At 66.7% G+C, this 55,478-nt stretch carries 54 protein-coding genes, 1 tRNA gene and 1 pseudogene (1 of these 56 running past the window's edge); 30 read left to right on the top strand and 26 right to left on the bottom strand.

Annotated elements, in window-relative coordinates; all coding sequences use genetic code 11:
- Positions 1-295: the 3' end of a helix-turn-helix transcriptional regulator gene (locus tag E4J89_RS12405; protein WP_136786464.1), read on the top strand. 680 nt of this gene lie to the left of the window's left edge; 295 of the gene's 975 nt are visible here — the last part of the coding sequence; its start codon lies beyond the left edge, outside the window; it ends in the stop codon at positions 293-295.
- A gap of 62 nt (positions 296-357) precedes the next feature.
- Positions 358-1,647, top strand: a complete 1,290-nt coding sequence (locus E4J89_RS12400; RefSeq protein WP_136786463.1) for a PLP-dependent aminotransferase family protein — start codon at positions 358-360, stop codon at positions 1,645-1,647.
- Here the strand turns inward: E4J89_RS12400 and E4J89_RS12395 are convergent.
- The 7 genes from E4J89_RS12395 to E4J89_RS12365 all read right to left on the bottom strand — a co-directional run bounded on the left by E4J89_RS12395 (position 1,625) and on the right by E4J89_RS12365 (position 8,591).
- Complete coding sequence (locus E4J89_RS12395) at positions 1,625-1,852, bottom strand: hypothetical protein (RefSeq protein WP_136786462.1); 228 nt, start codon at positions 1,850-1,852, stop codon at positions 1,625-1,627. The genes E4J89_RS12400 and E4J89_RS12395 overlap by 23 nt on opposite strands.
- Positions 1,853-1,896: 44 nt before the next feature.
- A complete protein-coding gene (locus E4J89_RS12390; RefSeq protein WP_205754492.1) occupies positions 1,897-2,931 on the bottom strand; it encodes a serine hydrolase domain-containing protein in 1,035 nt (344 codons plus the stop codon).
- Positions 2,932-2,951: 20 nt separating this feature from the next.
- A complete protein-coding gene (gene rraA, locus E4J89_RS12385; protein ID WP_240691870.1) occupies positions 2,952-3,467 on the bottom strand; it encodes a ribonuclease E activity regulator RraA in 516 nt (171 codons plus the stop codon).
- Between the two features lie 146 nt (positions 3,468-3,613).
- Entirely contained in the window at positions 3,614-5,122 is a 1,509-nt protein-coding gene (locus tag E4J89_RS12380) for a dihydrolipoamide acetyltransferase family protein (protein ID WP_136786461.1), read from the bottom strand.
- 13 nt (positions 5,123-5,135) lie between these two features.
- The gene (locus E4J89_RS12375; protein ID WP_136786460.1) at positions 5,136-6,110 is read right to left on the bottom strand and encodes an alpha-ketoacid dehydrogenase subunit beta; all 975 of its coding nucleotides are present in this window, start codon (positions 6,108-6,110) and stop codon (positions 5,136-5,138) included.
- The gene (gene pdhA / locus E4J89_RS12370) at positions 6,110-7,291 is read right to left on the bottom strand and encodes a pyruvate dehydrogenase (acetyl-transferring) E1 component subunit alpha (protein ID WP_136786459.1); all 1,182 of its coding nucleotides are present in this window, start codon (positions 7,289-7,291) and stop codon (positions 6,110-6,112) included. Before pdhA ends, E4J89_RS12375 begins: the two co-directional genes overlap by 1 nt.
- A 148-nt stretch (positions 7,292-7,439) precedes the next feature.
- The gene (locus E4J89_RS12365) at positions 7,440-8,591 is read right to left on the bottom strand and encodes a histidinol-phosphate transaminase (protein WP_136786458.1); all 1,152 of its coding nucleotides are present in this window, start codon (positions 8,589-8,591) and stop codon (positions 7,440-7,442) included.
- A gap of 73 nt (positions 8,592-8,664) precedes the next feature.
- Between E4J89_RS12365 and E4J89_RS12360 the strand changes: the two genes are divergently transcribed.
- Complete coding sequence (locus E4J89_RS12360; protein WP_136786457.1) at positions 8,665-9,066, top strand: phage holin family protein; 402 nt, start codon at positions 8,665-8,667, stop codon at positions 9,064-9,066.
- A 1-nt stretch (position 9,067) separates the two neighbouring features.
- Here E4J89_RS12360 and E4J89_RS12355 read toward each other — a convergent pair whose 3' ends face one another.
- Together E4J89_RS12355 and E4J89_RS12350 are read right to left on the bottom strand one after the other, a co-directional pair.
- A complete protein-coding gene (locus tag E4J89_RS12355) occupies positions 9,068-10,657 on the bottom strand; it encodes a hypothetical protein (RefSeq protein WP_136786456.1) in 1,590 nt (529 codons plus the stop codon).
- A 36-nt stretch (positions 10,658-10,693) separates the two neighbouring features.
- Positions 10,694-11,029: a hypothetical protein gene (locus E4J89_RS12350; protein ID WP_136786455.1), complete on the bottom strand. Its 336-nt coding sequence runs from the start codon at positions 11,027-11,029 to the stop codon at positions 10,694-10,696.
- 155 nt (positions 11,030-11,184) lie between these two features.
- Between E4J89_RS12350 and purB the strand changes: the two genes are divergently transcribed.
- Together purB and E4J89_RS12340 are read left to right on the top strand one after the other, a co-directional pair.
- Positions 11,185-12,597, top strand: a complete 1,413-nt coding sequence (gene purB, locus E4J89_RS12345) for an adenylosuccinate lyase (protein ID WP_136786454.1) — start codon at positions 11,185-11,187, stop codon at positions 12,595-12,597.
- Between the two features lie 160 nt (positions 12,598-12,757).
- Positions 12,758-12,831 (top strand) — tRNA-Met (locus E4J89_RS12340).
- A gap of 190 nt (positions 12,832-13,021) precedes the next feature.
- Here the strand turns inward: E4J89_RS12340 and E4J89_RS19895 are convergent.
- Both E4J89_RS19895 and E4J89_RS12335 read right to left on the bottom strand, forming a co-directional pair.
- Positions 13,022-13,144 carry a hypothetical protein gene (locus tag E4J89_RS19895; protein ID WP_276606344.1) on the bottom strand — a complete coding sequence of 41 codons (123 nt, stop codon included), beginning with the start codon at positions 13,142-13,144 and terminating at the stop codon, positions 13,022-13,024.
- 292 nt (positions 13,145-13,436) lie between these two features.
- On the bottom strand, positions 13,437-13,904 hold the full coding sequence (locus tag E4J89_RS12335) for a hypothetical protein (RefSeq protein ID WP_136786453.1): 468 nt from the start codon (positions 13,902-13,904) through the stop codon (positions 13,437-13,439).
- Positions 13,905-14,631: 727 nt separating this feature from the next.
- Here E4J89_RS12335 and betT point away from each other — a divergent pair.
- Positions 14,632-16,893 carry a choline BCCT transporter BetT gene (gene betT, locus E4J89_RS12330; protein ID WP_136786452.1) on the top strand — a complete coding sequence of 754 codons (2,262 nt, stop codon included), beginning with the start codon at positions 14,632-14,634 and terminating at the stop codon, positions 16,891-16,893.
- Between the two features lie 83 nt (positions 16,894-16,976).
- Positions 16,977-17,414, top strand: a complete 438-nt coding sequence (locus tag E4J89_RS12325) for a hotdog domain-containing protein (RefSeq protein ID WP_136786451.1) — start codon at positions 16,977-16,979, stop codon at positions 17,412-17,414.
- Positions 17,415-17,425: 11 nt separating this feature from the next.
- On the opposite strand, the gene E4J89_RS12320 is transcribed toward E4J89_RS12325, so the two are convergent.
- A complete protein-coding gene (locus E4J89_RS12320) occupies positions 17,426-17,806 on the bottom strand; it encodes a DUF2695 domain-containing protein (RefSeq protein ID WP_136786450.1) in 381 nt (126 codons plus the stop codon).
- A gap of 264 nt (positions 17,807-18,070) precedes the next feature.
- Positions 18,071-19,300 carry a 23S rRNA (adenine(2503)-C(2))-methyltransferase RlmN gene (rlmN, locus tag E4J89_RS12315; protein WP_136786449.1) on the bottom strand — a complete coding sequence of 410 codons (1,230 nt, stop codon included), beginning with the start codon at positions 19,298-19,300 and terminating at the stop codon, positions 18,071-18,073.
- Positions 19,301-19,436: 136 nt separating this feature from the next.
- On the opposite strand from rlmN, the gene E4J89_RS12310 reads away from it, so the two are divergent.
- A complete protein-coding gene (locus E4J89_RS12310) occupies positions 19,437-19,928 on the top strand; it encodes a pyrimidine dimer DNA glycosylase/endonuclease V (RefSeq protein WP_136786448.1) in 492 nt (163 codons plus the stop codon).
- A 106-nt stretch (positions 19,929-20,034) separates the two neighbouring features.
- Here E4J89_RS12310 and E4J89_RS12305 read toward each other — a convergent pair whose 3' ends face one another.
- From E4J89_RS12305 to E4J89_RS12295, 3 genes are all read right to left on the bottom strand, one after another.
- Positions 20,035-21,201: an aminotransferase class I/II-fold pyridoxal phosphate-dependent enzyme gene (locus E4J89_RS12305; RefSeq protein WP_136786572.1), complete on the bottom strand. Its 1,167-nt coding sequence runs from the start codon at positions 21,199-21,201 to the stop codon at positions 20,035-20,037.
- 64 nt (positions 21,202-21,265) lie between these two features.
- Complete coding sequence (locus E4J89_RS12300) at positions 21,266-21,688, bottom strand: universal stress protein (RefSeq protein ID WP_136786447.1); 423 nt, start codon at positions 21,686-21,688, stop codon at positions 21,266-21,268.
- Positions 21,689-21,796: 108 nt separating this feature from the next.
- Positions 21,797-22,000: a hypothetical protein gene (locus E4J89_RS12295; RefSeq protein WP_136786446.1), complete on the bottom strand. Its 204-nt coding sequence runs from the start codon at positions 21,998-22,000 to the stop codon at positions 21,797-21,799.
- A gap of 228 nt (positions 22,001-22,228) precedes the next feature.
- On the opposite strand from E4J89_RS12295, the gene E4J89_RS12290 reads away from it, so the two are divergent.
- Positions 22,229-22,684 carry a VOC family protein gene (locus E4J89_RS12290; protein ID WP_136786445.1) on the top strand — a complete coding sequence of 152 codons (456 nt, stop codon included), beginning with the start codon at positions 22,229-22,231 and terminating at the stop codon, positions 22,682-22,684.
- 138 nt (positions 22,685-22,822) lie between these two features.
- On the opposite strand, the gene E4J89_RS12285 is transcribed toward E4J89_RS12290, so the two are convergent.
- Entirely contained in the window at positions 22,823-23,245 is a 423-nt protein-coding gene (locus E4J89_RS12285; RefSeq protein WP_136786444.1) for a low molecular weight phosphatase family protein, read from the bottom strand.
- A gap of 113 nt (positions 23,246-23,358) precedes the next feature.
- Here E4J89_RS12285 and E4J89_RS12280 point away from each other — a divergent pair, with 113 nt between their 5' ends.
- Together E4J89_RS12280 and trxB are read left to right on the top strand one after the other, a co-directional pair.
- Complete coding sequence (locus E4J89_RS12280; RefSeq protein ID WP_136786443.1) at positions 23,359-23,799, top strand: heat-shock protein HtpX; 441 nt, start codon at positions 23,359-23,361, stop codon at positions 23,797-23,799.
- Positions 23,800-23,829: 30 nt separating this feature from the next.
- Entirely contained in the window at positions 23,830-24,807 is a 978-nt protein-coding gene (gene trxB / locus E4J89_RS12275; protein ID WP_136786442.1) for a thioredoxin-disulfide reductase, read from the top strand.
- Between the two features lie 10 nt (positions 24,808-24,817).
- Here the strand turns inward: trxB and E4J89_RS12270 are convergent, their stop codons facing one another.
- Positions 24,818-26,119: an MFS transporter gene (locus E4J89_RS12270; protein ID WP_240691878.1), complete on the bottom strand. Its 1,302-nt coding sequence runs from the start codon at positions 26,117-26,119 to the stop codon at positions 24,818-24,820.
- A gap of 384 nt (positions 26,120-26,503) precedes the next feature.
- Here E4J89_RS12270 and E4J89_RS12265 point away from each other — a divergent pair, with 384 nt between their 5' ends.
- The 4 genes from E4J89_RS12265 (at position 26,504) to E4J89_RS12250 (ending at position 29,465) form a co-directional block, all read left to right on the top strand.
- The gene (locus E4J89_RS12265; protein ID WP_136786440.1) at positions 26,504-27,037 is read left to right on the top strand and encodes a flavin reductase family protein; all 534 of its coding nucleotides are present in this window, start codon (positions 26,504-26,506) and stop codon (positions 27,035-27,037) included.
- A 124-nt stretch (positions 27,038-27,161) separates the two neighbouring features.
- Positions 27,162-28,031: a sugar nucleotide-binding protein gene (locus E4J89_RS12260; RefSeq protein ID WP_205754491.1), complete on the top strand. Its 870-nt coding sequence runs from the start codon at positions 27,162-27,164 to the stop codon at positions 28,029-28,031.
- 128 nt (positions 28,032-28,159) lie between these two features.
- Positions 28,160-28,810: a DUF1345 domain-containing protein gene (locus E4J89_RS12255; RefSeq protein WP_136786438.1), complete on the top strand. Its 651-nt coding sequence runs from the start codon at positions 28,160-28,162 to the stop codon at positions 28,808-28,810.
- Positions 28,811-28,991: 181 nt separating this feature from the next.
- Positions 28,992-29,465: a hypothetical protein gene (locus tag E4J89_RS12250; protein ID WP_136786437.1), complete on the top strand. Its 474-nt coding sequence runs from the start codon at positions 28,992-28,994 to the stop codon at positions 29,463-29,465.
- A 130-nt stretch (positions 29,466-29,595) separates the two neighbouring features.
- Here E4J89_RS12250 and E4J89_RS12245 read toward each other — a convergent pair whose 3' ends face one another.
- The gene (locus E4J89_RS12245) at positions 29,596-30,072 is read right to left on the bottom strand and encodes a DUF4190 domain-containing protein (RefSeq protein WP_136786436.1); all 477 of its coding nucleotides are present in this window, start codon (positions 30,070-30,072) and stop codon (positions 29,596-29,598) included.
- Between the two features lie 86 nt (positions 30,073-30,158).
- Positions 30,159-30,698 (bottom strand): TetR/AcrR family transcriptional regulator, encoded by a 540-nt coding sequence (locus E4J89_RS12240; RefSeq protein ID WP_136786435.1) that lies wholly within the window; start codon positions 30,696-30,698, stop codon positions 30,159-30,161.
- Positions 30,699-30,818: 120 nt separating this feature from the next.
- Here E4J89_RS12240 and E4J89_RS12235 point away from each other — a divergent pair, with 120 nt between their 5' ends.
- The 4 genes from E4J89_RS12235 to E4J89_RS12220 all read left to right on the top strand — a co-directional run bounded on the left by E4J89_RS12235 (position 30,819) and on the right by E4J89_RS12220 (position 35,819).
- Positions 30,819-32,324, top strand: a complete 1,506-nt coding sequence (locus E4J89_RS12235; RefSeq protein ID WP_136786434.1) for an MFS transporter — start codon at positions 30,819-30,821, stop codon at positions 32,322-32,324.
- 333 nt (positions 32,325-32,657) lie between these two features.
- On the top strand, positions 32,658-33,008 hold the full coding sequence (locus E4J89_RS12230) for a metal-sensitive transcriptional regulator (protein WP_136786433.1): 351 nt from the start codon (positions 32,658-32,660) through the stop codon (positions 33,006-33,008).
- 34 nt (positions 33,009-33,042) lie between these two features.
- Positions 33,043-33,267: a heavy-metal-associated domain-containing protein gene (locus E4J89_RS12225; RefSeq protein WP_136786432.1), complete on the top strand. Its 225-nt coding sequence runs from the start codon at positions 33,043-33,045 to the stop codon at positions 33,265-33,267.
- 104 nt (positions 33,268-33,371) lie between these two features.
- On the top strand, positions 33,372-35,819 hold the full coding sequence (locus tag E4J89_RS12220) for a heavy metal translocating P-type ATPase (protein WP_136786431.1): 2,448 nt from the start codon (positions 33,372-33,374) through the stop codon (positions 35,817-35,819).
- Between the two features lie 18 nt (positions 35,820-35,837).
- On the opposite strand, the gene E4J89_RS12215 is transcribed toward E4J89_RS12220, so the two are convergent.
- The 3 genes from E4J89_RS12215 to E4J89_RS12205 form a co-directional block, all read right to left on the bottom strand.
- Complete coding sequence (locus tag E4J89_RS12215; RefSeq protein ID WP_136786430.1) at positions 35,838-36,113, bottom strand: DUF2277 domain-containing protein; 276 nt, start codon at positions 36,111-36,113, stop codon at positions 35,838-35,840.
- Between the two features lie 84 nt (positions 36,114-36,197).
- Positions 36,198-36,914, bottom strand: coding sequence for a hypothetical protein (locus tag E4J89_RS12210; RefSeq protein WP_136786429.1), 717 nt, complete (start codon positions 36,912-36,914; stop codon positions 36,198-36,200).
- 290 nt (positions 36,915-37,204) lie between these two features.
- Positions 37,205-38,560: an MFS transporter gene (locus tag E4J89_RS12205; protein WP_136786428.1), complete on the bottom strand. Its 1,356-nt coding sequence runs from the start codon at positions 38,558-38,560 to the stop codon at positions 37,205-37,207.
- Positions 38,561-38,833: 273 nt separating this feature from the next.
- Between E4J89_RS12205 and E4J89_RS12200 the strand changes: the two genes are divergently transcribed.
- Positions 38,834-39,511: an NAD(P)-binding domain-containing protein gene (locus E4J89_RS12200; protein WP_136786427.1), complete on the top strand. Its 678-nt coding sequence runs from the start codon at positions 38,834-38,836 to the stop codon at positions 39,509-39,511.
- 104 nt (positions 39,512-39,615) lie between these two features.
- On the opposite strand, the gene E4J89_RS12195 is transcribed toward E4J89_RS12200, so the two are convergent.
- Positions 39,616-40,593 (bottom strand): ABC transporter substrate-binding protein, encoded by a 978-nt coding sequence (locus E4J89_RS12195; RefSeq protein ID WP_136786426.1) that lies wholly within the window; start codon positions 40,591-40,593, stop codon positions 39,616-39,618.
- Between the two features lie 280 nt (positions 40,594-40,873).
- Between E4J89_RS12195 and E4J89_RS12190 the strand changes: the two genes are divergently transcribed.
- The 7 genes from E4J89_RS12190 (at position 40,874) to E4J89_RS12160 (ending at position 50,309) form a co-directional block, all read left to right on the top strand.
- Positions 40,874-42,862, top strand: coding sequence for an acetoacetate--CoA ligase (locus tag E4J89_RS12190; RefSeq protein WP_136786425.1), 1,989 nt, complete (start codon positions 40,874-40,876; stop codon positions 42,860-42,862).
- A 177-nt stretch (positions 42,863-43,039) separates the two neighbouring features.
- Positions 43,040-43,621, top strand: a complete 582-nt coding sequence (locus tag E4J89_RS12185; protein ID WP_136786424.1) for a biotin/lipoyl-containing protein — start codon at positions 43,040-43,042, stop codon at positions 43,619-43,621.
- Positions 43,618-44,979 carry a biotin carboxylase N-terminal domain-containing protein gene (locus tag E4J89_RS12180; RefSeq protein ID WP_136786423.1) on the top strand — a complete coding sequence of 454 codons (1,362 nt, stop codon included), beginning with the start codon at positions 43,618-43,620 and terminating at the stop codon, positions 44,977-44,979. Before E4J89_RS12185 ends, E4J89_RS12180 begins: the two co-directional genes overlap by 4 nt.
- Positions 44,979-46,451 carry a pyruvate/oxaloacetate carboxyltransferase gene (locus E4J89_RS12175; RefSeq protein WP_136786422.1) on the top strand — a complete coding sequence of 491 codons (1,473 nt, stop codon included), beginning with the start codon at positions 44,979-44,981 and terminating at the stop codon, positions 46,449-46,451. Before E4J89_RS12180 ends, E4J89_RS12175 begins: the two co-directional genes overlap by 1 nt.
- Entirely contained in the window at positions 46,448-47,323 is an 876-nt protein-coding gene (locus E4J89_RS12170) for an HAD hydrolase-like protein (RefSeq protein WP_205754490.1), read from the top strand. Before E4J89_RS12175 ends, E4J89_RS12170 begins: the two co-directional genes overlap by 4 nt.
- Positions 47,320-49,203 (top strand): PEP-utilizing enzyme, encoded by a 1,884-nt coding sequence (locus E4J89_RS12165; RefSeq protein ID WP_136786421.1) that lies wholly within the window; start codon positions 47,320-47,322, stop codon positions 49,201-49,203. The genes E4J89_RS12170 and E4J89_RS12165 overlap by 4 nt, the downstream gene beginning before the upstream one ends.
- Before the next feature lie 26 nt (positions 49,204-49,229).
- Positions 49,230-50,309, top strand: coding sequence for a PEP/pyruvate-binding domain-containing protein (locus E4J89_RS12160; RefSeq protein WP_136786420.1), 1,080 nt, complete (start codon positions 49,230-49,232; stop codon positions 50,307-50,309).
- A 104-nt stretch (positions 50,310-50,413) separates the two neighbouring features.
- Here E4J89_RS12160 and E4J89_RS12155 read toward each other — a convergent pair whose 3' ends face one another.
- Positions 50,414-51,181 (bottom strand): IclR family transcriptional regulator, encoded by a 768-nt coding sequence (locus tag E4J89_RS12155; RefSeq protein WP_136786419.1) that lies wholly within the window; start codon positions 51,179-51,181, stop codon positions 50,414-50,416.
- 103 nt (positions 51,182-51,284) lie between these two features.
- Positions 51,285-52,310: a DMT family transporter gene (locus tag E4J89_RS12150; RefSeq protein ID WP_136786418.1), complete on the bottom strand. Its 1,026-nt coding sequence runs from the start codon at positions 52,308-52,310 to the stop codon at positions 51,285-51,287.
- Positions 52,311-52,417: 107 nt separating this feature from the next.
- Between E4J89_RS12150 and E4J89_RS12145 the strand changes: the two genes are divergently transcribed.
- The 3 genes and pseudogenes from E4J89_RS12145 to E4J89_RS12135 all read left to right on the top strand — a co-directional run bounded on the left by E4J89_RS12145 (position 52,418) and on the right by E4J89_RS12135 (position 55,396).
- Entirely contained in the window at positions 52,418-52,966 is a 549-nt protein-coding gene (locus E4J89_RS12145; RefSeq protein ID WP_136786417.1) for a CGNR zinc finger domain-containing protein, read from the top strand.
- Between the two features lie 79 nt (positions 52,967-53,045).
- A pseudogene (locus E4J89_RS12140) lies at positions 53,046-53,903 on the top strand (transposase); the annotation flags it as partial.
- Positions 53,904-54,166: 263 nt separating this feature from the next.
- Complete coding sequence (locus tag E4J89_RS12135) at positions 54,167-55,396, top strand: IS110 family transposase (protein ID WP_136786415.1); 1,230 nt, start codon at positions 54,167-54,169, stop codon at positions 55,394-55,396.
- Positions 55,397-55,478: the final 82 nt, after the last annotated feature.

The raw sequence follows: 55,478 nt of genomic DNA, 5'->3' as shown, positions 1-55,478 counted from the left end.
GGTGGTCCGCGACTTCAACCTCATCCAGGTCTTCATCAATCTGTTCCATGTGGCGTGGGAGCTGGCGGACCCCTATGTGCTCGACGGGCAAGACAGCGAAACCTCGGTCCTCAACGGCATCCAGCATGCCATCCTCAACGCCATGGCAGCCGGGTACTCCGATGAAGTGATAGCCCGCAGACTGGACATCAGTGTCCGCACCTGCCGGCGGCACATTGCCTGGATGCTGGAACAGCTCGGCGCGGACAGCCGCTTCCAAGCCGCACTGAAGGCGCGGGACGCCGGCTGGCTCTGAGTCAAAGCACCAATAGAAAACTTCTGTTTCCTGTTTGTAACACATCGCGTTATCCTGTGTGAGTGACTTCACAGGATGCTGACCTCGCCGCCCTGCCAGCCGAAACGGAAGTGGCACTGGAACGTGCGACGGCGGCGCACCGGCACCAACACCTGTTCTCGCAGCGGGCCGCAAACATCAAGCAATCGGCCGTCCGCGACGTTTTCGACATTTCGATGCGTCCCGGCCTGGTCTCGCTGGCCGGCGGCAACCCCTACCTGCAGTCCCTGCCGTTGGACAAGATCGCCGGCATGGCGCAGCGCCTGATCGCCGAGCACGGCATGGCCGCCCTCCAGTACGGCGGCGGACAGGGCACCGAAGAGCTGCGGCGCGCGATCTGCAGCGTGATGGAACACGAAGGCATCACCGGCGCCGACCCGGCGAATGTGGTGATCACGGCCGGATCCCAGTCCGCCCAAGACGTGGCGGCCAAAGTCTTCTGCAATCCGGGGGACGTGGTGCTCTGCGAGGATCCGACCTACGTGGGCGCGCTCAATACTTTCGAGGCCTACGAGGTCCAGGTGGAACCGGTTCCCATGGACGAGCACGGCCTCATCCCGTCCGAACTCCAGCGCCGCATCGAGGAGCTGCAGGGCGAGGGCCGCAGCATCAAGTTCCTGTACACGATTCCCAGTTTCAACAATCCCTCCGGCATCACGCTGGCCGCGGAGCGCCGGCAGCACGTGGTGGACATCTGCCGGGAAGCAGGCATCCTGGTGCTCGAGGACAATCCCTACGGGCTGCTCCGCTTCGACGGCCAGCCGCTGCAGCCGCTGCGTGCGGGCAACCCCGATGACGTGATTTATCTGGGTTCGTTCTCCAAGATCCTGGCGCCGGGCTTGCGGATCGGCTGGGCGCTGCTGCCCGACCACCTGCAGCGGAGTTTCTACCTGGCCAACGAAGCGGTCACCCTCTGCCCGCCCACGCTGAACCAGATGCTGATCACCACCTACCTTGCGGAGCATGACTGGCTGGGGCAAATCGGTACCTACCGGCAGCTGTATGCCGAGCGGTGCGCCGCCATGCTGTCCGCCCTGAAGGAGTTCATGCCGGAAGGGGCAAGCTGGACCGAACCCGAGGGCGGCTTCTTTGTCTGGGTGACGCTGCCGGAGGGCGTGGACACCTATCCGCTGCTCTACGACGCGATCGATGCCGGAGTGGTCTTCATTCCCGGGGCTGCGTTCAGCCCCTCGGATGAGCCATCAAACCGGCTGCGGCTGGCCTTCAGCGCCGTGCCCGAGGAGGCCATCCGCGAGGGCGTGCGCAGGCTTGCCCCGGTGCTCGAGAAAGCTATGGCCGGAGCCGGTTCTTGACGTAGCGGTAGTACACGTAGCGGCCCGCGAAATACAGCCCGATCACGATGATGATGCGCAGGATCGGATGCAGACCCGGAATCAGCCAGATCATCACGTAGCTGAGCAGGAAGACGGCAGCCATGGCCCACAGCGTGCCCTTCCAGTCGATCCTGGGCACCCCTGAGTCGTTGCGGCGCTGACCCGAGGGCCTGTTGTTACTCATGCGCCCAGTCTTTCACAGCGTGCGCAGCGTCGGGGCCGGCCGGCTCACTCGATCAGCGCGTTGATCTTGCGCAGCGGACCCCAGACGCCGTCCTCCGCGTTGGAGACCATCGCCAAGGTCAGGTCGTGGTCCGGAAAATACTCGACGATGGCGCTGGCACCGGTATTGATGCCGTCCTTGGACAGGGACCGCAGGCGTCCGGAAACGGAGCGGAATTCCAGCCCGAACCCGTACTCCAGGAGCTGGTCGCCGGTCTCGTGGTGTTTGACTTGGGGCGTGAGAAAGGCCTCCGTGGTTTCGGGCGACAGCAGCCGTCCGGTCCTGACCGCGTCCAGGAAGACCACCAGATCCCGCGCGGTGGCGTAAGCACCGCCGTCGGGGGATCCGATGGGCGGATAACTGTAGATATTCGACCGCCAGCCGGTTCCGTCAGCGGCGGGTTCCCAGCCCTCAGCCACATCCGGGACCGCCTCGCGCATGTCGAAGAACCCTGCCGTCATCCCGGCGGTGGCAAAGATCTGCTCGACGACGTAGTCCCGGTAACTGCCTCCGGTCGCCTTTTCCAGGGCCAAGCCGGTCAGGATATAGCCCACATTGCAGTAGCGGCAGCCCTGGCCCGGAGGGAAGTTCGGCGCCTTGTGGACAAACTGCGGCAGGAACTCCGCGGTCTGCGTCACCGAGTAATTGGGCCGCTCGAGCCAGAGCGCCTCGTAGGATTCCCCGGCTTCCTCGTCCGCGTCGTCGGCAATGCCCGAAGTGTGATTCAGCAGCTGCTTCAGCGTGACGTCGGCCGGAATCTGCGTGCCGGCCAAGTCCACGTGGTCGTGGATCAGTCCGTCCAGGCTCAGCGTCCCCGCGTCGACCTGCTGCAGCACGGCCACGGCAGTGAACAGCTTGGTCACCGACGCGACGTCGAACCGGGTCTTCGTGCTGACCGGCACGTTCCAGCGCCGGGTGGCCACACCGTACGCCTCATCCAGCAGGACCTTCCCGTGCTGGCGGACATGGATGGCGCCGGAGAAGTCTGCCGTGCTCTGCATGATCCCGGCGGCGACCTCGGCGTCGAAAGAAGCGGTCATGGGGCGACTGTACCGTGCGCTCAGCCGTCGACGAGGATTCCGTCCAGATCGGCGTGGACCGTGGCGCCGGGACGGAAGACCACTCCCCCGATCGCGACCGGGACGTCCGTTTCGCCGCGGCTCTGTTTGGCGCTTTTGCGCGGGTTGCTGCCGAGTGCCTTAACCCCGAGCGGTAGCTGTGCCAGGGCTGAGCGGTCCCGAACCGCTCCGTTGATGATGACGCCGGACCAGCCGTTGGCCACCGCAGCGGAAGCGATCATGTCCCCCATCAGCGCCGTCTCCAGGGATCCTCCGCCGTCGACCACCAGCACCGCGCCGTCCCCCGGCGAGTTGAGCACGGACTTCACCAGCCCGTTGTCTTGGAAACAGCTGATGGTCCGGACCGGTCCGCTGAAGGCGGCTCTGCCGCCGAAGTTGCCGAACTGGAGCGACACCGAGGCCAGCTCGTCGCCACGTTCGTCGTACAGGTCCGCCGTGGGCGTCACTGCGGGTTCGACGACGGTGCTCGCCTGGGCCTTGCCTGCTGGATTGGTCACGTGATGGTGCTCCTCCTCGCCACACGGTGATCCTAGCAACCGAGGCGCCGGCGGGCACCGGCCAGCCGCGGCGAAGACGTCTCCGCCGCGCGCCGGGGCCGGTCGACGGCGCCGGGCCGGTCAGGGCGTGGGAGCCAGCCCTGGTGTCAGTCGAGCAGCAGCGCCGGTTCTTCCATGATGGCGGCGACGTCCGCCATGAAGCGGGCAGAGAGGTCGCCGTCCACCACGCGGTGATCGAACGAGCCGCCCAGCGTGGTGATCCAGCGCGGGATGACTTCGCCGGACACCACCCACGGCTTCTGCCGGATGGTGCCGAAGGCGACGATTGCGACTTCGCCCGGGTTGATGATCGGCGTACCGATATCGATGCCGAGGGCGCCGATGTTGGTGATGGACAGGGTGCCGTGCTGCATGTCCGCCGGCTTGGTCTTGCCGGCACGGGCAGTGGTGGCCAGTTCGTTGAGCGCGACCGCGAGTTCCTTGAGCGAGAGGTCCTGCGCGTCCTTGATGTTCGGGACCAGCAGGCCGCGCGGCGTGGCGGCCGCGATGCCCAGGTTCATGAAGTGCTTGACATGGATCTCGTCGCCGGACTCCGCCTCCACCCAGCTGGCGTTGACGCTGGGGTTGCGCGCGGCTGCCCAGATGACCGCCTTGGCCAGGATGAGCAGCGGGGACACCTTGATCCCTTCGAAGTCGCGGGACTTCTTCAGCCGCTGCACAAACTCCATGGTCCGCGAGGCGTCCACGTCCACGAAGATGCTCACGTGCGGGGCGCTGAAGGCGGACTCGACCATCGCCTTGGCGGTGGCCTTGCGCACGCCCTTGACCGGAATGCGTTCGATCCGGTTGTCCAGGAGGCCCTTCCGCGGCGCCCAGAACGTGGGGGCGGCCGCTTGTTCCGCCTCGCGCTGGGCCTGGTAGCTGAGCAGGTCCTGCTTGGTCACCTCGCCGCCCTTGCCGGTGGGGGTGATGTCGGCCAGGTTGATGCCCAGATCCTTGGCGGCCTTGCGGACCGGGGGCTTGGCCAGCACCCGCGTCAGCAGCCGGGAGACCGCCGCCTGGACCGCTTCGCCCCGGTGTCCGCTGGAGACCGAACCGGGAACGGCAGCGTCGTCGTCGGTCGGAACCGGCGGCACGTGCTGTGCTTGGCCGTGCGGTTCGGGCAGATGCATGGCGGCAGGCGCGGTCGCCTTGCCGGACGGGCGCGCGAAGCCGCGCCCCGCCGTCGTTGTTCCGGCAGTTGAAGCGGCGCTGCCGCGCCGCAGCCGGCGCCTGACCGGATCGGCCTTGGGGCCGGAACCGACCAGCGGGCCGGCCTCGGGGGCGGCATTCGGTACCGGCTGCTCCGGCGCCGATGTGTCGGCGGTCGTTCCGGCGGCGGGCTGCGGTGTGGCGGGCGCGGGCTGGGATCCTTCGGGGGCGACGGCGATGATCGGCGTGCCGACCTCTACCGTCTGGCCCTCCGGCACCAGCAGGTCCGAAACCACGCCGGCGTACGGGCTGGGCAGCTCGACCAGCGACTTGGCGGTTTCGATCTCGACGATCACGTCGTTGACCGCCACCGTGTCGCCGGGCTTGACCTTCCAGGACACGATCTCGGCTTCGACCAGTCCCTCGCCGACATCGGGGAGGTTGAAAATCTGCGTGTTCGACATGGAATCTCCGATATCAGTAGGCGAGCGAACGGTCGAGGGCCTCAAGCAGGCGGTCGATGTCCGGCAGGTACTGTTCCTCCACCTTCGCCAACGGGTAGGGCATGTGGAAACCGCCGACGCGCAGCACCGGGGCTTCCATGCTCAGGAAGGCGCGTTCGGCCACCCGGGCAGCGATTTCGCCGCCGATGCCGCCGAAGGTCGGCGCCTCGTGCGTGACGATCAGCCGGCCAGTCTTCTCGACCGAGGCCGTGACGGTGTCGAAGTCGATCGGCGAGATGGAGCGCAGGTCGATCACCTCCACACTGTTGCCGTCCTCTTGCGCCGCTTCCGCCGCGGCCAGCGCGACCGGGACCAGCGGGCCGTAGGCCACGATGGTGACGTCGGTGCCCTCGCGGACCACCTGTGCGCTGAAGGCGTCACGCCCGGCCGACTCTGTGTCCACCTCGCCCTTGAGCCAGTAGCGGCGCTTGGGCTCAAAGATGATCACCGGGTCCTGGCAAGCCACGGCCTGCTGGGTCATCCAGTAGGCGTCGTGCGGGTTGGACGGGGTGATGATGCGCAGCCCTGCGGTGTGCGCGAAGAGCGCTTCCGGGGATTCCGAATGGTGCTCGATGGATCCGATTCCGCCGCCGTAGGGAATACGGATGACCACGGGCGCGGAGAGCATGCCGGAACTGCGGCTGCGGATCTTGGCCAGCTGGGTGGTGATCTGGTTGAACGCCGGGAAGACGAACCCGTCGAACTGGATCTCGCAAATGGGCCGGTAGCCGCGGAAGCTCAATCCGATCGCGGTGCCCAGGATGCCCGATTCGGCCAGCGGGGTGTCAACCACCCGGTCAGCACCGAATTCGGCCTGCAGCCCTTCGGTGACGCGGTAGACACCCCCGAGCTTGCCGATGTCCTCGCCCATGATCAGCGTCTTCGGGTCGTCGGCCAGGACGGCGCGGAGACCGCTGGTGATCGCCTTGGCTATGGTCATGGTGGCCATCAGCGTGCCTCCCCTTCAGCCTGTCCGGCGGTTTCCTCGGCAAAGCCGGCCTGGTACTGCCGGTGCCATTCCAGCTCCTCGCGGATCAGCGGGTGCGGCTCTGCGTACACATTGGCGAAGTGGTCCTCAAAGTCCGGGGCCTCCATCGCCAGCACGTCGGCGCGCGTACTCGCCGCGAGCTTGTCCGCCTCTGCGGCGATTTGGTCGAAGAAGTCCTGCCCGGCGGTGTTGGTGCTGCGCAGGTATCGTTCCAACCGCAGCAGCGGATCGCGCTCGCGCCACTTCTCTTCCTCCGCAAGCTCGCGGTATTTGGTGGGATCGTCCGCGGTGGTGTGGGCGCTCATCCGGTACGTGAACGCCTCGATCAGCACCGGCCCCTTGCCCGAACGCGCACGCTCCAGCGCCCAGCGGGTGACCGCGTGGACTGCCACCACATCATTGCCGTCCACCCGGACGCCCGGGAAACCGTAGCCGCTGGCCCGGTTGGACAGCGGTATCCGGGACTGGACTTCGGTGGGGACGGAGATGGCCCAGTGGTTGTTCTGGCAGAAGAACACCACCGGGGACTGGTTGGAGGCGGCAAACACCATCGACTCGTGGACATCGCCTTCGGAGCTGGCGCCGTCGCCGAAGTAGGCGACCGTCACGGCGTCGTCGCCGTCGCGCTGGACACCCATGGCATAGCCGACCGCGTGCAGTGATTGGGCGGCGAGCACCAGCGTGTAGAGGTGGAAGTTGCTTTCCCGCGGGTCCCAGCCGCCGTTGCTGACGCCGCGGAACAACCGCAGCACCTTGGACAGCTCCAGCCCGCGAGTGAGCGCTACGCCGTGTTCCCGGTAGGTCGGGAACACGTAGTCCTGGGCCTGTAGTGCGGTGCCCGAACCGATCTGAGCCGCTTCCTGGCCGAGCAGGGGCGGCCACAGGAGCAGCTGGCCCTGCCGCTGCAGCGCGGTCGCCTCCTGGTCGAAGCGGCGGACCAGAGCCATGTCCCGGTACATGGCACGCAGCGCCTCGCCGTCAAGGTGCGCTGCGTAGTGGCCGTACTTGGTGTCCTCGCGGAGGCTGCCGTCGGGCGCCATCAACTGGACCAGCGGCGGCGCGTCAGCGGGGTCGCTGGTCACCAAGGACTGCTCGAGTTCTTCGATATCGAATTCCGAGGCGGGCAAGTGCTCAGCGCCCATGTGAACTCCTCGCCGATCCGCCGGCTGCCGGCAGATCTTCGCTGTTCATATATGCCGGGCCGGGAATGCATTCCTGACCCGGCATATATCGGTCGTTTGTCTCGTCCTAGCCTAACGGCAGCCGCGGCGGGGACCCGTGTTATTACCGTCAGGAAACGCCGGGACCGTTTGTATAGTTCTCACAGAGCGCCAGGAAACGGCTGTTGGCCTCGACTTCGCCAATACTGACCCGGACCCCGTCGCCGGCGAACGCCCTGACGGACAGCGCCTGCCGCCCGGCGAGTTCGGCAAACTCCTGTGCCCGGTCGCCCAGCGGCAGCCAGACGAAGTTGCCCTGGGTCTGCGGAATCTTCCACCCCAGCATGGCGAGTCCGGCGACCACACGGTCACGTTCGTCGACCAGGCTTTGTACCCTTTCTACAACTTCGTCGTAGTGTTGCAGCGACGTAATGGCCGCATGCTCGGCCAGGCTGGAGACCGCAAACGGCGTTGCCGCTACGCGCAGGTGCTGAGTGATCTGCGGCTGCGAGATGGAATAGCCCACCCGCAGGCCGGCCAGGCCGTGCGCCTTGGAGAAGGTGCGGAGCACCACCACATTCGGGTACTTCCGGTACATCGTGACGCCGTCGACCACCTCCGGGTCCCGGACGAACTCGGTGTAGGCCTCGTCGATGACCACGATGATGTCGTCCCGCACGGCGCGGACGAAGTTCTCCACGTCGGTTGCCTTCAGGGCCGGGCCCGTCGGGTTGTTCGGGGTGCAGAGCAAGATGACCTTGGTCCGCTCGGTCACGGCGTCCAGCATTGCTTCGAGGTCGTGGGTCCCGTCGGACCGGTTGGGGATCTGGACGCTGCGGGCGCCGGAGAGCCCCACCATGATCGGGTAGGCCTCAAACGACCGCCAGGGGTAGACGACTTCGTCTTCGCTGCCGTCCTCGTGCTGACCGGCAAACGTCTGCAGGATCTGCACCAGGGCACCCAGGCTTCCTGCGCCGGTGACGATGTCGTCGGCGGGGACGTCCAGGAAGCGGCTTAGTTCGTTGCGCAGCGCGGTGCACAGCGGGTCGGGGTAGCGCATGATGTCCGTCTGCGCGTTCACGGCTTCCAGCACGGCAGGCAGCGGCGGCAAAGGGTTTTCGTTGGAGGACAGTTTGTAGGACTGCAGGCCCTCGATCGCAGCCGGCGGTTTGCCGGCAGCATACTTAGGCAGCCTGTCGAGGACCGGACGCGGGTGGATCCGGGCCGACGTTCCTGCTGCCTGAACCGCAGCTTCCTTGATGGGGTTCTCAGGAGAAATCATGCCTTTAAGGATACGTGGGCTCCGGCACAGTAAGTTCAGCATGGCGACGGCGCGGGTGTGGCAGCATAAACGCATGGGAAAGTTCATTGTGCGGGTCATCATCAACGCGCTGGCACTCTGGGTGGCCAGCTGGATCCTGCCCGGCATGGATATCCATGGGTCCGCCGCGGCCGAGGCGGTCGGCAACGAAACGATCGGCACGGTGCTGGGCTACCTGCTGATCGGGCTGATCTTCGGCCTGGTCAACGCGATCATCCGCCCCATCGTTTCCTTCCTGTCGATTCCCCTGACCATCCTGACGCTGGGGCTGTTCACGATTGTGATCAATGCGCTGATGCTGGTGCTGACCGCGTGGCTGTCCAGCTTCACCCCGGTGGAGTTCGTCGTGGATTCGTTCTTCTGGACCGCCATCCTCGGCTCGCTGATCATCAGCGTGGTGTCTCTGGTAGCGGGCACGCTGACCCGCAGCCGCTAAGTCAGGGCCCCGCCTTCCGCTGCGCACCCATGCCGCTCCGCTGCTGCGGCGTGTTGCCGGCCGCCGGGGCCGTCTGCCCGCCGGTACCGGCCCTCTCCTGGGCTGTGCGGCCGGCCGCCGGGGCCTTCTGCCCGCCGGTACCGGCCCTCTCCGGGGCTGTGCGGCCGACCACCGAACCCGCCCGCGGCGCTTGTCCACCATCCGGCTGGGCGCGGCGCAGCGAGAACAGATGCTGCCGGGCCGCACCGCCGGCGAGCACTGCGCCCAGATACGCCGCCGCATCCTGCACCGACGGATCAGGACTCGCTTCAAGTTGGCGGGCACCCTGCACGTAGTTCTGCAGATCGTGGCCGGGCCCCAGCCCGATGCCGTCGCCCGCGGGAGTCGCCACATGGTCGGTCAGCGTCACGGTGACCTGTTCGCGCCGGTCCGGATTGGGACCGGCGTCCGCGCCCGGAACCCAGTCCTGCACATGCTCCAGGTGGACGCTGCGGATGTCGGGGCCGGCCGCGATGCCGGCGACCGGCGATCCGGCGGTCAGCACGAACCCCACGTTGTGCTCGGCCAGGAAAGCCGGATCGGCGGCGAGGTTCATGGCATGGATGCCGCCCTGGCTGTAGCCGGTCAACACCACTAGATCGTCCGCGCCGGCGCCCGCCTCCCGGAGTGCCCGCGACACGGCGTCCGCAACAAACGGGCTGCCGGCCGTGACCGCTTCGGCGATGCCGGACTCGTCGAACGGATTCTCTGTCGGCTGGACGGTGCCCGCTGCCTGCGTGCCGGGCAGCGCCACCACCCAGCGCTTCTGGCCGCCGGACTCCAGCTCAAGGATCTCCACGGTTCCGTCGCCGGCGTCAGCGGCAATGGCGGTCCGTTCGAGCAGCTTCGCCAGCGAAGCCGGTGCCGGTTCGACTGCTTCGGCCTCCGTGCCTACCCGCTCGATCTCGATCCGGGAACCGTGCAACAGACCGGCGCGCTGGGCCGCCGCGCCCAGCAAGACCGCGAAGTGCCGGCTCACGGACTCTTCCCACAGGCCGCCATGCCGGCGGTCCCTCAGCCGTACGCCCGCCGCCGGGCCACCCAGCATCCCGGCGAGCGCGGCCGGTGCCTGATTCAGCAGCCGCTCGCCTCCGGCCAGCGTGGGCCGGCCTTCGTTGGCGGCCATGCCGAGGGGAACCGTGAACCACCAGGACGCCGACGCGACCGCCTGCATCCCACCGGCGGCAGCCTGCTCCGCGGCCCGATAGGCCCCGTGGGCCAGCCGGACCTGTGCCGCCAATGTTCCGCAGCGCTCGGCCAGGACGGCCAAGGATCTCACGGCTTCCTGCACCGCAGCTTCGGCTGCCATTCGCTCCGGCAACAGCATCCAGCGCGGATCAGTCAGCAGCAGCTGCACGGCCAGAACCTGCCGCCACAGCCCGTTGATCGCGGCAACTGCAGCTTCGAGCCTGGTTGCGGCCGACGCCAACTCCTGCCATTCAAACGTTATGCCGCCGATGCCGCCGGCCACCCGGTAGCCGTCATAGCTGCGGTACCCGGCCCCGCCTTCCCACCACCGGGCCCCGCCGGGCAGCCATTCGGTCTCAGTCACCGGACATCCTCGATGACACGCAGGCGGACAGAGGCGTCACGGCGTTCGGCCGTGCAGGGCGGCCTCCGCTGCTTTGGCAACATCAGCCGCCGCGTCTGCAGCATCGATCGCCGCGTCCACGGCCTCCAGCGCAACGGCCGCCCACCGCAGCAATTCCGCTGACTCAGCCATCTTGGTGCGGTACTCGTAAAGCCGCTCCCGGAAAGCCTTGCCGGCCGGTGAGACCCATGCCTGCGCGGACGCCACCAGATCGGCGCGCACACCCAGCAGTTCCTGCTCGCAGGACAGGAGCCTGCCGGAAGCCGACCCCCAGCCCGGGCCTGGCGACCCGCCCCACCCGGCCTCCGCCGTCGTTGTTTGCCAAAACATCACCAGACCTCCTTCACGCCTCCACCATCGACGCTAGGCCCTGCGCCAGCCGCGGCGGCATTGGTCATCCGGCGATGTGCACGGCGGCGGGTGCAGCACCGTTGTGGAGGCGAAGTCACGCAGAAGACGGCGGCGGTGAACATGGGAGAATAAGGGCCATGGCTGAAATTCCCCGCGTCTCCTTGGCAGAAGTCTCCCCCGCTATCGCGCTCGGTCCGCTGGACGGGCGGTACCACCACGCGGTCGCGCCGCTGGTGGACTACCTCTCGGAAGCGGCCCTGAACCGCGACCGGGTCCACGTTGAGGTGGAATGGCTGATCCACCTGACCAGCCAGTCCGTGCTGCCCGGCGCGGGGCCGCTGACCGAGGACCAGCAGGCGGCGCTGCGCAAGATCGTCACCGACTTCGATGGCAATGCCGTGCGCGAGCTGGCGGAGATCGAAGCCGTCACCGTCCACGATGTGAAGGCCGTGGAGTACTTCATCGGCCGCCGGCTCGGCGGGATCGGCATCGAGGACCTCACCGCCATGGTGCACTTCGGCTGCACCTCCGAGGACATCAACAACCTCTCCTACGCGGTGGGCGTCAAGGGAGCCGTGGAGCAGGTTTGGCTGCCTGCGGCCCGTGCCTTGGTGGAGCAGTTCTCCTCGATGTCCCGGGAACACCGCGACGTGCCGATGCTCTCCCGCACCCACGGCCAGCCCGCCACCCCGACCACCCTGGGCAAGGAGCTGGCGGTCATCGCGCACCGGCTCAACCGCCAGCTGGACCGGATCGCCAAGACCGAGTATCTGGGGAAGATCAACGGCGCCACCGGAACCTACGCGGCGCACTACGCGTCGGTGCCGTCGGCCGACTGGCAGGCCGTCTCCCGGTCCTTCGTGGAGGGCCTTGGGCTGACCTGGAACCCGCTCACCACGCAGATCGAATCGCACGACTGGCAGGCCGAGCTGTACGCGGACATGGCCCGCTTCAACCGCATCCTGCACAACGCCTGCACCGACATCTGGAGCTACATTTCCATCGGCTACTTCGCGCAGATCCCTGTAGAAGGCGCGACCGGCTCCTCCACCATGCCGCACAAGGTGAACCCGATCCGCTTCGAAAATGCCGAAGCCAACCTGGAAATCTCCAACGGCCTGCTGGACACGCTGGCTGCCACCTTGGTTACTTCACGCTGGCAGCGCGACCTGACGGACTCCTCGTCGCAGCGCAACATCGGCGTGGCCTTCGGGCATTCGCTGCTGGCCATCTCCAATGTGGCCAAGGGCCTGGACCGGCTGAGCGTGCCGGCGGATGTGCTGGCCGCCGACCTGGACCAGAACTGGGAGGTGCTCGGCGAGGCCATCCAGATGGTGATGCGCGCCGAGGCCATCGCGGGCGTGGAAGGCATGGAGAACCCGTACGAGCGGCTCAAGGAACTCACCCGCGGCCACCGCGTGGATGCCGAGCGGATGCAGGAGTTTGTCTCCGGCCTGGGGCTCTCGGCTGAGGCCGAAGCCCGGTTGCTGGCCCTGACGCCGGGCAACTATAACGGCATCGCCGGCAAGCTGGTGGACCACCTCGGGTAGTCCTCCACAGGTTCTGCCGACGACGGCGGCCGCGCACCTTCCGTGGGGAAGGCGCCCGGCCGCCGTCGTACTTTTTGGTCAGGCGTTTTGGCTGCTGGCGGTGACGCGCCTCACCAAATTCGTCGTTTGGCCACGTGGGGGTCTACAGTCGTTAATACGCCGCGGGGTGGAGCAGTTCGGTAGCTCGCCGGGCTCATAACCCGGAGGTCGTAGGTTCAAATCCTACCCCCGCAACGAATGAAGGCTCTCTGACTAGGGATTATCCCGGTCAGAGGGCCTTTCTTTTTGGGTGGATACTGTCCGGCTCCGTGCCAGACTCCGGTTTACGTTTGAGTAGCCCACCAAGGCCCTGTCGCCTACCGCTACCTCACGGTGTCCGCCCACGGACGGGGGCAACTCGGCCATCCGCCGCACTAAAGGCGTGTCAAAAGAGTCGGATGCCGTTGGCTCCGAGCCCTTCGATGAATTGGGTGATCTGCGGCTGAAAGCGGAAGAACTCGTAGATGCCGATCACGACTAACGGGCCGAGGAACATGAAGACGAACATGATCCAATGCCAAGGCGAGATCATAGACCCTGTCAGCTCGTCAGTAGGGGTTGCGAGGGAGGATTGGGCGCGTGAATGCCCGGCTGACCCGACGGCGGGTTGCGTAGTGGCTCCCGCCGTCGGAGTTGCTTCTTCGTTACGGCGGGAACGGTGCACTCGATAATCAAGGTTGTTCGTCATGTCTCCACCGTCGAGCCCGGCCATGAGCCCTTACTGTGGCGCTACTGTGAAACTGCTGTGAAGCGTGAGCCATCCTTTCAGCGGCTGAGCTGCCGCAGTGAAGATCGGATGCCTAGCTGCTGGACTTGAGATCATCCAAGCCGCGTACCAGCAGATTGTTGTGCAGATAGCGCCAGCCATCGACTAGGTCCTTGCTGGCGTTGTAGCCGGGGAACACAAGCTTCGCTTCCACGAGGTTGGTGATTTCGACCCCCGTGCCCACATAGGGGATGGAGTCGCTGCACCCCACGCCTTCGGCGCCCCCTTCGCTCTGGACGATCACGCACAGCCGGCCATCCTCCGGATCGGCGGGCACCAGGGAGTAGAACTTGTAGCCGCCCTCTTCGGCCAACAGATGCTTCTTGTTAGATTGGGCGGGCTGATTCTCGAAATCCCCGGCGGCCGCTGCCTCAGTCGAAACAGCGTCAGTTGAACCCGCTGACCCTTGAGGTGCGGGTGGCGCCGGCTTTGCTCCGCTGGTGCAGCCGGCCATCGCCAGCAGAACAGCAGTAGCGGCCATCAATTTGGTCGGCGTGCGCATGATGCCTTGCCCCCCTCGTGTAGCAACGTTTGTCTCAGGCTAAACGCTTGCCGGTAGGTGCGGAAGGTTCATGCGCCTAGAAGCAGGCCTGGCCGACCGCCCACGCTGTGTAGGCTGACGGTTCCTTGCTTGACGAGAAGATCCCCATTGCGGCGAGATCTGCCCGTCTTTGCTCGGGCGTTTCTATCCGTACCTGATGGGATTTCAAATGCGTCGATTCTGGTGGCTTCGAGTCCATCCCAGTTGCTCGCATCGACTTCTTCCCTCAGGCATGGCGGTGGCACGGATGAGCATTGTCGGTCAACGAGATCACAGCCTTTGTAACCCCAGGCCACCTAACGCGCTGCCAGGCCGATAACTCGGCTTGGAGCGGAGGAAATGCCCTTCGTTATCGGAATGTTATGATTGAGCAGATCCGAACCTGGGGCCTTAGGTTCAAATCCTGCCCCGCAACTCCACACAAGTATTCCGGCCGGGGTCACCGGGCCGGAATACTTTTTGTGCACGCTGCCTGCAGCGAACCGCCAGTCGGCACCGGCCGACGGCGACGAGACGACGCGACGCCGCTCGCCCAGAGGGCAAGCCGCAGGTCGATGAACAGCCCCGAGAGCGCTGATTAAGCAGCGCCGGGTTCCCTCGCTCCGGATTGTCTGGAGCGCAAGCTTAGGTCCGAGTACCGTGCCTTTTACGGGGCGTGCGTCCGGCCCCGTGATAGAAGGAGATCGTTATGGCCCAGGCCGAAGACGCATCCACACCGGAGAGTGAGAACTCGAAGCCGCTAGTGGAACGTAGCCGCTTCGGCGCGGTGGAACGACGCAAACCCGTGGACGCCGAGGTGGAGGCCCGGCGTCCACCGATTTCCAGCACCGAGCTGAGCAAGGGACCCACCGAGCTAGCCGAGCATCGCGGTCCGCGGGTCAACTGGCGCGTGTTCGTCATTTCCTCCGCGATCGTGCTGGGGTTCTCGATCTGGGCGATGGCGGCCCCGGACAACGCGGCCGGGATCATGCAAACTGCGGTCACCTGGATCGCCACCAATCTGGGCTGGTTCTATGTTGTGACCGTCACGCTGGTCATTCTCTTCGTCCTCTGGGTGGCCTTCTCCAAAGAAGGCAGCGTCCGGCTGGGGCCCGATCATTCACGCCCCCAGTACAACCTGTTCACCTGGGTTGCCATGCTGTTTGCCGCGGGCGTGGGCATCGACATGCTTTTCTACTCGGTGACCGGCCCCATCACGCAATTCATCTCCCCGCCCACGGCCAGCCCGGAATCCGCGCAGGCCGCCCAGGACGCGGTGGTCTGGACCATGTTCCACTACGGCGTGGCCGGCTGGTCGGTGTATGCGCTGCTGGGTATGGCCATGGGCTATTTCGCCTACCGGTGGGGCATGCCGCTGTCCATCCGTGCCGCCCTCTACCCGCTGCTGGGCAAGCGGGTGCGCGGGGCAACCGGCGACGTGATCGACATTTTCGCCTTGGTCGGCACTGTCTTCGGCGTGGCCACCTCGATGGGCATCGGCGTCGTCCTGCTCAATGTCGGCTTCAGCTGGCTGTTTGGCCTCCCTGAGGGTCTGGCGCTGCAGATCGCTCTGGTGCTGGTCGCCGTCGTGATGACGGTCGCCGCCTGCACGTCCGGTGTGGACAAGGGGATCCGCTGGATCTCCGAACTCAACCTGTGGGCGGCCGGAGCGATGATGCTCTACATCCTCGTCACGGGCAAGACGTCCTTCCTGCTCAATGCGATGGTCGAGAACATCGGCCGGTTCATCTTCACCCTCCCGGAGCGGACCCTGCAGACGCTGGCCTACGAAGAGGACGGGTCGTCGTGGATGGCCGGCTGGACACTCTTCTTCTGGGCCTTCTGGCTGGCATGGGGGCCGTTCGTGGGACTCTTCCTGGCCCGGATCTCACGCGGCAGGACGCTGCGCGAGTTCGTCATCGCCGCGATCACCGCCCCGGTACTCTGCGACTTCTTCATCGTCTCGATCTTCGGCAACAGCGCCATGAGCGAAGTGCTAAGCGGGAATAAGGACTTCGCACAGCTCGCCGTCGACAGCCCCGAGCATGGCTGGTACGCATTGCTGGAGATGTTCCCGGGCGCGCCGTTCCTGATCGGGCTGGCCACGCTGTCCGGCCTGCTGTTCTATCTCACCAGCGCCAACTCCGGCGCAATGGTGATGTCCAACTTCTCCTCTTCGATCCCTGACCCGGCGATGGACGGGGCCAAGTGGCTGCGCATCTTCTGGGCCCTTGTCACGGCGGTGCTCACGGTGGCCATGCTGGTGGCCGGCGGGGTCACCACGATGGAATATGCCACCTTGATCTTCGCCCTGCCGGTCACGATCATCGCCTATCTGGTGATGGCCTCGTTCTCGAAGGTCCTTCGAATGGAGCGCGCAGAACGGGAGGGACGGGTGCGGCGCCGCCGTTCGGCTGCGGCGCACGGCGGACAGGTTCCGGAGAAGACCTGGCGGCAACGCCTGGCCCGCCTGCGCTCCTACCCGTCGAAGAAGGCTGTGGCGCAGTTCGCCGAACGTACCGTGCTGCCGGCACTGCAGGACGTGGCCAGGGAGTTCACCAGCCTGGGCTACGAGGCAGAGCTGACCACCCTGCCGAACGAGGAAACCGGGATCGACGAGCACTCGCTGGTGGTGAACATGGAGGACCACCGCAACTTCCACTATCAGGTGGCCGCTGTTGAGGCACCCGTGCCGACGTTTGGCGGCCGCAGCATGCCGCGGGAGATCGACACCTACTATCGCTTGGAAGTGTTCACCCAAACGGGGACCGAGGGCTATGACCTCATGGGCCTGACGCAGCAGCAGGTCATCAACGACGTGCTCGACCGGTACGAAGCGCACCTGGGCTTCCTTAACTACTCCAGTGAACATGACTACGCCTCGGTGCTCACGCCCCGGGTGCCGCCGACAACCGAATCGATACCGCTGGTACCCAAGAAGGCCGACGACGTCGAGAAACTCGACGAGTAGCTGGCACTGCGGCCCACCGTCTCCGATGATCGCTTCGTTGCGGGCATGGGCCGTGGGCGCGTGGGTCGGCTAGTGTCGTCTACATGGAGAATGGCGACATCACGTTCCACACCCGCAAGTGGGTGCGGCCCGAAGACCTCAACGCCAACGGCACCTTGTTCGGCGGCAGCCTGCTGCGTTGGATCGATGAAGAGGCGGCCATCTACGCCATCGTCCAGCTGGGCAACGGCATGGCGGTGACCAAGTACATGTCGGAGATCAACTTCGTCAGCTCCGCACAGCAGGGAGACCTGGTCGAGATGGGGCTGACGGCGACGCACTTCGGCCGTACGTCACTGACCATGCGGGCCGAGGTGCGCAACATGTTCACCCGCCAGTCCATCCTGACGATCGAGAAGATCGTGTTCGTGAATCTCGGCGAGGACGGCAAGCCGGCGCCACACGGCTACACCGAGATCACCTACTCCCGGGACCGGGTCCCCCGCCAGCATCTGGACGCCGTCCGCCGCGCTGCCGAATAACGGTCGCAGGATTACGTGTACCGCGGCCTCCGTTGCCACAGACAGCATGGCTGCGAAGAACCTCGCCGGACGCCGTGGCATTCCGGCATCGGCTCCATGACGAATTCACCGTCCTCGTCCACGCCGAAATAGCGGGGATGCGGCTGGTAGGCATTCAGGAAGACTTCGCACTCGCAGCAACAGCCGCCCATTCGGGAAAGCCTGCGCAGCAATGCAGTGGCCCGCGGAGCCATCATGCGTTGGTACCGCCGGGTGAAATCGTGCCGCTTACACCCGAACTCCAGCATCCGGTAGAGATAGCAGAGCAGGCATTCGCCGGGTGTCGGACTGGTCAAGTCGTCCGCGAGCCCCCGCAACTCCGCCTCTAGTTCTTCTACTTCAGATAGCGCCATCACGTCCTCCTGATCCGGGCGGCCCAACGGCCCGCCCGATCAGGATGCCGCAAGGGGCACCGGCAGCGACTCGACGGTCAGCGGCATGTGGGCCGGGCACAGCCTGGAAAGGGTTGTGGAGGTCGGGTCAGGTCTCCACGCGCGCTCGGGTCTCCACGCGCTCGCTGGCGCTCGCTTGGTCGACCACCGGGGGTGGGTGGGTCAGGTCTCCACGCGCTCGCTGGCGCTCGCTTGGTCGACCACCGGGGCCGACCGGCGGGGAGGTTACTCTGCTGCGGCGAGTTGGCCGCAGGCGCCGTCGATCTCCTTGCCGCGGGTGTCGCGCAGCGTGGTGGGGATGCCGGCGTCGTTCAGCCGGTCGACGAACTCGCGGGTGACGGCCGGGTCGGACGAGGTCCAGATGGAGCCGGGCGTCGGATTCAGCGGGATCGGGTTGACGTGCACCCAGCCGCGGCCGCGCTTGTTCAGCTTCTTGGCCAGCAGGTCGGCCCGCCAGGCGTGGTCGTTCATGTCCTTGATCAGCGCGTATTCGATGGACACGCGGCGGCCGGTCTGCTGGTAGTAGCCGTACGCGGCATCGAGGGCCTCGTCCACCTTCCAGCGCGAGTTCACCGGGATCAGCTCGTCGCGCAGCTCGTCGTCGGGTGCGTGCAGGCTGAGCGCGAAGGTGAAGGGCAGGTTCTCGCCGGCCAGCTTGTTGATCGCCGGCACCAGCCCGACGGTGGAGACGGTGATGCCGCGGGCGCTCATGCCCAGGCCCTCGGGTGCCTCGTCCACCATGCGGTGCACGGCGTTCATCGCGCGCTTGTAGTTGGCCAGCGGCTCACCCATGCCCATGAAGACAATGTTGGTGACGCGTTCGGCGTCGTGGCCCGCACCGCCGTCGTTATTCTTGCGCTTGCCGCCCAGGCCGCCCTCGGCGATCACCCGGTTGGCCTGCACAATCTGGTCCAGGATCTCCGCGGTGGACATGTTGCGGGTCAGCCCGGCCTGGCCGGTGGCGCAGAACGGGCAGTTCATGCCGCAGCCGCACTGGCTGGAAACGCACAGCGTGATCCGGCCGGGGTAGCGCATCAGCACCGACTCGACCAGCGAGCCGTCGAAGAGCCGCCAGAGGAACTTGATCGTGTCGCCGTTGTCCGTCTTCAGCCGCTTGACCTCGGTCAGCAGGGTGGGGAAGAAGGTCTCCACCAACTCGGCGCGGCGCTCCTTGGGCAGGTCGCTCATCCGCCCGGGATCGGTGGTGTAGTGCTGGAAGTAGTGCGTGGAGAGCTGCTTGGCGCGGAACGCCGGCAGCCCCAGCTCCTTCATCTTCTCCTGCCGCTCGGCCAGCGTCAGATCGGCCAGATGCACCGGCGGCTGCTTGACCCGGGGCGACTTGAACTGCAGCAGCGGCCGCCCCTCGGAAGTGACGGCTTGATCCCAGCCCTCGGCGGCGGGGCGCACCTGGGGCCGGTCGGAAGTTTTTTGGGGAGAAGAAATCTGCGAAGACATTGCCATCCATTGTCGCACAGACAGGATATAGTTCTCCCTCCGTACCGAAATCGGCCAGCGACTAACCGCGGGCGGCCTGTTTCTGTGCCTGCCGCGGCCTCCGGCGCGGAGCCCATGGTGTGCCTATTCTGGATCAATGCGTATGTGGAGCCTGCACCCCCGGATGCTCGACAGCAAGGGCCTGGTGGCGTGCTGGCGGGAGACCCTGCTGGCCCAGAAAGTGCTCGCCGGGGAGACCAAGGGCTACCGCAACCACCCGCAGCTGCAGCGTTTCCGGGCCACCGCGGACCCGATGGCAGCCATCGGCGCCTATCTCTGCGGCATCGAAGCCGAGGCGCTGGTCCGCGGCTACTCGTTCAATGCCGGCCTGATCCGGGTGAATCCGCCGCTGGCCGCGGGGTGCGTGCCCGGGATGCTGGCCCCTCCCCTGCCGGTGACCACCGGACAGCTCCGCTATGAGTTCGAGCACCTGATGGCCAAGGTGGCCGTCCGGGATCCGGCACACGCACTGGTTCTGACCGACGCAACCGAGTTGCCCCGCGTCATCTCTGATCCGGCGTACGTCCCGGATCCGCACCCCCTGTTCACCGTGGTCGACGGACCGGTAGAGGTGTGGGAGCGGCCCTAATCGGGCTGCGGCCTGATACGGACGGGCCGGTGGAGGTCTGGGAGCGGGATTGCCCCAACCGCACCGGCCCGGTCCCGAGACCGCCCCACCAGAGGCTTCCCTGAGCTCAGCCCATCCGGGCCCGGTTCGCTTGGAACCGGATGATCCGCTCCACGGCCGCGGCCACGGCGTCCGCGCCGGCAGCAAAGGACAGCCGGACCGAGCGGGTTCCGTTGACCGCGTCGAAATCGGCGCCGGGCACCAGCGCCACACCCTCTTCCTCCAGCAGCACGCGGCAGTAGTCGGCCGAGTCGGCGAAGCCGCTTAGCTGGTCCCCGAGGTCGGCGTACAGATAGAACGCGCCGTCGGCCGGTGCCGCCGTTCCCCACTGCAGCCGGTCAAGATTCTGCAGCAGCACGGCCCGCACCTCGGCGAAGGCGGCCACCGCGGCGTCGGCCTGCTCGTAGGATTTCTCGCTGAACGCCGCCAGCGCCGCCAGCTGGGCCGGTGCCGGCGGACACAGCGCCACGTTGCCGGCGAGCGCCTCGATGGCCGGGGCGAGGTCACGCGGCATCAGCGCCCAGCCCAGCCGCCACCCGGTCATGCCCCAGTACTTCGAAAAAGAGGAAATAACGACGCCGGTGCGGTCCAGTTCCCAGGCGCAGGTTCCGCGAGCGTCGGGTTGCGCGGGGTCGCCCGGGTAGGTGATGCCGTGGTAGATCTCGTCACTGACCAGCCGGACGCCGTGCTCGGCGCACCAAGCGGTGAGGGCTCCCAGCTCATCACGCGACACCATGGTGCCGGTGGGGTTGGCGGGCGAGGCCAGCACCAGCCCCGACAGCGGCCCGTGGGCGGCAGCGGCGGCGTCCAGCACTTCCGGCGTGGGCTGGTAGCGCACCTCCGGACCGCAGTCGATCTCCACCACCTCGCAGCCGAGCGCCCGCAGGATGTTGCGGTAGGCCGGGTAGCCGGGCCGTGCCAGCGCCACGCGGTCCCCGGGGTTGAACGCGGACAGGAACGCCAGCAAGAACCCGCCGGAGGAGCCGGTGGTCACGGCCACTTCCTCCGGCGCCACGTCCAGCCCGTACCAGCGCCGGTAGTGCCCGGCGATCGCGGTCCGCAGCTCACGGACACCCAGCGCGCTGGTGTAGGTCAGCGCCTGGCCGGAGGCGTGGATCCGTGCGGCCTGCTCCGACACGGCCTGCGGCGCACCGCCGGAAGGTTCGCCGGCGCACAGCGAAATCACGTCCCGGCCCGCGGCCCGCATCTGCGCCACCCGGTCCAGAATGTTCATCACCTGGAACGGCGGCACCTGGGCCCGGCCGGCAACCTGCAGCTTACTCACGTCCCGGCGCCAGCTAGGCGGTCTTGGCGATATACACGTCGCAGGCGGCCTTGTGCGTCACCGAGCTGGCCACGCTGCCGAGTACCCGACCCAGGCCCTGCATGCCGACGTTGCCGACCACGATCAGGCGGGCGTTGACCCGTTCGGCTTCCGACACCAGCGCGTCCTGGGGCTTGCCGAGCACAGCCGTGAAGCTGGTCCGCAGCCCTTCCGCGCCCAGCTCCGTCGCCACGTCGCGGGCCACCTTTTCGGCCTTTTCCGACTCGTGAATGAACCACTTGTCGTTGCCGATCTCCACAACTTCGGTCGTATCGGACTCGTGCGCAGTCACCACCCGGAGCTCGGCGCCCATGGACGCTGCGAGCTTCGCCGCCGTGCGCGCCGCCTTCATGGCGGTTTCGCTGCCGTCTACTCCTACGATGATGATTCCGGCCATCGGGCCACCCCTTCGAGCACGTCGTCTGGCGGCCACGTGGGCCGTTTCACACCAACTTACCCGTCCCGGGGCGGATCCGCCCGATGCCGCGGACCACCGCCGTCGTTATCAGTCCACGAACTCCGACTGCGTCTCGATGAACTCCCAGTCCTCTTCCGGCAGCGTGGCTTCCTTCAGGTCCGGTCCGCCGGCCTCGTAGACCGCGGCGGCCGCATCCGGATCCACGACGTCGGCGTGCAGGTTCTCCCGGAACCACTGCTTCTGCTTCGTCGGCAGTTTCAGCCACCACTGTTCAATCCGCAATTCCGCCATCTCACGCATCCTCTGCTCGCCGTACTTCCACGGTAGGTCGACCGGCGGCGGCGGACAAGGGACGTTAGTGCGGTCACCGCGTAGGCCGCGGCGCCTCGGCGTCCGCGGGCGTCCAACTAACTCCGGTGATAGCCATTGGCGGAAACCGGCCGGAATGCCAAGGTGGACATCGTCGCAATCAACCGCCGCCCGCGCCAGCCGGCGGCCGTCTTCTGAGAAGGACCATTTATGGACCGCATGGTTTTCATCAACCTCCCCGTCAGCGACCTGAAGAAGTCCACCGACTTCTATACCGGCCTGGGCTACACCCTGAATCCGGACTTTTCCTCCCCGGATGCCTCCTCGCTGGTCATCTCGGACACCATCGTGGTGATGCTGCTGACTCGGGAGCATTTCGGCAAGTTCCTGCGCAACGGCACCCCGCATCTGGGTTCGGATGCCAAGGAAGTCCTGGTGGCCCTCAGTGCGGACTCCAACGAGGAAGTGGACCGGTTCGTGGCCAACGCGACCTCCGGCGGGGGCAGCGTCTACCGGCCGGCCGAAGAGGAAATGCCGGGCATGTACGGGGCAGCGGTCGCCGACCCGGACGGCCACGTCTGGGAGATCATGTATATGTCGCCGGAGGCGATGCAGGGAGTCGCTGCGGAGAACGCCGCCGCCACGGACACCGGCGCCGGCATCTAATCATCTAGGTCCTCGAGTGCGGATCTGCCCCCGGCGGCCGGCGGCCCTGGCTGCGCACCAGGGGCCGGCAGCGCAGGCCACGCCAGCGTCCGGCGTCAGGGGGCCTGCGCGCGCCAGTCGCCCTCCAAGGGCCAGTGACTAGCCGCCGGTCAGTTCCTGGTGCAGACCGTTCACTTTGGCGGCAATCTGGTCGCGGACCAGGCGCATCCGCTCCTCTCCGTGAATGCCGCGCAGGCTCGGCTCGTCGATCTCCCACCGCTCGTAACGGGTGCCGGGCACTTCCTCCAGCTGCGCATTGCTGCCCAAGATGACCACGACGTCGGCGCTGCGCTGCGCCTCGTCGGTCACCGCCGTCGGGACTTGGCTGGAGATATCGATGCCGAGTTCCGCCAAAGAGGCCGCGGACTCCGGGTTCACGCTTTCGCCGGGGTTGGTGCCGCAGGAGTGGACGTCAACCGTTCCGGCCGCGGCGGCTTCCATCAGGCCGGCGGCCATCGGCGATTTTCCGCTGTTGCTGGAACAGACGAACAGGACGCTGGGCTTCTCGGCTTTGTACCTCATGCCTGCCATTATCGCTGGCGCACCTATGGGACTGTCCGAACTTCTGGCACAGTGAAGGGAAGCAGCCGGCGCCGGCAGCGGTGGCCGGGAGCCGATCGACGCGAAGGGCCGCCATGAGCGACGCAATTCCGGAAGCCATCCGCCCCACTGTCCTGTTCGTGGGGGTACGCGATGCCGGCCGTTCCCAAATGGCCGCCGCCTACCTGTCCCAACTCGCGGACGGCGCCCTGATCGCCCGCTCGGCCGGGGTCCGACCCGCAGCGCAGCTGGATTCCGCCGTGGTGGACGCCATGGCGGAAGACGGCATCGACCTGTCCGCGGAGCTGCCGGCGGAGGTGACGGTGGAGTCCATCAACGCCGCGCAGATGGTGGTGACCCTGGGCTCCGGCGCAGAATGCCCGGTGGTTCCCGGCCGGCGCTACGAGGACTGGGACGTGGACGACCCTTCCGGCCAGCACCCGGGCGGTGTCCGCGCGGTCCGCGACGACATCAAGCACCGCGTGCAGCAGCTGCTGTCCGAGCTGCAGCCGGCGCTGCACCCGGATGCACAGTAGTACCTGGCCACGCTCTGGGAGGAGCTCAGGATGAACACCGAGAAGGTCATCATTGTCGGGTCCGGCCCGGCCGGCTACACCGCGGCCGTCTACGCCGCACGCGCCGGACTGGCGCCGCGGGTCCTGGCCGGCTCGGTCACCGCCGGCGGCGCGCTGATGAACACCACGGAGGTGGAAAACTTTCCGGGCTTCCCGGACGGCGTCCAGGGACCGGAGCTGATGGACCTGCTGCGGAAGCAGGCGGAGAAATTCGGCGCGGCAGTGGAGTACGACGACGTTGCCTCCGTTGAGCTCTCGGGCCACCTAAAGAGCGTGACCACCATGGGCGGCGACGAATACCAGGCGCCGGCGGTGATCCTGGCCACCGGTTCGGCCTACAAGGAACTGGGGCTGCCGGACGAGAAACGGCTCTCCGGCCACGGGGTGTCCTGGTGCGCCACCTGCGACGGCTTCTTCTTCCGCGAACAGGACATCATCGTGGCCGGCGGCGGTGATTCGGCGATGGAGGAAGCGCTTTTCCTGACCCGCTTCGGAAAGTCGGTCACCGTCGTCGTCCGCCGGGACACGCTGCGCGCCTCCAAGATCATGGCCCAGCGGGCCAAAGACAACCCCAAAATCCGCTTCGAGTGGAACAGCGCGATCACCGCCATCCACGGCGACAGCAAGGTCACCGGCGTGACGCTGACCGACACCGTCACCGGCGCCACCCGCGAGCTGCCGGCCACCGGCCTGTTTGTGGCGATCGGGCACCTGCCGCGCACCGAACTGGTCAAGGGCCAGGTGGAACTGGACGACGCCGGCTACATCAAGGTGGACTCGCCCACCACCGTCACGAACCTCCGCGGCGTCTTTGCCTGCGGCGATGCGGTGGACCACCGCTACCGGCAGGCCATCACCGCCGCCGGCACCGGCTGCTCCGCCGCGCTCGACGCCGAACGTTACCTGGCCGCGCTGGAGGACTCGGACAGCATCGCCACCGCGATCGTGGAAGACGAGACGCACGGCTGAGCCGCGCGGGCTAGGACGCCTCCGGCACCTCGGCCGCGCGTGCATAGGTCGCGGAAACGCGGCGGTAGACCGGGGTGAGAAAAGCCAGCAGCGCGGCCAGGATCATGATGATCCCCGCCACCAAAAACACCAGGGCGATGCCGCGGGAGGTGCCCTCACCCAGCAGCGGAGCCAACTGCGCGGCGCCGTCCTCCGACCGCGCGTACGGGATGATCCAGAATTGGGCGATCGGCGCGATCAGGAACGCCGTGATCGGCGCTGCGGCCGACTCAAACGCCATGGCGAAACCGAAGACCCGCCCCTGCCGCTGCAGGGGCACCACCTGCTGGATGATGGTCTGTTCGGCCGCCTCCACGAACGGAATAAGGACCAGGTACAGCCAGATGCCGGCGATGTACAGCCAGGCCCACTCCCGCAGCGTGAACACCGCACCGAGGGCACCCATCACGATCACCGCGATGAGCATGGTGCGCAGCGGGTTCCGCCCGAGCCCGAACTTGCTGATCAGCCAGCCGCCCACGATGAACCCGGTGGACCCGAGCGCGAAGTATGCGCCCCACAGCTCCACGGGGAACAGTTCCAGGCCGTAGGGGTCCATCAGCGCCATGTAGACGCCGCCGATGAAGTTGTTGAAGGTGGAGAACACGATCAGCGCGAACAGGCCGGTGATAGCCAGCACAGCGGCGATCGAGCCGCGCAGGTCGAATCCTCCGTGCGCGTCGGTGGCGGCCGCGCGCACCTCCTCGGGCATGCGCAGCGTGAACAGGTGCACGAAGGCCAGCGCCGTGAGTACCAGGGCGACGGCGATGGTCCAGCCCATCCCGAGCAGTCCCACCGACAAGCCGGAGAGCACCGAGGTGACGATGAACATCAGCCCCTGCACCATGCCCACCAGCCCGTTGGCGTTGGCCCGCCGATCCGGCTCGATCAGGATCGTGACGGTTGTGGACAGGGCGATGTTGCGCATGTTCTCCACCACCGCGCCGACAAGGATGATCAGCGTGAAGACCCAGAACCACGGTTGGGTCAGGTCCACAAGCGAGGTAACGGGCGTCAGCAGGAACATGGCCCCCGCAAGCAAAAACATCACCAGGGTGAAAGCCGCGGCGAAGCGCATCACCGCCAGCTTGCGGTAGCGGTCCACGAAGGTGCCGAAGCTGATGCTGGAGAGAGCGATCAGCAGCATGTAGGCCCCGCCCACCACGCCGGTGGCGATGACGTTGCGGGTCTGCAGGTACACCCAGAACGTCAAGGCGAACCACAAATAGCTGGTGGTGATGTTAGCCAAGGCCGTATTCACCAGGATCCCCATGAACGTGCGGGACCGCTGCTCAGGGCTGCGCAAGGTCGTGTCGACTGCTTCCGGATCGGCCAGGCTCGAGCCCTGGCCATCCGCTTCGGTTGCGTTAGCAACGGCAGCGTCCGCGTGCAAACCAGTTCCGCCGCCGTCAACCGCAGCAGCGTCGGACCCCTCCGGTTCCTGCTCGGTCATGCGTCCCAGTCTACTGAGATCCCGCGGGCGACACACGGGTCCGCGGGCCGGGAAGCATCCGCAGCGGTAGCCGCTAACGCCCCAGCTAACCGGGCCTGTTCCGCGGCGTCGTCAACACGCGGTCTCTGGTGGGGCATGCCCCGCGGTCCTAGCATGGGCGGTAGTGCTTTCGAGCGTAAGTCCCGACGCAGGAGAGGAGCCAGGATGGGTCCCACGCGGCCAGGCGCTCAGCCTGCAGGCCTCGCCGACGCGTTCCGCGCCGCGTTCTCCGCTCATCCCGCAGGAGTAGCGATTGTCACCGCCTCGGGGCCGAACGGTCCGGCAGGAATTACCGCGTCTTCGGTGATTTCGGTGTCGGCGGAACCCCCGGTGCTCGCGGTGTCCATCACCCGCGGCACGGAATCCGGAGCCGCCCTGCTGGCGGGTGAGACGCTTGCCGTTCACCTGCTCACAACCGCCAACCGTCGGCTTGCGGAACTTTTTGCACGGCCCGGTTCGCACCGCTTCGGATTCGACATGGACTGGTACAGCGCGCCGACTGGCGAGCCGATCATCCGCGGCGTCGGCACAGTGCTCAGGTGCAAGCCACTAGACCGAATGCCCGCCGGAACCGGTGTTGTTCTGGCCGCTCAGGTTCTTCAGGTGCTCGACGGCGGCTCCTTCGCCCCGGCGCTGGTCTACCAGCGCCGGATGTACTACGCCCTGGACGCTTGGTCCACCCTGCGCCCCCGAAGTTGATTGGCTCAAGGCCAACAGCGCGAGGCAAGCGCACCGCGGCCCGCGAGAGAATAGTTCGGGATGAGCTGGAGTACCCTTTGCGGTCCCTCAGATGCTGCGAGCGGGAGAGCCTGGATTGTCGAACATGAGCGAAAAAGCTGGAACGGAGCAAGCCGGCCCCGGGCGGATCCTCCTTGTCGGTTGCGGGAAGCTCGGCACGCAACTGGGTGAGCGTTTGGTGAGGGCCGGGGCGGAGGTGTTCGCGCTCCGCCGCAACACCTCCGCCTTGCCTGCAGCATTCACTCCCCTGTCTGTTGACCTCCGGGAACCTGTCCGCGGTCATTTGCCGGAAGTGGACAGGATGGTCATTACCCTTACCCCGGATATCCAGGAAGCTTCGGATCGTTCGAGTGGCTACCTGGCCGCGATCAGCAACGTCGCCGCGGCGCTGCCGGCCCGGCCGCGACGAGTGGTGTTCGTTTCCTCTACCCGGGTGTTCGAAGGGAAATCAGAGCAGCGGGCGCTCACGGAAGCAGATTCACCGGCCCCGATGACTCCGCGCGGCAGCTGGCTTCGCGACTGGGAGCTCCTCGCGTCCGAGCTCTTTGACGCGCAAATCGTCCGGCCTGCGGGGATCTACGGGCCTGGAAGAGAGATGCTTCTCCGGAAAGTCATCGAGGGCACCCCTGTCCAGTACGCCAGGCGGACAAACCGCATCCACGAGACCGACTTGGTCCGCACTTTGGAAACGCTGCTGTTCACAGAAAACCCACCACCTATCCTGCACGCCGTCGATCAGGCCCCCGCAGCCCTGGGCGATGTCGTCACCTACATCGCGCACCGGCTGGGACTCCAACCGCCCCTGAGGATCCAGCCCGAGGTGGCCAGCGGGACCGTCCTCAGCGGCGCGCGGCTTCTCACGTTGCTTGGAACCTTGCAATACCCAACGTTTGAAGCCGGGTACGACCACGTCATCGCCAGCCGGGGGCCGGAATCTTCGGCCAGCAACACGTGAGCATGACTTGACCCATAAGGCCGAGGAAAGCCCGACTTAGCCGCAGCGTCACGGCCGGGCAGTATTCAAGCAGTTGCCCAAAAAGCATTTTCAGCTGATTCCCCGCGTCTTGCTGCCAGAATGTAGCCATGTCGGTGCAGGACTTCCGCAGCCGGAAACACCGTTCTTCGGCCCGGCTGGCCGTGATGTTCGCCGTCGGCGCCCTGGCCGCCGTTGCCATCGGGCTGTCCGGCAACTGGGCCTATGCCCCATCACTGGGCTGGGCCGCGGCCTCCCTGACCTACTTGGTCTGGGTCTGGTCCGTCATCGGCCGCCTCTCCCCCGCAGCCACTGCCGCCCACGCCGCCCGGGAGGACTCGGGCCGCGCCGTCTCCGACGCCCTGCTCCTGACCGCCACCCTGGCCAGCTTCGGCGGCGTGGCGCTGATCCTGCTCGACGCCGGCTCCTCCGAAGGAATCGCGAAAGCCGGGATCATCGCGGTCGCCTTGGGCAGCACCACCCTGTCCTGGTTCCTGGTCCACACTCTCTTCACCCTGCGCTACGCATTCCTCTATTACCGTGACAGCGGCGGCGTGGACTTCAATCAGGACAGCGACCCACGTTACCGGGACTTCGCCTATCTGGCCTTCACCATCGGAATGACGTTTCAAGTCTCGGACACCACCCTGAAAACCTACGTAGCCCGCTCCACGGCACTGAGCCACGCCCTGCTGTCCTACCTGCTGGGCACTATCGTGCTGGCCACCACCATCAACCTGATTGCCGGTCTGATCCGCTGAACCGGCCCAAAGCGCCCTCGTGCCGCCGTCTCCGAGGCAGCTAAAAATCATCCTCGCGACGCATCTTTCGCTCGCCCTCCGCAACTAGGCTCGGTGCGGTGACTGGCCTACTGGTGACAATTTCTGGTGAACCGTGCGGCAGGTTACCGTCCGTTTGGCACCGATACGAGAGGCAAGATTCATGATCGAAGCGCTGCAGGACTTCACGTCCTCACTTCCGCCCGTGCTGCAATGGCTGGGAGTGACAGTGGCCGCCGCAGTTCCGTTCGTCGAGTCATACTTCGGCTCAGTGATCGGCGTCCTCGCCGGCATCAACCCCGTGATCGCCATCGCCGCCGCGATCGCAGGAAATGTGATCTCGATGCTGATCTTCGTGCTCAGCGCCCATCGCGTCCGGTCCAGGGTGGTCAGCGGAAAGACGGTCACAGAACCCTCTCCCCGCCGGCAGAAGCTTCGCGCTCAATTCGACAAATACGGAGTAGCCGGGGTCAGTCTGCTGGGCCAGACCATCTTGCCGAGTCAGCTCACCTCTGCCGCTATGGTCTCCTTCGGTGCATCCAAAAACGCGGTCATCATGTGGCAAATCATCTCGATCATCCTGTGGGGCGCGGCCTTCGGAGTCTTGGCTACCCTCGGTTTCTCGCTGATCGGGTAAGCACCGGCGTCCACAGCGCCAAGGGCAGGCAGCGCGGGAATCCTGCCACCGCACGATAGCGGCAAAGCCAAGAGCCGGTGCCACCCCGGGAAGGGGAGGCACCGGCTCTTCGTGATGTGGCTGAAGAAAATCAGCTGCAGGTGTAGGTGACGCCGTCCTCGAAGTGGGTGCCGGGGCCGAGTTCGCTACAGACCTCCACCATGTAGGCGATGCCCGCAATCGTGATGATCGTGAACAGGATCAGCAGCACGGTCCCCACCGCGCCGATGATGATGCCGGCCAGAGCGAAGCCGTTCTTGGCGTTGGCGCGCTTGGACTGCACCATGCCGATGATGCTGACGATCAGGCCAGCCACGGTCAGCGGTCCGAGCAGGGACAGGACGAAGCCGACGATGCCCATGGTCTTGCCGGGAACCGGCTGACCGGGAACGGGCTGGCCCGGGTAGCCGTAAGGGGCGTTCTGCTGCGGGTACGCCGGCTGGCCCGGCGCCTGCTGCGGGTAGGCCTGCTGGCCGGGATTCTGCTGCGGGTAGGCCGGGTAGTTGCCCTGCGGCTGGCCGGGCGTGGTGGGTTCGGGGTATTCCCCGGGACCGTTAGGGGTGGACATGGATTCCTCTCATCAAGCGGTGCGGTGCGTGATTATACGATTCATCCTTTCGCACGAATCCAACTATCCCCAAAACGAGGCGCGGATCAGCCCCTACCCACCAACGCGTCGACCTGTTGCAGCAGCGCTTCCATTTCGCCGTCGGCCATCTGCTTCTGCTGCGCATCCGGCGAAACGAACGTGGCGCTGTAGTACAGGCCGTCGCCGATCAGCTTCACTGCCTGCGCCACCGCCCGGCTGCCCAAGGCAAGCTCCAAGGTATCCAACCAGAGTGCCTGGATCTGCGCGAACGTCCGCGCGGCCGCAGGGTGGCCCTGCTGCACCAGCCGGGCCAAAGCGACAATCGCGCGGTCCAAGGGGGAATCGACAAAGTTGGAGGTGCGCACGTAGTAGCGGGCCGCCCCCTCCGGCGCGCTACTGATTCGCTCGGCATCCTCGGCCGATAGCGCGGCGAGCCGTTCGCAAAGCCCTTCGACCATCGCTTCCTTGGAGGGGAAGTGGTAGAGCAGCCCGCCTTTGGACACTCCGGCGGCAGCCGCAACGGCATCCATGGTGGCGGCTCGTTCGCCCTCGTTGATCAGGATGTCCTCGAAGTTGTCGAGGATCCGGTCTTTAGCACTGGCCATCCACCCATCCTAGGACGCAGTTCTTCCGCTGGGCGGCAATCGACAGCCGACTTGTTACTATACCGTCCAGCCGGTATAGTTGAAGGATAACCCAGCCCACCCCTCCCCGAAAGATGCCCCATGCTTACCGTCACCCAGCGCGCTGGCCGCAAGGAATGGACCGCCCTGGCCGTCTTGATGCTGCCGGTCCTGCTGGTCGCCGTCGACAACACCGTTTTGAGCTTCGCCGTGCCAGCCATCTCCCTGGCCTTCAGCACCAGCGGCACCACGCTCCTGTGGATCATCGACATCTACCCGCTGGTGCTCGCCGGCCTGCTGGTGGCGATGGGCAGCCTGGGCGACCGCTTCGGCCGCCGCAGGATGCTGATGATCGGCGCCGCCGGTTTCGCCGCACTCTCCGCGGTAGCCGCCTTCTCGCCGAGCGCTGAACTGCTGGTGGCGGCGCGCGCCGGCCTGGGCATCTTCGGGGCCATGCTAATGCCCGCAACCCTGTCCCTGATCCGGAACATTTTCACCGAGCGGACCCAGCGGCGGCTGGCGGTGGCCATTTGGGCTGCCGGGTTCTCGGCGGGCGCCGCGCTCGGCCCGCTGCTGGGCGGCGTACTGCTGGAACACTTCTGGTGGGGTTCGGTCTTCCTGCTGGCGGTTCCCATGCTGCTGCCAATGCTGGTGCTGACGCCGGTGTTTGTGCCGGAGTCGCGCGACCCGGAGCCGGGGCCGGTGGATGTGCCCAGCATTTTGCTTTCGGTTGCCGCACTGCTCCCCGTCGTCTTCGCCATCAAGCAGGTGGCCGCCGGCGGTGAGCTGACTGCCATCGCTGCGGCCGCCGGCGTCGGCATTCTGGCCGGCTGGCTGTTCGTCCGCCGCCAACTGCACCGCTCGAATCCCATGCTGGATGTCCGCTTGTTCCGCTACCGTCCGTTCACCGGCGCCGTGCTGGTCAACCTTTTGGCCGTTTTCTCGCTGGTGGGCTTCCTGTACTTCGTCTCCCAGCATCTCCAACTGGTTCTGGGACTCAGCCCGCTGCGGGCCGGCCTGGTGCTGCTGCCCGGCCTGTTGGTGACGATCGCTGCCGGACTGCTCGCGGTACCGTTGGTGCGCCGGATTGCCCCGCACTTGGTGGTGGCGGGGGCGCTGCTGCTGTCCGCGGCGGCGTACTGGCTGGCGGCCTCTACCCCGGACGCGTCGGCGCTGACCTTGATGGCCGCGTTCGCGTTGCTGGGCGCCGGCGTGGGTGCTTCCGAAACGCTCTCAAATGACCTGATTCTCTCCAGCGTTCCGGCAGCCAAGGCCGGCGCAGCCTCCGCCGTCTCAGAAACTGCCTACGAAGTCGGTTCAGTTTTCGGTACCGCCGTGCTCGGCAGCATCCTGGTCGGCGCCTACCGGCAGAACATCGACCTGCCGTCCGGGCTGTCCGCAGAACAGCAGCACGCCGCCGGCGAGACCCTGGGCGGCGCCATCACGGTGGCCGAAGAATTGCCGGAACGCACCGGAGCAGCCTTGCTGGACTCCGCGGTCCACGCGTTCGACAGCGGCGTCACCGTCACAGCCGGATTGGCCGGCGTGCTGATGGTTGCCTCCGCGTGGCTGGCCTTCCGGACGCTGCGCACGGCACAGCACCAGTAGGCCCCTGACGGCCCGGCGTACTCGCCGGGCTGTCAGCGCGCCTCAACCCACCCTCACTCCGGGTCCGACGTCGGGCCCCCTCTCACGCCGCCGACCCCGCTTCTTCTCCGGCGGACCCGTTTGGCCCCGTCCTATCGTTGCAGCCCCTGCTGGCCCCCACCACCGGGCCGGCCGTAGCCGCGCACGCCGCCGTCGCCCTCCGACCGCTGGCCCCGCCGCCACCCTCCTACCGCCGACTCCGCCGTCGCCCTCACGTGGCATCCGTCACAGACCCTTGCGCCATACCCCTAGGGGGTATATCTTGATGGCGTAGTCCCCCGGAATGAGGAAGCCATGAACCACACCGCAACCCCCAGCGTTTCCGGCCCCGCCGCCGTCGACGAGCACATCGGCCATGCCTACACGTCGGACAAGGACGCCTACCTGCGCCGGCTGAAGCGGGTCGAAGGCCAGGTCCGCGGCATCGCCCGCATGGTGGAAGAAGACAAGTACTGCATTGACATCCTCACCCAGGTGGCAGCAGTCAACAAGGCCTTGCATGCGGTGAGCGTCGGCCTGCTCGAAGACCACATTGGACATTGCGTGGTCGGCGCCGCCAAGGAATCCGAACTCAACGACGATCCCCGGATCGTCCAGGACAAGGTCAAGGAAGCCTCGGACGCCATCGGCCGGCTGCTGCGCTAGCCCACTCCCCCAAACACCACCCCAGGAGATTTGAATGAGCACCACCACCATCAGCATCGACGGCATGACCTGCGGCCACTGCGTTGACGCCGTGACCGAAGAACTCAAGGCCCTGGAGGGCGTCCAGACCGTCAGCATCCAGCTGAACAAGGGCGGCATTTCCACCGCCACGGTCAGCTCCGAGGGCCAGTTGGATCCGGCGCAGGTCGGCGAAGCAGTCGCCGAAGCCGGGTACACCGTCGTCGCAAACATCGCTTAACACGGACGACGGCGGTGCCTCCCGCCGCCGCCAGCCACCTTGCATGCCCAGCACCTGAAGCGCCGCAATTTCGGCGGCAAACCCAGAATCGAGATGACCATCTGATGGCCTCCCATCCCGCTGCCCAGGACCCTGCAGTCGATCCGGCTCCGGCCCGGACCGTAGAACTGGCGATCGAGGGCATGACCTGCGCCTCCTGTGTGAACCGCGTGGAACGAAAGCTCGGCAAAATCGAGGGAGTCCAGGCGAGCGTGAACCTGCCGCTGGAGTCCGCGGTGGTCAACGTCCCGCACGGCGTCACCGACCAGCAACTCCTGGAGTCGGTGCACGCCACCGGCTACAAAGCCCGGGTGAAGCAGCAGCCACATTCCGCGGGCAACGCGGGACACGGATCCGCCGATTCCGGCCACGCCGGTCATGCCGGCCATGCCGGTCACGCGGAGGCAGAAGCCCACGGCGGCCACGCGTCCACAGGCGGCGACGCCGCGGAGCACGGCGATCACGGGGAGCATGAGGATCACATGGCTCACGGCGGCACCGCCGACGAGCTCCGGCCGCGCCTGTGGACGGCCGCCATCCTAACCATCCCGGTCTTCATCATTTCGATGATTCCCGGTGCGCAGTTCCCGCACTGGGGCTGGGTCGCCTTCGCACTGAGCATTCCGGTGGTGTTCTGGGCTGCCTGGCCGTTCCACCGCGCGGCCGCGGTGAATGCCCGGCATTTGGCCTCCACCATGGACACGCTGGTGTCGCTTGGCGTGCTGGCGGCTTTCTTCTTCTCCGCCTGGCAGCTGTTCATGGGTCCGATGCTGACCGAACACGTGGAGGGCGACATGGCCGCCCACGCGCTGTACTTCGAAGTTGCCGTCGTCGTCGTCACGTTCCTGCTGCTGGGCCGGTATCTGGAAGCCAATGCCAAGCAGCGGGCCGGCGACGCGCTGAAGTCCCTGCTGAACCTGGGCGCGAAGGACGCCACCGTCTTGCGGGACGGCAGCGAGGTGAAGGTAGCTGCCGCCGAGCTGGTACCGGGCGACATCATGGTGGTCCGGCCCGGCGAGAAGATCCCTACCGACGGCTATGTGGTGGACGGCCACTCCGCCGTCGACACTTCCCTGCTCACCGGGGAATCCGTGCCAGTGGAAGTGGATGTGGACGATACCGTCACCGGCGCCACCATCAACACGTCCGGCCGGCTGCTGGTCCGCGCCACCCGGGTCGGGTCGGACACCACGCTGGCGCAAATGGGCCGGCTGGTCAGCCAGGCCCAGGCCGGCAAGGCCCCGATCGCCCGGCTGGCAGACCGGATCAGCTCGGTCTTCGTCCCGATTGTGCTGGTCATCGCCATCATCACGTTCATCCTCTGGATGGTCTTCACCGGCGATCTGCAAGCTGCCTTCACCGCAGCCGTGACCGTGCTGGTCATTGCCTGCCCGTGTGCGCTGGGCCTCGCCACGCCCACCGCGCTGCTCACCGGCACCGGCCGGGCGTCGCAGCTGGGCATCCTGATCAAGGGACCGCAGATTCTCGAAGACACCCGTCACGTGGACACCATCGTGCTGGACAAGACCGGCACCGTGACCACGGGCCAGCAAGCGGTGGAGAGCGTGGTGGCCCTGGCGGACCGCAGCGAAGAGGACGTGCTGCTGCTGGCCGGCGCCGTGGAAGCCGGATCGGAACACCCCATCGCCCTGGCCATCGTGGAGGCGGCCCGGGACGCAGCGGCACGGCTGGCCGCCCCGGCCGGCGGCACGGCGGGGTCGCTTAGCCAGCCTGCTGCTTTGCCGGCCCTGTCGGACTTCCACAGCACGGCGGGCGGAGGTGTCCTCGGCACCATCACCGAACCCGACGGCCGCGCCAGCACCGTGGTGGTGGGCCGCAACAACTGGCTGGACGAAAACGGCATCGCCCTCTCCGACGAGCACCGCCGTGTCCTGCTGGAACAGCAGCAGGCCGGGTCAACCGCGGTGTGGGTGGCCGTCGACGGAGCGGTGGTAGGGATCGTGAACCTGCAGGACACCGTGAAGGAGACATCCGGCGCCGCGATCGCCCGGTTCAAGGAGCTGGGCCTGCACCCCATCCTGCTGACGGGCGACAACGCCGCCGTCGCCGCCGAGGTCGCGGCCGAAGTCGGCATCGCGCCCCAGGACGTGTTCGCCGACGTGCTGCCCGAGGACAAGGTGGCCGCGATCAAGCGGCTGCAGGAGCAAGGCAAGACGGTAGCCATGGTCGGCGACGGTGTGAACGATGCCGCCGCGCTGGCCCAAGCCGACCTGGGCATCGCCATGGGCGCGGGCACGGACGTGGCGATCGAGGCCGCTGACCTGACCGTGATGGGCAGCGACCTGGTCCAGGTGGTGCAGTCCATCGAGTTGAGCCGCAAGACGCTCTCCACCATCAAGTCCAACCTGTTCTGGGCCTTCGCCTACAACACGCTAGGCATTCCGGTGGCGGCCTTCGGCCTGCTCAACCCGATGATCGCCGGCGCCGCGATGGCCGCCAGCTCGGTGCTGGTGGTCGCGAACTCGCTGCGGCTGCGCCGCTTCGGGCGGTAGCGACCGGGGCCCGCGCTTCTAGACGGCCGTGCCGTAGCGCACCGCCGCGCGGGCCCGGGCCTTGGCTGCTTCTTCCTCGCGGTTCTTCGGTGGCGCCGCTGTCACCAGATCGTCGAGCAGGTGCGCGGTGATGTGCGCGATTTCGTGCACCGCCTGGTTGAAGGCTTCCTCGTTGGCCTTCGACGGCTTGTTGCTGCCGCTGACCTTGCGCACATACTGCAGCGCGGCCGCCTCGATTTCGGCATTCGTCGCTGCGGGTTCGAAATTGTGGAGCTGGCGGATATTCCGGCACATGGCGGTCCTCCGGTCTAGGTAGGATGCTGGCTGGTTCCAGTCTGCTCCAGGGCGGCTCCATTGCACCACCCCCGCTCAGCGGCCTCAGTGCTTGCCGAGGATCTCCACCAGGGAGAACGAGAGGCCGAAGCCGACGGCGATGGCGATGCCGGTAGCGGCGCCGGCGTCCTTGAGCCCCTCCGGCACCATCCGGACGGTCACGTTCGTGAGGACGCCGCCGCCGGCGAAGGCGAGCACGAAGGCCACCACCTCTGGCCTCACAAGCCCGAGCAGCAGCGTAAACGCTGCCACGCAGACGCCGCACAGGATCGTCATGACCAGCCAGGCGGACATGACGTGGCGGGCGGTCAGGCCGTGTTTGAGCAGCGGTCCGGTGTCGGCCATGGCCTCTGGAACGCCGCAGAGGAAGACTGCGGCCAGCAGGGCCGCACTGATACCGTAGCCGCTGACCAGTCCACCGGCGACGACGATGGCCTCGGCGACCACTGACAGCGCGATCACCAGGAACCTTGGCTCGTGGAGAGGCGGTGCGGACAGCCGCACGCCCCGTTGAGCTCCGGTCACCACCCAGGACGTCGCGACGGCACCGCCGATCAGTCCCGCACCAACGAAGCCGCTCCCACCGGCCAGCCGGCCGGCCTCAGCAATCAGCTTGTAAGCGACGGCCGACAACAGGGCACCGGCACCCAGGCCGGTCAGGACACCGAGCAGAACGTTGTTGACGCGCCACCGCAGGGCAAGCAATCCGCCCAGAAAGTAGGAGGAGCCAGCAAGCAGGCCCCAGCCTAAGGCCTGCAGCATCGGCGTCCCTTTCGGCTTAGGCGCTAAAGCACCGCGCCTAGGCATCATCCCGGAACAGGCGAGCAGATGGCAAGAGGTCAGGGGCGCTGCCACAATGCATGCCGATTCAGGAATACTTCGGCTGCCGGGAAGCCCGGGGCGGAAAACTCTCCCGGCGGGAAGCGGGTGGCGGGTAAAACTGCCCCCGGGGCGGCTGTGGCCCGGTGATGGGCAGAACGACGACGGCGGGGCTCGGCACTGTGCCGAGCCCCGCCGTCTTAGTGGGTGTTCTTCGCGTCAGCCGCCGGTGGCTAGTGCTTGCCGGCCGGCTCCTGCTCGCGGACCGCTTCGCTCTTCGGTGCGACCGATGCCAGCACCGGCTTGCCCAGCATCGAGATCACTACGGCGCCGATCAGCATCGGGATGATGAAGAGGAAGTACAGGTCGGTGGGCTGCCAGCCGCCGTCCATCAGTGCGCCGGCGATGATCGGCGACGCGATGGCGCCGACCCGGCCCATGCCGATGACCAGGCCCAGCGCTGTGCCGCGCACATCGGAGGTGTAGTAGGTGGGGCTGATGGCCAGCATGCCGGCGATGGGCGCGTTGGAGCCAAAGCCGACCAGGGCGGCGGCGAACAGCGCTCCGGCCAGCGAGCCGGTGGAGAGCGAGAACGCACCGAAGGTCAGGCCGCCGATCACGAAGAACACCGCGAGGACCTTGCGCATCGGGAAGCGGGCACCGAACGCACCCAGCACAACGGCGCCGATGATTGCGCCAACGCTGAAGAGCACGCCGGCGGTGATGCCGTCCTGCTGGCTGAATCCACTGGCGGTGACCAGCTTGGGGGTCCAGGAGTTAGCGAAGTAGAAGCTGGCCATCAGGATGAAGTACGCCAGCGAGATCAGGATGGTGCGGCGGGCGTTGACGCCGGTCAGTACGTCCGCGAAGCGGGACTTCTTCTTGGCCGGGGCCTCGGGCAGCGCAGGCAGCTCGCCGACCACCGGCTGGTCGATCCGGCGCAGCACCTTGTTGATGCGCTGCAGGGCATTTTCCGGGCGGCGTACCAGCAGGAAGTCGACCGACTCGGGGACGGCCTTCCAGATGAACGGAATCATGATCACGGTGATGACGGCACCGAACAGGAAGGCGGAGCGCCAGCCGAACGCGCTGATCAGGACGCCGGTGGCCATGCCGCCCAGCACACCGCCGATCGGCTGGCCGATGCTGACGAGGGCCAGCGCGGTGGAGCGCCGTTTGGCGTTGGAGAACTCGGACGCCAGCACGTTTGCGGTTGCCTGCAGCGTGCCCACGGCCAAGCCGGTGACGAAGCGCAGCACCACCAGCACGCCGTAGCCGGGCGCGAACGCGGAGACCAGCATGCCCACAGCGACGACGGCGGCGCCGATCACCAGCGTCTTCTGCCGGCCGATCACATCCGCGACACTGGAGACGAAGATGGACCCAATCGCCATGCCGACCAGTGCAGAGCTCAGCAGCACACCCAACTGGCTGGCGCTCAGGCCCCAGTCCTCCATCACGGCGTTGGCGCTGAACGCCATCACCAGGACGTCGAAACCGTCGATCATGTACAGCGCCATACAGATGGCAATGACGCCAACCTGGGTGCGCTTCATCGGAGCCGCTTCGATGCGGGCCTTGATATCCATAGCGGGGCCTAACTTGTTGCTGGCGCGGCCGCCGAGGCCGCGGGTCTAACTGAACGTCCGGTAGGTTCGTTGAGCCATCAACTATATGACTTGAACAACCCCGCCCTGTGCCACACGCCATAGATATGTGAGCAAGCTCTCGTGGCGGGGGTTACAGCTTCCTGCATCTGGCTTGGAGGGCTGCCGGGGCTAGCCCGCCTCCCGCAGACGGGAGCACAGTTGATGGAGGGGTCCACAGTCCTCCGGCAAACCGGACCTGAACAGGAGAAGACCATGAGAATTGCAGTCCTTGGAACCGGCAGGGTAGGCCGAACCATCGCGGCGCGCCTTGCCGAGCTCGGCCACACCGTCACCCTGGGAACCCGCGATCCGGAAGCCACACTGTCCCGGACGGCGCCTGACGCCATGGGCACCCCGCCTTTAGCCGACTGGGCCGCCGACAACCCCGGCATCGACGTGGCCCGCTTCGCCGACGCCGCCGCCGGCGCCGAGCTGATCGTCAACGCGACCAACGGCGGCGCATCCCTGGACGCCTTGACCCAGGCCGGAACCGAGAACCTCGACGGCAAAGTCATCCTGGACATCGCGAACCCCTTGGACACCAGCCAGGGGATGCCTCCGACCCTCTTCGTCAAGGACACCGATTCGCTCGGCGAGCAGATCCAGCGGGCCTTCCCTGCAGCCCGCGTTGTAAAGTCCCTCAACACGCTGACTGCCGAATTTCAGGCCTACCCGGCCCGGCTCCCCGAGACCGGCACGGTCTTCGTGTCCGGCAACGACGCCGAGGCCAAGAGCACGGTCACTGAACTCCTGAAGGATTTCGGCCACCAGGATGTCATCGACCTTGGCGACATCACCACCGCCCGCGGTGCCGAAATGGTGATGCCGCTCTGGCTCCGCCTCTGGGGCGCGCTGGGTTCCCCCGCCTTCAATTTCAAGATCGTCCGCTGACGACTGACGCGATCGGGCCGATCCCGCGATCATCCAGGGGGCACCAATGGCAACGGCGGGGCACACCTCTCGGTGCGCTCCGCCGTCGGCCGTTCGGGGTCGGGCTAATCCAGGATGACCTGATCCAAATCGACCGGCTTGTCGACCACCTTGTACTTGACCATGAGCTCGCTGATCTTCTGCAGCGAGTCGCGGTCGATCTCGCCAGAATGCGACTCAAGAAGCAAACCATCGGCCAGTTCCGGGTCCATCTTCAGGAAGGTCGGCAGCAGGGCCCGAATTTCATCCTGATGGGATTCGGCATAGTCGGAGACCTCGGCAAGGGCTGCCTTGAAGTCGGCCACCAACTCGGGGTTTTCTTCGGCCCATTTCCCGCTCGCAAAAGCAACCAGCGTGGGCTGGCCCGGGATGGTTTCTTGGTAGTTGTAGGTGACCAGGTGGTGCCCCGCCTCGAGAGCCTGGCTCAGGAACGGCTGGGCCAGCCATACGGCGTCCGCATTCCGCTTCTCAAGCTGCGCCGGGGCATCCGGGAAGGCGATCTCGGTGAATTCTACCGAGGAGGGGTCCGCCCCGGCCTTCGCCATGGCCTCCATGATGGTGATGTCACCCTGGCCTGCGATCGTGTTCACCGAGACCTTCTTACCCTCAAGGTCAGCGACCGTCTCGATGCCGGAATCCTTCAGCGCCACCACGCCGGTGATGTCGTCCCCGGTGGCCAGTGAATGCGAGTACCCGGAGATGATCTTCAGGTCCAGGCCCTTCGACACGGCCAGCATCGTGGAGACGGGGTTGCCGATGGCAACATTCATGGTTCCCGTCGAGACGGCGGGCAACATGGAGGCCCCGCCTTGCCCGGACTGCATCTCGATTTCGATGCCGTGCTTGGCAAACAGCCCCTTGTCGATGCCCAACTGCAGAGCGGCCGACGGGGCGATTGGGATGGCACCCACGGTCACCTTCCGCAGATCCGTATCCACGCCCGCGGAGGTCTGCAGGGCGCCTGAGACGCTGCCGCTTCCGCATCCCGCGAGCAAAGCTACGGCCAAGCCTCCGGCGACCATTGTTCCGAGCAGTTTTTTCACAACACCCTCTTGATCATTTTTGGTGAGCTGTCTCACACGACTGGAACGACTGTAATCAGAGCCGGGCAGGCGACAAACGGATTGGTCGGACATTCCCGTAGGCGGAACGGAGGCGCCGCAGGAGTAAGGAGTGAACGAGCGCAGCCCCAGGAGCACAGCTGCATGCAATTCCTTCTGACGGAATCTAAGCCCCGTGCATGGTCAGCGGTGATGGAGCGTGATTACAGTCACAGGACAGGCTTTAGGGCCCTGATCAGTTCCAGTCATGTAAGGACATTCCATGCCCCCCGTTGAACAAGGCTCCCTGCTGCTGCCAGCCCCCGGGAAGGAGCAGTGGCCGTCCTCCCGGATGGGTCGATTCCTGCTGGGCATCGAGCAGAAAACCGGGCGCACGTTTGCCGACTACGAGGAAGCCTGGCAGTGGTCGGTCGACAACCTGGAGGACTTCTGGGCCGAAGTCTGGGATCACTTCGACATCATCTCCCACTCCCCCTACACCACCGTGCTCGCCGAGCGCACGATGCCGGGAGCCCGGTGGTTTCCCGGAGCCACCCTGAACTACACCGAGCACATCATCCGGTCGCTCCGCCGGCGCAGCGACCATGTCATGGTCAAGTCCCGGAGCCAGACCAGCGGCAGTATCGACTGGACCGGGGCCCGGCTACTCGAGGAAATCGGCAGGATCCAGCAGGGCCTCCTCCGGCACGGCATCAAGCCCGGCGACAGAGTCGCCGGCTACCTGCCCAACATCCCGCAGACCCTCGCCGCCTATTTGGCGACGACGGCGCTCGGCGCTATCTGGTGCTCGGTGCCGCCGGAGATGGGTCCGAAGTCCGTCCTGGACCGGATTACCCAACTGGAACCAGCACTGATGCTGGCGATCGACGGCTATCGCTGGGGCAAACGAGAACTCTCCCGCGCGGATGACCTGGCCAGGATCCGTGATTTTTTGCCTGAAATGGGCACTGTCCTGCTGCCCTACCTGAGTGACGACGCCGAGGCGCCTGCCGGTGCCGAGCTCTACGCGGACTTCACCCGCGACCTCGGAACGATCCACTGTGAACCGGTCCCGTTCGACCATCCGCTCACCGTGCTGTTCTCCTCGGGGACCACGGGCAAGCCCAAAGCCATTGTCCATTCCCACGGCGGCCTGCTGCTGGAGCACTACAAGGCGATGGGCCTGCACTTTGACATGAGCGAGTCCGATACCGCCTTCTGGTTCACGACGACCGGCTGGATGGTCTGGACCCTGAGTGTCTCCACGCTCCTGATGGGAGCCGCCTTGGTGCTGGAGGACGGCGACCCCAACTGGCCCGGGCTGGACGGAGAATGGTCCCAGTGGGCCATCCTCGCCCAGACCGAAGCAACCTACCTGGGCACCGGAGCCGCCTATCTGGCCGCCTGCGCACACGCCGGCCTCCAGCCCGCCAAGAAATGGGACCTCAGCAGGCTCCGGGAGGTCCAATGCTCTGGCTCTCCGCTCGCCGCCGATGTGGCGGGCTGGGTGTACACGTCGGTCAACCCGGATCTGCTGCTGGCACCGACCTCCGGGGGAACCGACATCTGCGCTGCGTTCATTGGCGCCAGCCCGCTCACGGCGGTCTACGCCGGGGAAATGTCCTGCCGCCCGCTTGGCGTGGCAGTGGCATCCTGGGATCCCGAGGGTCGGCCGATCCGCGGGTCCGCCGGGGAGCTGGTGGCCACCCAGCCGATGCCCTCGATGCCCGTGTTCTTCTGGGGCGACGAAGATTTCGAACGCTACCGCAACAGCTACTTCGGCGCCTACGAGGGCGTCTGGCGGCACGGCGACTGGCTGATCCAGACCGAACGCAACAGCTGGATCATTACCGGCCGCTCCGACGCCACGTTGAACCGCGGCGGAGTGCGCCTGGGCACGGCGGAGTTCTACGCCGTGCTCGACGGCCTGCCGGATGTTGCCGACAGCATGGTGCTGCACTTCGAAGACGGCGGCGGCATGGGCAAGCTGGTGCTGCTGGTCGAGGCGGGCGAGCATGCCGACCACGACCAGCTCGAAACGTCCATCCGCAACACCTTGCGGGCGGAGCTCTCGCCCCGGCACGTCCCGGACTACATCGTGTTCGTGCCCAGCATTCCACGCAACCCCACCGGCAAGAGGCTGGAGATTCCGCTTAAGCGCCTGATCCAGGGCGCGGTGCTAGGTGAAGTCATGGATCTAGGCGTAGTGGTTCGGCCGGAGGACATCGATGACACGGTCCGCCGGGTCAACCGCGTGCTGGAACCCAGCTGACGCGGGCGCACCGAAGCGCAGACGATCGCGCCGAACCAACCACGCAAATTGCGCAGCACGGAATCCGCCTCCAGCGTATTGCGCACAGCAAGACAGCCGCGCAGGCTGAAAGTGATCCACAACATAGTTCCGGCCGGCAACTCCCGGTACGGGCAAGGACAAGGACAAACGGTATTTATGGACGTTGACCTGGAAGAGCTCGCCGCCATCATCGAGCAGCTCGACAAAACCGAGTTCACTGACTTCCTGTACGAGCAGGGTTCGCTGCGGATCCACGTGCGCCGGGGCGGGTATTTCCCCGAGCTTGCGAGCCAGGCCAACGGCCAGGCAGCGGCCGCCAGCCCGGCTCCCGGAGCTGTCCCCGCTCCGGCCGCAGCTGCCGCCCCCACCGCGCCGCCAACTGCGGCGCCCCCGACTGCCGCCGCACCGGCTGCGGTCACAGCGTCTGCGGCCGTTCCGCCTGCCGGATCAAACGGCCAGAGCAACAAGATCAGCCCGGACAACCTGCCGGCCGGCCGCACGTTGGTCACCGCACCCATGCTCGGCACGTTCTACGGCGCACCCAAACCCGGCGAACCCGCCTTCGTCCAAGTCGGGGACACCGTCACGCCGGACTCCGTGCTGTGCATCGTCGAAGTGATGAAACTGATGAACTCGGTGGCCGCTGGGGCTGAAGGCGAAATCGCCGCGGTCTTCGTCCAGGACGGCGAGCTGGTCGAGTTCGAGCAGCCGCTGTTCGCCATTCGGGCCGCGTCATGAACCATCGCGTGTTCGTCGCCAACCGCGGTGAGATCGCGGTCCGCATTATTGAAGCCTGCGATCGGCTGGGATTTGAGACGGTGCTCGGCGTTTCCACCGCGGACAAGGACACCCTGGCGGCCAAACGGGCCGGCCGTGTGCTGGTGCTGGGCGGACCGCGGCCCGGCGACAGCTACCTGAACATGGATGCGGTGGTGCAGGCAGCGGTTTCCACCGGCTGCACCGCGGTCCATCCGGGCTACGGCTTCCTGTCCGAACGGCCGGCCTTCGCCGACCTGTGCGCCGAAAACGGCCTGGTCTTCGTGGGGCCTTCACCGGACGCACTCCGGGCCCTCGGCGACAAGCTGACCGCCCGCCACCTGGCTGAGTCCGTTGGCGTTCCCGTTTCGGCCGGCGGAACCGCCCAATCGGCGGAGCAGGTGCGTGAACTTGCCGAAAGTATCGGATATCCGGTGCTGATTAAGGCAGCGCACGGCGGCGGCGGGCGCGGGATGAAGCTCGTGACCTCAGCTGCCGAGCTGGCCGAGGCCTGGCAGGTAGCCTCCGCGGAGGCAGAGGCGTCCTTCGGCGACGGCACGGTCTTCTTGGAACGCTTTGTCACCGACGCCAAGCACGTGGAGGTGCAGATCATCGGCGACCGCCACGGGCACCGGGTGCACCTGGGGGAACGCGAGTGTTCGGTGCAGTACCGCTACCAAAAGGTGGTGGAGGAAGCACCATGCGCGGCGCTGCCGGAATCCACCCGTGCACTGCTGCACGCCAGCGCGTTGAAGATCGCCGAAGCATTGGACTACGTGGGTCTGGGGACGGTGGAGTTCCTCTACGACGTCGACCGGGACGAGCTGGCCTTCCTGGAAGTGAATCCGCGCCTGCAGGTGGAGCATCCGGTCACCGAAGCAGTCACCGGCGTGGATCTGGTGCGGGAACAGTTGCTGGTCACGCTGGGCGAGCCGCTGTCCTTCACGCAGGCGGACATCTCGCTGACCGGGCACGCCATTGAATGCCGGATCACTGCGCAGGACCCGGAACAGGATCTGCGCCCCTCGCCGGGAACCGTGACCCGCTGGCGGCCGTCGGCGGCCGGCGGTCTCCGGTTGGATACGCACATCTACGAGGGGTACCGCTTCCCGCCCTTCTACGACGCGCTGATGGGCAAGCAGATCGCGTGGGCCCCGGACCGGGCAGCGGCCATCACGCGGATGGAAGGAGCCCTGGCAGCCTTCGAGATCGGCGGCGTCACCACCTCGCTCCCGTTGTTGCGGCGCATCCTCGCGCACCCGGACTACCAAACCAACGCCGTGACCACGCACTGGCTGAACGGCGACCTCGACAACCTCATGGCACAGGAGGTGCACTGATGGCGGACATCAATCTGGTGGATGTATCCCTGCGGGACGGCAACCAGAGCATCTGGGGCGCCACCGGCGTCACTACCCGCATGGTCGAAGGCGTCACGCCGGATCTGGACCAGGTGGGCTACCGCGTGCTGGAGATCGTTTCCAGCACGCTGATGGCCACCGCCGTGCGCTACCACCGCGAGGATCCGTGGGAGCGGCTGCGGGCGGCCCGGGATCGGACGCCCAACACGCGGCTGGGTTTCCTGACCACCGGCAAGCGGTTCATCACCTTCCACCGCACGCCCGACGCCGTGTTCGAGCTGGCCTTCAGCCTGCTGGCCCGCAACGGAGTCAGCAGGCTCTGGGTCATCGATCCCATGCACGACATGGAAGGCGCCAAGCGCACAGCGGAGATGGCCAAGCGAGTGGGCTTCGAGGAAGTCATCGGCGGCATCTGCTACACCACCAGCCCGGTGCATACCGACGACTACTTCGCCGCCAAGGCGGCCGAGCTGGAGGACTGCCCGGCCATCGACGGCCTGTACCTGAAGGATCCCGCCGGCCTGCTGACCCCGGACCGGGTCAAGACGCTGGTGCCGCTGATGCAGTCCAGCCTGCGGCAGAAGAAGTTCGACGAGATCCACTCGCACTCCACCACCGGCCTTTCGCCGCTCACCGTGCTGGATGCGGCCGATCTGGGCATCCACACCATCCACTGCGCGCTGCCGCCGCTGGCCAACGGGGCGTCCCATCCCGAAGCCCAGCAACTGGTGCGCAACCTCCGCGCCCGCGGCCACACCGTTGACGTGGACCTGGACGCGATGGCGCGGGCCTCGGCCTACCTGCAGCGGCAGGCGAAAATCAAGAACCTTCCGGTCGGCACGCCCAACGAATACGACGAGGCCTACTACCGGCACACCATCCCCGGCGGCGTGCAGTCCACCACCCGGCGCCAGCTGACGGAGATCCGCCGCCCGGAACTGTTCGACGCGGTCATCGAAGAGTCGGTGCAGGTCCGCGAGGACCTGGGCTGGCCGATCGTGATGACGCCGTTCGCCCAGTACATCGTGGCCCAGGCCACCCTGAACGTGATCTCCGGCGAGCGCTACAAGCAGATCTCCGACGAGGTGATCGACCTGCTGCGCGGCGACTTTGGCCCGCTCCCCGGTCCGGTGGACCCTGAGCTGATGGACCGCGCGATGGCCACTAAACGCGGCCAACAACCAGTGAACGACGGCGGCGACGTCACCATCAAGGACCTGCGACAGCGCTTCGGCGCCACCATCAGCGACGAGGAACTGCTGCTGCGCGCGGTGATGCCGGCCGAGCAGGTCGACGGGATGTACGCCGCGAAGGCTGCCTCGCCCGTCTCCTCGCTGAAGAAGCTGCTCTCGCTCGCGGAGGACCGGCCGACGCTGCATTCGGTATCGGTCAGCGACGGCACCACCAAATTTTCCCTCGAACGCCCCACTGCCCAGGAGGCCTCCCGGTGAGCACTGTCAACGAGATGAACGACGCCATACGGAACTCCCGCGGCTGGGTGCTGGACGTGGACGGCTGCCTGATGCGGACCAAGCGCGCCGGCGGAGCAGGAGGCGAGGCCATGCCGCACGCCGCGGACCTGCTGGCAGCGCTGCACGCCGCAGGCCACGCCGTCGTCGTCTGCACCAATGCTTCGGAGAAAACGCCCGCCGAGTATGCGGCCCATCTGCGGGATAAGGGCATCGGCGTGAGGGATGAAGAGTTTGCGACTGCCGGCAGCGCCGCCGCCGAATACATCGCCTACCACCACCCCGGCGCCCGGGTGCTGGCCCTCGGCGCGGCAGGCCTGACAGATCCGCTGCGCCGCCTCGAGGTGGAACTGGCCGATCCGGGCGATCCGGAACCGGCCGGCGTCGTGGTTGTCGGAGCCATGGACGCCTACAGCACGGCGCAGGTCAACGCCGCCAGCCTGGCCGTGGACGCCGGTGCCCCGCTCTACACCACCGTGGATGTGCCGTGGTTCCACGGCGGCCTGGGCAAGTCGGTGTGCATCTCGGCGGCGATCGCCAACGCCATCGGTTGGGCCGCTGGCGCCACCCCGCAGGTGCTGGGCAAGCCCTCCGTCGCACTCGGCGAGACGTTGCTGCGCCGGCTGGGCGTGCCTGCGGCCGAGGTCACCGTGGTCGGCGACGCCACCGTGGAGATCCAACTGGCCCGGCAGATGGGCGCCAACAGTGCGCTGGTGCTCTCCGGGGCCACCAGCGTCGAGAAACTCGACACCCTGACCGGCGAGGCGCGGCCGGACCTGGCCGTCGCCGACGTCGCCGAACTGTACCAACTGCTTGTTCCCTCCCTTTCACTGACGCAAGGAGCCCGACCATGAGCACTGACAGCAACCGTTTCCCGTTCTTCCACGAGGCAAAGGCGCCGGGGGGCGCCGAAGGCTGGGAGTCCATGTACCCGTACTATCTGGTCCCTTCCGAGGAGACCCGGGCGCATGAGGACGCCCAGTTCTGGTTCGCCGACACCATGCACTGGTCGCGCGGCTGCCACCCCTTCGACAGCATCGGCGCCGAGGCGGTCTACCTGGGCGTGGGCACCTTCAGCACCCGGATCTTCGCCCTCCCGGTCTCGCTTGGCTTGGACGTGCGGGTGAAGAACGGCTACGTCTACATCTCCCCGCTGGGCGTCACCGACCCCGAGCGGATCCAGGAGCGGGCGGCCGTGTTCCAGAAGCGTGCCGGCTACTACTACGCCAACTGGGACGAGCTGTACGGGAAGTGGAAGACCAAGATGGAGGGCGCCATCGCATCCCTGCAGTCCATCTCGTTCCAGAAGCTGGCCGAATACGACCCGGACCACGTGGTCGATGAGGCCCGCGGCCGCTCCGACGCCATGGCCCTGACCGAGAACTACCACCGGCTGATCGACGAGTTCTTTGCCATCTGGCAGTACCACTTCGAGTTCCTCAACCTCGGCTACGGCGGGTACATCACCTTCTTCCAGTTCTGCAAGCAGGCCTTCCCGCTGATCACCGACCAGAGCATCTCCCGCATGGTCGCCGGCGTGGATGTTCTGGCCTTCCGGCCCGACGATGAATGCCGGCGCCTGGCCCAGCTCGCCAACGACTTGGGACTCGTCGAAACGGTGACCGCGGAAGGCACGACGGATCAGCTGCGGTCCGCGCTCGAGGCCACCGAGAACGGGCGGACCTGGCTCGCCTCCTTCGACGAGACCCGCGACCCCTGGTTCAACTACTTCACCGAGTACGGCTTCACGCACGACCAGGAAACCTGGAACTCCAATCCCGCCATTCCGGTGGGCAACATCGCCAGCTACGCCCGGAAGATCGCCGCAGGCGAGGACATCTCCCGCCCGATCGAGCGGCTGCGCGCCGAACGCGACGAGATTGTCGACGAGTACCGTGCCCTGCTCACCGCCGATGAGGCGAAACAGTTCGAGGAGCTGCTGGGCCTGGCCCGCACCGTGTTCCCCTACATCGAAGAGCACAACATCTACGTGGAGCACTGGTCGCACAACGTGTTCTGGCAGAAGTGCCATGAACTGGCCCAGGTACTGGTCGACGCCGGCTTCCTCGCCAACGCCGACGACATGTTCTACCTCAACCGCTTCGAACTGGACACGGTCCTGTCCGACGTCGTGCAGTCGTGGGCCATCGGGGTGGAAGCCCGCGGCAAGGCACGGTGGGCCGCGGAAATCGAGCGGCGCAAGCCCATCGTGGCGGCCCTGCAGGCAGCCTCCGCCCCGCCTGCCTACGGCATTCCGCCGCAGGAGGTCACGGATCCGTTCGCGGTGATGAACTACGGCGTCACCACCGAACGCGTCAACGACTGGCTCGGCGCCTCCGACGGCGAGTCCAAAACGCTCAACGGCATCCCCGGGTCGCTGGGGATCGTCGAAGGTCCGGTGCGGGTGCTGCGCTCGGAAAAGGACCTGCCGGACCTGCAGCCCGGCGAGATCCTGGTTGCGCCGATCACTGCACCGTCCTGGGCGGCCGCGTTTGCCGTGGCCACCGGCGTCATCACGGACATCGGCGGCATGATGTGCCATGCCGCGATCGTCTGCCGCGAATACGGCATCCCGGCCGTGGTCGGCACCGGCTTCGCCACCGCCCGGCTGAAGACCGGACAGCGGGTGCGCATCGACGGAAAGGCGGGCACCGTCGTCGTGCTCGATGACGAGCCCGCCGGCACCACCACGGACACGAGGGCCGAAGATCTCGGCGTTCCCGCGGCCGGCTGAATATCCCACTGCAAGGAGCAAGGCCCATGTTTACCCTGGAATTCACCCACCCCGATTGCCGCGACGTTCGGCAGGTCGGCGGCAAGGCCGCCAGCCTGGCCGAGATGACCGCCCAAGGGCTGCCCGTCGCCCCGGGCTTCGCCGTCACGGCGGCCGGTTACCGCAGGTACCTGGAAGAGGCCGGGCTCAAGGAGTTCGCCACCCAGGTCCTGGACGGGCTGCGGCCCGACTCCGGCCAGGCCGCCTTCGACGAGGCGGAGCGGGTTATTGCGGCGCGGCTGGCCGGGATTCCGCTGCCGGACGAACTGGCGGCGCCGGTCCGGGAGGCGTACGCCAAACTCTGCGCTGACTGCGGGGTGGACGACGTGGCGGTGGCAGTGCGCTCCAGCGCTACCGCGGAGGACTCGGTGGGCGCCAGCTTCGCCGGGGAATTCGAAACCTGGGTGGACATCACCGGCGCCGAGAACGTGCTGGCCCACATCCACAAGTGCTACGTCAGCGTGTTTGCCGGCCGGGTGCTGTCCTATCTGGCGGAAAAAGAGATCGATCCGCATGAGATTGAAATGGCCGTGGTGGTGCAGAAGGTGGTCCGTGCCCGGGCCGCCGGCGTGATGTTCACGCTGAGCCCGACCAGCGGGGACCGCTCCAAGATTGTGCTGGAGGCGAGCTGGGGCCTGGGGTTGTCGGTGGTGGGCGGCGAAGTCACGCCGGACCGGTTCCTGGTGGAGAAGATCGGGTTGGGCATCGCCGACCGAACCCCCGGGTACAAGCACATCGAGTACCGCCGCGGCGACGCGCCCCAGGACGTGCCCGAGGACCGCCGCTCCGTGCTCTGCCTGGCGGATGAGGAGGTCACCGCGCTGGCGGCCTTCGGCAAGCAGTTGGAGAAGATTCATCAGGCGCCGCAGGACATCGAGTTCGCCGTGGACGAAGAGCTGCCGGACGGCAAGAACCTGGTCCTTCTCCAGTGCCGGCCGGAAACCGTGTGGTCGAACGCGGACCGTCCGCCGGCCTTCGACGCGTCGGCTGGCATGATGTCATGGATCACCGGCAGCATCTCCGGGCGGACCGCTCCGCCGGCGTCGGGTGCCGCGCATCAGCATTAGCCCGCGGCGGCTTCCGGCCGGTACCGGCTTCGTCCGGGCCGTCTGCAAGTCCATCTGTTCGAGTCCGTCCCGTCCTTCATCCGGATGGGACGGACTCGACGGCGTTAGTGCGGTGGCTTTTGCAGCCGTTCTTCCACATCGGCCGCGGCCGCCCGCAGCGCCGCCACATAGTCGGGCATGTCATCCCGGGTGAAACGGATGCTGGGCGTCGCAGTGGTCAGGGCGGCGATGGGCTTTCCGGCAGCGTCGTTGATGCTCACCCCCAGGCCAATCACGCCCTGCTCCGTCTCCTCAAAGTTCGTGCCGAATTCCGCCCGGCGGATCTTGGTCATGCTCCGCTTCAGCGTGGCCAATGAATCGATCCGGCCGGTGGGCCAGGATGGCAGCCCGCTGCGGTAAAGCTCTTCCAGTTCGACGTTACTCAGCTGCGCCAGCATCGCCTTTCCTCCCGCCGAGACAAAGGCGGGCATCTGGTCGCCCACCCGCATGCCCACGCGCAGTGTGGCCTGGGATTCGACGCCGTCGACAAACACGATGTTGCCGCCGCGCAGCACCATCAGTTGCACCGTCTCGCCCACCGCCTGGTGCAGGGCCATCAGGGCCGGACGGGCGTTTTCACGCAGCATCTGCACGGAGAAGGTCTCCGCCGACCGTTCGGACAGCACCGGCCCCTCGCGGTAGCGCCGTTCCCGGTCCTGGACCGCGAATCCCCGGAATGCCAGGGCGGAGAGCAGCCGGTGCGCAGTGGAGGGAGCAACGTTGAGGTGCTCCGCGGCAGCCTTGACGGACACCGGCCCTTCGGAGCGCATCAGCAGCACCAGCAAGAGGGCCCGGTCTACGGACTCGACGGGTGAGGCCTCGGCATTTCGCATGAGGGAATTGTCACACGGCGTTTCTGCTGGGCGGAACCCCCGGAGCAGCCGCGCAGGGCGGCTCAGTCTGCGGGCGGCGCAGCCTGCCCGTCGTGCCTCGAGGCTACTCTGGCGCGAGGCCGCCCCGCAGGTTTGCCTCGGCGGGCACCTTGGCGCGCTTCCGCCGCGGGAGCTTGGGCCCGCGCAGTTCCTCGGAGCGGACCAGCACGACGCCGGCGACGATCAGCACGCCGCCAAGCAACTGGATGATGGCGGGGAGCTCGCCCAGCAGCAGCCAAGCCCAGATGACGGCGAAGAGCACCTCGGTCAGCGAGACGAAGGATGCCACCTTGGAGCCGAGTGCCCGGGCGGCCATGATGCCGGTGACGTAGGACAGCACGGTGGACAGCAGCACCAGCCCGGCCAGCGGTACCCACCACTGGGTGTGCCAGCCCGCCAGCTGCACATCGGCCGTGCTGAAGGCCATCGGCAGGATCTGCACTGCGCCCAGGACCACAATGGCGGCGCCGCCCACCAGCAGGCCGCCGGCGGCCAATACCAGCGGGGGCAGCGAATCGTTCTGCTTGGCGGTGATGAAGAAGTAGACCACCAGGCACACTGCCGCGCCGAGCCCCCAGAGAACGCCGGCCAGGTCCAGCTTGACCGGCCCGAAGACGTCCAGCACGAGCATCAGACCGGCCACCGCCAGGACGGTGCCGGCGATGGTCGCTGGGCGGGGCATCCGGCGGCTGGTCAGCCAGAGCCAGAGGACAATCAGCACCGGCGCCAGGAACTCGAGCAGCAGCGCGACGCCCACGGACAGGGTGGTCACGGCGTTGAAGTAGAAAAGCTGGCAGCCGGCCACCCCGATCAACCCGAAGAGCACAATGGTCTTCCAGTTCTGCCACAGTTGGTGCCACCGGCCGCGCAGCATGAAGGCGGCGGGCAGGAACAGGATCAGGGCCGCACCCACCATGCGCACCGCCACCGCGGAGCCGGGCGTCCAGCCGGCTTCCAGCAGGGACTTGGCAAAGGACCCGGAGAGCCCGAACACTGCCGAGGAAGCCAAGGCGATGCCGACGCCGGCCACGGCTGATCCGGGGCGCGGCGGAGCTGTTAGGAGGCGCTGCTCGGCAACGGTTGAAGCCATGATGGGTCCTTCAGGATGTGCGGTTCGCTCCCGGCGCAGAATGGTCCTGTCAGGAGTCATAAGAGGTATACTCCTGACAATAAACCCGCCAACGCTCAGGAGTCAAGATGGTATTTACTCATGACACGCAGCATTCGTTGGTGGACGCGGCCCGGCTGGTCAACACCGCCGAGGTCCATCCGGATGGCTTGAGCAGCATGGAGGATCTGGACGCCTTCGTGCGCTCGGTGGGCTATACCGGCTCGCGCACGCATTCCGCCGGGGAGTTGGAAGCGGTCCGCGGCCTGCGCCCGGTGCTCAAGGAGGCCTGGTCAGCGCCGGAGGACCGCGCCGTCACAATGGTGAATAAGATTCTGGCCGACGCCGGTGCCATCCCGCAGCTGGTCAAGCACGATCAATGGGATTACCACCTGCACGCCACCAGTCCCGATGCACCGCTGCACGTCCGGATCTCGGTGGAGGCCGCGATGGCGCTGGTGGACGTGATCCGCGAAAAGCAGCTGGACCGGTTGAGGACCTGCGCCGCAGAGGACTGCTCGGCGGTGCTCGTGGACCTGTCCAAAAACCGGTCAAAGCTCTTCTGCGACACCGGCAACTGTGCCAACCGCACCCACGTGGCCGCCTATCGGGCGCGGAAGTCGGCAGCCGCCAGCTGAGCACCGGGCGCTACCGGCCACGCCCCCCGTTACCTAATGGGAGGTGAGGGCGCCAGATGAGGTCTTCCCGTTTCCCCTGGACTCGGAACTGGTTCAGGCCATAGCCGTGCTTGCACGGGCGCAACAGGACGCGGTCTGGGACCGGCAGCAGCACGCCAACCGCATCCGTTCGCTCCTGCGCGAATACTATCCATCGGCGCTGAAGGCCTTCCCCCACACCGCAGATCTAAGCAGCCCGGCCGCCAGACTCCTGCTGCGTACCGCGCCGACCCCGTCACAGGCCGCCTCCCTGACCCCGGCCCGGCTGCGGCGGATCCTGCTCAAGTCCGGCCGGACCCGGAACATCGATGCCACTGCGGCCCGTCTCCTCCCGATCCTCCGCGAAGCCGCAATGCACCAACCGCTCGGAGTCGAAGCCGCCTTCGGCACTCAGCTCACCGCTCTGCTTGGCCAGCTCGACGCCGCCTGCGACGGCCTCGATGCCCTGACCCTGGCCGTCGAAGAGCTTTTTGGCACGCACCCGGATTCAGAAATCCTCACCAGCTTCCCCGGCCTCGGACGGATCGCCGGGGCACGGATCCTGGCCGAGATCGGCGATGACCGCACCCGATTCGCTACCGCAGGCGCGCTTAAGGCCTACGCCGGGGCGGCCCCGGTGACCCGCGCCAGCGGCAAGTCCCGCACGGTCCTGGCCAGACGGGTGAAAAACAACAGGCTCGCCGCCGCCGGCTACGTCTGGGCCTTCTCTGCACTCAGCAGCTCTGCCGGGGCCCGCGCCCACTACGACCGTCGGAAAGCCTCCGGCGATCGCCACACCTCAGCCCAGCGCAACCTTTTCAACCGCCTTCTCGGCTGCCTCTATTACTGCCTGCAAACCGGCTCGAGCTACCACGAATCAGCGGCCTTCCCCAACACCGCTGCCATGGCCGCTGCTTGACTGCCTAGCCCCATCAGATGTCTTTTTCGTAGCCCGGTCCTGTTGCGGGATTTAGGGTGTGCTGGCCGGCCGGTCCCGGCATGGTTGTTGCCCCCAGTCGTTTCATGATCAGGGGGGTGTTGCCACCGGGACCGGCCCGGCGGGAGTTGATCGCTGATAGAGGCACGGCTTGCGGGGTCATTCGTAACGTGGATGCCGACGACTGCCGCCATGGTCCGGCCGGCACAGGCAGCAGCTGACGGCTCTTCGGAAGGTGGTACGCAGTGGTTCTTGACCAGCAGGACATCGACGTTTTCGTCGGCCTGGACGTCGGCAAATCCGACCACCACGCCGTCGCCCTGGACCGATCCGGGAAACGGCTCTACGACAAAACCTTGCCCAACGATGAAGCCAGGCTGCGCGAAATCCTGACCGGCCTTGGCCGGCACGGCAAGGTCCTGCTCGTCGTCGACCAGCCCGCCACCATCGGCGCGCTGCCCGTGGCCGTCGCAAGGGACATGGGCGCAACGGTCGGTTACCTGCCCGGCCTGGCAATGCGCCGGATCGCTGACCTGCACCCGGGACAGGCCAAGACCGATGCCCGCGATGCGGCGATCATCGCCGACGCAGCACGAACCATGCCGCATACCCTGCGTTCGATCGCCCTCGGTGATGAAGCCATTGCCGAACTCGGCGTGCTCTGCGGCTTCGACGACGACCTCGCCGCGCAGATCACCGCGACCAGCAACCGGATCCGCGGCCTGCTCACCCAGATTCACCCGGCGCTGGAACGCGCACTGGGCCCGCACCTGGACCACCCCGCGGTCGCGGACCTGCTCACCCGCTACCCGACCCCGGCAGCCTTAAAAACCGCCGGCCGCGGCCATGTTCGTGCACGATTGAAGAAGCGCGCGCCACGGGCAGCAGACCGGCTCACCGACGCAGTGTTCGACGCCCTCGCCGAGCAGACAGTGGTCGTCGCCGGCACCGGAGCCGCCGGCATCGTCATACCCAGACTGGCCGCACAGCTCCTGGCCCTGCGCACCCAGCGCGATGAAGTCGCCGCCCAAGTCGAAGCACTCGTGGAGGCCCACCCTCTTCACACGGTCCTGACCTCGATGCCCGGCATCGGCGTCAGGACCTGCGCCCGCATCCTGACCGAAGTCGTCGGCAAAGACTTCAAAAACGCCGGACACCTGGCCTCTTACGCCGGCATCGCGCCCGTCACCCGACGCTCCGGAACCTCAATCCGCGGCGAGCACACCAGCCGGCGTGGCAACAAGAAACTCAAACGAGCCCTGTTCCTCTCCGCCTTCGCCGCACTGCACCATCCGCCCTCCCGCGCCTACTACGACCGCAAACGAGCCGAAGGAAAACGCCACAACCAGGCCATCGTCGCCCTCGCCCGCCGCCGCTCGGACGTCCTCTTCGCCATGCTCCGCGATAGCACCCTCTATCAAGACCCAAAGCCCGGGGACTATCCCTTTAACGGTGTATCCGGCGGTTTCCATTAGTAGTTTTCAGCGGTCGGGAACCGGTCGCTGAAGGTGATGGCGAATGCGTTGAGAGCGGGCTTCCAGCGCGTTACCCATCGCA

This window comes from Arthrobacter sp. CAU 1506 (assembly GCF_005047635.1).
In the GTDB taxonomy this organism is placed as follows: domain Bacteria; phylum Actinomycetota; class Actinomycetes; order Actinomycetales; family Micrococcaceae; genus Crystallibacter.
This window is presented reverse-complemented; position numbering and strand designations above follow the sequence as displayed.

Coding starts and splice junctions, on each gene's coding strand:
- E4J89_RS12210 (WP_136786429.1), bottom strand. CDS start 36,914: ATGCTGCAGGCCTTAGGCTGGGGCCTGCTTGCTGGCTCCTCCTACTTT.
- E4J89_RS12375 (WP_136786460.1), bottom strand. CDS start 6,110: ATGGCCACCATGACCATAGCCAAGGCGATCACCAGCGGTCTCCGCGCC.
- rlmN (WP_136786449.1), bottom strand. CDS start 19,300: ATGTCTTCGCAGATTTCTTCTCCCCAAAAAACTTCCGACCGGCCCCAG.
- E4J89_RS12280 (WP_136786443.1), top strand. CDS start 23,359: ATGAGCGACGCAATTCCGGAAGCCATCCGCCCCACTGTCCTGTTCGTG.
- E4J89_RS12295 (WP_136786446.1), bottom strand. CDS start 22,000: ATGGCGGAATTGCGGATTGAACAGTGGTGGCTGAAACTGCCGACGAAG.
- E4J89_RS12305 (WP_136786572.1), bottom strand. CDS start 21,201: ATGAACATTCTGGACCGGGTGGCGCAGATGCGGGCCGCGGGCCGGGAC.
- E4J89_RS12190 (WP_136786425.1), top strand. CDS start 40,874: ATGCCCCCCGTTGAACAAGGCTCCCTGCTGCTGCCAGCCCCCGGGAAG.
- E4J89_RS12185 (WP_136786424.1), top strand. CDS start 43,040: ATGGACGTTGACCTGGAAGAGCTCGCCGCCATCATCGAGCAGCTCGAC.
- trxB (WP_136786442.1), top strand. CDS start 23,830: ATGAACACCGAGAAGGTCATCATTGTCGGGTCCGGCCCGGCCGGCTAC.
- E4J89_RS12250 (WP_136786437.1), top strand. CDS start 28,992: ATGATCGAAGCGCTGCAGGACTTCACGTCCTCACTTCCGCCCGTGCTG.
- E4J89_RS12235 (WP_136786434.1), top strand. CDS start 30,819: ATGCTTACCGTCACCCAGCGCGCTGGCCGCAAGGAATGGACCGCCCTG.
- E4J89_RS12165 (WP_136786421.1), top strand. CDS start 47,320: ATGAGCACTGACAGCAACCGTTTCCCGTTCTTCCACGAGGCAAAGGCG.
- E4J89_RS12220 (WP_136786431.1), top strand. CDS start 33,372: ATGGCCTCCCATCCCGCTGCCCAGGACCCTGCAGTCGATCCGGCTCCG.
- E4J89_RS12155 (WP_136786419.1), bottom strand. CDS start 51,181: ATGCGAAATGCCGAGGCCTCACCCGTCGAGTCCGTAGACCGGGCCCTC.
- E4J89_RS12215 (WP_136786430.1), bottom strand. CDS start 36,113: ATGTGCCGGAATATCCGCCAGCTCCACAATTTCGAACCCGCAGCGACG.
- E4J89_RS12395 (WP_136786462.1), bottom strand. CDS start 1,852: ATGAGTAACAACAGGCCCTCGGGTCAGCGCCGCAACGACTCAGGGGTG.
- E4J89_RS12150 (WP_136786418.1), bottom strand. CDS start 52,310: ATGGCTTCAACCGTTGCCGAGCAGCGCCTCCTAACAGCTCCGCCGCGC.
- E4J89_RS12205 (WP_136786428.1), bottom strand. CDS start 38,560: ATGGATATCAAGGCCCGCATCGAAGCGGCTCCGATGAAGCGCACCCAG.
- E4J89_RS12310 (WP_136786448.1), top strand. CDS start 19,437: ATGCGTATGTGGAGCCTGCACCCCCGGATGCTCGACAGCAAGGGCCTG.
- E4J89_RS12145 (WP_136786417.1), top strand. CDS start 52,418: ATGGTATTTACTCATGACACGCAGCATTCGTTGGTGGACGCGGCCCGG.
- E4J89_RS12365 (WP_136786458.1), bottom strand. CDS start 8,591: ATGATTTCTCCTGAGAACCCCATCAAGGAAGCTGCGGTTCAGGCAGCA.
- E4J89_RS12240 (WP_136786435.1), bottom strand. CDS start 30,698: ATGGCCAGTGCTAAAGACCGGATCCTCGACAACTTCGAGGACATCCTG.
- E4J89_RS12300 (WP_136786447.1), bottom strand. CDS start 21,688: ATGGCCGGAATCATCATCGTAGGAGTAGACGGCAGCGAAACCGCCATG.
- E4J89_RS19895 (WP_276606344.1), bottom strand. CDS start 13,144: ATGTTCGTCTTCATGTTCCTCGGCCCGTTAGTCGTGATCGGCATCTAC.
- E4J89_RS12180 (WP_136786423.1), top strand. CDS start 43,618: ATGAACCATCGCGTGTTCGTCGCCAACCGCGGTGAGATCGCGGTCCGC.
- E4J89_RS12285 (WP_136786444.1), bottom strand. CDS start 23,245: ATGAGGTACAAAGCCGAGAAGCCCAGCGTCCTGTTCGTCTGTTCCAGC.
- E4J89_RS12175 (WP_136786422.1), top strand. CDS start 44,979: ATGGCGGACATCAATCTGGTGGATGTATCCCTGCGGGACGGCAACCAG.
- E4J89_RS12255 (WP_136786438.1), top strand. CDS start 28,160: ATGTCGGTGCAGGACTTCCGCAGCCGGAAACACCGTTCTTCGGCCCGG.
- E4J89_RS12265 (WP_136786440.1), top strand. CDS start 26,504: ATGGGTCCCACGCGGCCAGGCGCTCAGCCTGCAGGCCTCGCCGACGCG.
- E4J89_RS12290 (WP_136786445.1), top strand. CDS start 22,229: ATGGACCGCATGGTTTTCATCAACCTCCCCGTCAGCGACCTGAAGAAG.
- E4J89_RS12380 (WP_136786461.1), bottom strand. CDS start 5,122: ATGTCGAACACGCAGATTTTCAACCTCCCCGATGTCGGCGAGGGACTG.
- betT (WP_136786452.1), top strand. CDS start 14,632: ATGGCCCAGGCCGAAGACGCATCCACACCGGAGAGTGAGAACTCGAAG.
- E4J89_RS12230 (WP_136786433.1), top strand. CDS start 32,658: ATGAACCACACCGCAACCCCCAGCGTTTCCGGCCCCGCCGCCGTCGAC.
- E4J89_RS12225 (WP_136786432.1), top strand. CDS start 33,043: ATGAGCACCACCACCATCAGCATCGACGGCATGACCTGCGGCCACTGC.
- purB (WP_136786454.1), top strand. CDS start 11,185: ATGGCTGAAATTCCCCGCGTCTCCTTGGCAGAAGTCTCCCCCGCTATC.
- E4J89_RS12245 (WP_136786436.1), bottom strand. CDS start 30,072: ATGTCCACCCCTAACGGTCCCGGGGAATACCCCGAACCCACCACGCCC.
- E4J89_RS12325 (WP_136786451.1), top strand. CDS start 16,977: ATGGAGAATGGCGACATCACGTTCCACACCCGCAAGTGGGTGCGGCCC.
- E4J89_RS12200 (WP_136786427.1), top strand. CDS start 38,834: ATGAGAATTGCAGTCCTTGGAACCGGCAGGGTAGGCCGAACCATCGCG.
- E4J89_RS12390 (WP_205754492.1), bottom strand. CDS start 2,931: ATGACCGCTTCTTTCGACGCCGAGGTCGCCGCCGGGATCATGCAGAGC.
- E4J89_RS12335 (WP_136786453.1), bottom strand. CDS start 13,904: ATGCGCACGCCGACCAAATTGATGGCCGCTACTGCTGTTCTGCTGGCG.
- E4J89_RS12360 (WP_136786457.1), top strand. CDS start 8,665: ATGGGAAAGTTCATTGTGCGGGTCATCATCAACGCGCTGGCACTCTGG.
- E4J89_RS12160 (WP_136786420.1), top strand. CDS start 49,230: ATGTTTACCCTGGAATTCACCCACCCCGATTGCCGCGACGTTCGGCAG.
- pdhA (WP_136786459.1), bottom strand. CDS start 7,291: ATGGGCGCTGAGCACTTGCCCGCCTCGGAATTCGATATCGAAGAACTC.
- E4J89_RS12260 (WP_205754491.1), top strand. CDS start 27,162: ATGAGCGAAAAAGCTGGAACGGAGCAAGCCGGCCCCGGGCGGATCCTC.
- E4J89_RS12320 (WP_136786450.1), bottom strand. CDS start 17,806: ATGGCGCTATCTGAAGTAGAAGAACTAGAGGCGGAGTTGCGGGGGCTC.
- E4J89_RS12270 (WP_240691878.1), bottom strand. CDS start 26,119: ATGGGGATCCTGGTGAATACGGCCTTGGCTAACATCACCACCAGCTAT.